Annotated in this window: 41 protein-coding genes and 2 pseudogenes (2 of these 43 only partly in view); 23 read left to right on the top strand and 20 right to left on the bottom strand. The window is 69.7% G+C overall.

The features are described from left to right. The 7 genes from OG490_RS30245 to OG490_RS30215 form a co-directional block, all read left to right on the top strand. A protein-coding gene (locus tag OG490_RS30245) for a glycerate kinase (RefSeq protein WP_330299437.1) crosses the window boundary here: on the top strand, window positions 1–75 show its end. Its footprint begins 1,074 nt before the window's first position; only the last 75 of its 1,149 coding nucleotides appear in the window; its start codon lies off the left edge, out of view; the stop codon is at window positions 73–75. Window positions 76–295: 220 nt separating this feature from the next. Next, window positions 296–469, top strand: coding sequence for a hypothetical protein (locus tag OG490_RS30240; RefSeq protein WP_330299436.1), 174 nt, complete (start codon window positions 296–298; stop codon window positions 467–469). A gap of 264 nt (window positions 470–733) precedes the next feature. Next, entirely contained in the window at window positions 734–1,222 is a 489-nt protein-coding gene (locus OG490_RS30235; protein WP_330299435.1) for a hypothetical protein, read from the top strand. Next, window positions 1,219–1,641, top strand: coding sequence for a hypothetical protein (locus OG490_RS30230; protein WP_330299434.1), 423 nt, complete (start codon window positions 1,219–1,221; stop codon window positions 1,639–1,641). Before OG490_RS30235 ends, OG490_RS30230 begins: the two co-directional genes overlap by 4 nt. Window positions 1,642–2,216: 575 nt before the next feature. Next, complete coding sequence (locus tag OG490_RS30225; protein ID WP_330299433.1) at window positions 2,217–2,924, top strand: tRNA-dependent cyclodipeptide synthase; 708 nt, start codon at window positions 2,217–2,219, stop codon at window positions 2,922–2,924. Then, the gene (locus OG490_RS30220) at window positions 2,921–4,138 is read left to right on the top strand and encodes a cytochrome P450 (protein WP_330299432.1); all 1,218 of its coding nucleotides are present in this window, start codon (window positions 2,921–2,923) and stop codon (window positions 4,136–4,138) included. Before OG490_RS30225 ends, OG490_RS30220 begins: the two co-directional genes overlap by 4 nt. 190 nt (window positions 4,139–4,328) lie before the next feature. Further along, window positions 4,329–4,865: a GNAT family N-acetyltransferase gene (locus OG490_RS30215; protein WP_330299431.1), complete on the top strand. Its 537-nt coding sequence runs from the start codon at window positions 4,329–4,331 to the stop codon at window positions 4,863–4,865. Here the strand turns inward: OG490_RS30215 and OG490_RS30210 are convergent. Beyond that, window positions 4,826–5,485: a cysteine hydrolase family protein gene (locus OG490_RS30210; RefSeq protein ID WP_330299430.1), complete on the bottom strand. Its 660-nt coding sequence runs from the start codon at window positions 5,483–5,485 to the stop codon at window positions 4,826–4,828. The genes OG490_RS30215 and OG490_RS30210 overlap by 40 nt on opposite strands. A 205-nt stretch (window positions 5,486–5,690) precedes the next feature. Between OG490_RS30210 and OG490_RS30205 the strand changes: the two genes are divergently transcribed. Both OG490_RS30205 and OG490_RS30200 read left to right on the top strand, forming a co-directional pair. Continuing rightward, window positions 5,691–6,686 carry a GlxA family transcriptional regulator gene (locus OG490_RS30205; RefSeq protein ID WP_330299429.1) on the top strand — a complete coding sequence of 332 codons (996 nt, stop codon included), beginning with the start codon at window positions 5,691–5,693 and terminating at the stop codon, window positions 6,684–6,686. Next, window positions 6,683–9,598 carry a SpoIIE family protein phosphatase gene (locus OG490_RS30200; RefSeq protein WP_443065895.1) on the top strand — a complete coding sequence of 972 codons (2,916 nt, stop codon included), beginning with the start codon at window positions 6,683–6,685 and terminating at the stop codon, window positions 9,596–9,598. Before OG490_RS30205 ends, OG490_RS30200 begins: the two co-directional genes overlap by 4 nt. A gap of 16 nt (window positions 9,599–9,614) precedes the next feature. On the opposite strand, the gene OG490_RS30195 is transcribed toward OG490_RS30200, so the two are convergent. The 3 genes from OG490_RS30195 to recQ form a co-directional block, all read right to left on the bottom strand. Next, window positions 9,615–10,208: a GNAT family N-acetyltransferase gene (locus OG490_RS30195; RefSeq protein ID WP_330299427.1), complete on the bottom strand. Its 594-nt coding sequence runs from the start codon at window positions 10,206–10,208 to the stop codon at window positions 9,615–9,617. A gap of 64 nt (window positions 10,209–10,272) precedes the next feature. After that, window positions 10,273–12,324, bottom strand: coding sequence for a SpoIIE family protein phosphatase (locus tag OG490_RS30190; RefSeq protein WP_330299426.1), 2,052 nt, complete (start codon window positions 12,322–12,324; stop codon window positions 10,273–10,275). Window positions 12,325–12,470: 146 nt separating this feature from the next. After that, entirely contained in the window at window positions 12,471–14,597 is a 2,127-nt protein-coding gene (recQ, locus tag OG490_RS30185) for a DNA helicase RecQ (protein ID WP_330299425.1), read from the bottom strand. Window positions 14,598–14,785: 188 nt separating this feature from the next. Here recQ and OG490_RS30180 point away from each other — a divergent pair, with 188 nt between their 5' ends. Continuing rightward, a complete protein-coding gene (locus tag OG490_RS30180; RefSeq protein WP_330299424.1) occupies window positions 14,786–15,556 on the top strand; it encodes a maleate cis-trans isomerase family protein in 771 nt (256 codons plus the stop codon). Between the two features lie 31 nt (window positions 15,557–15,587). Here OG490_RS30180 and OG490_RS30175 read toward each other — a convergent pair whose 3' ends face one another. The 6 genes from OG490_RS30175 to OG490_RS30150 all read right to left on the bottom strand — a co-directional run bounded on the left by OG490_RS30175 (window position 15,588) and on the right by OG490_RS30150 (window position 21,904). After that, window positions 15,588–16,544, bottom strand: a complete 957-nt coding sequence (locus OG490_RS30175) for a hypothetical protein (protein WP_330299423.1) — start codon at window positions 16,542–16,544, stop codon at window positions 15,588–15,590. Window positions 16,545–16,620: 76 nt separating this feature from the next. Further along, the gene (locus OG490_RS30170) at window positions 16,621–18,114 is read right to left on the bottom strand and encodes an APC family permease (RefSeq protein WP_330299422.1); all 1,494 of its coding nucleotides are present in this window, start codon (window positions 18,112–18,114) and stop codon (window positions 16,621–16,623) included. Between the two features lie 165 nt (window positions 18,115–18,279). Continuing rightward, window positions 18,280–18,801, bottom strand: coding sequence for an O-acetyl-ADP-ribose deacetylase (locus OG490_RS30165; RefSeq protein ID WP_330299421.1), 522 nt, complete (start codon window positions 18,799–18,801; stop codon window positions 18,280–18,282). A 179-nt stretch (window positions 18,802–18,980) separates the two neighbouring features. Beyond that, window positions 18,981–20,396: a phytoene desaturase family protein gene (locus OG490_RS30160; RefSeq protein WP_330299420.1), complete on the bottom strand. Its 1,416-nt coding sequence runs from the start codon at window positions 20,394–20,396 to the stop codon at window positions 18,981–18,983. A gap of 134 nt (window positions 20,397–20,530) precedes the next feature. Beyond that, window positions 20,531–21,355 carry an inositol monophosphatase family protein gene (locus OG490_RS30155; protein ID WP_330299419.1) on the bottom strand — a complete coding sequence of 275 codons (825 nt, stop codon included), beginning with the start codon at window positions 21,353–21,355 and terminating at the stop codon, window positions 20,531–20,533. 276 nt (window positions 21,356–21,631) lie between these two features. Further along, entirely contained in the window at window positions 21,632–21,904 is a 273-nt protein-coding gene (locus OG490_RS30150; RefSeq protein ID WP_330299418.1) for a hypothetical protein, read from the bottom strand. 292 nt (window positions 21,905–22,196) lie between these two features. Between OG490_RS30150 and OG490_RS30145 the strand changes: the two genes are divergently transcribed. The 9 genes from OG490_RS30145 (at window position 22,197) to OG490_RS30105 (ending at window position 32,224) form a co-directional block, all read left to right on the top strand. After that, window positions 22,197–22,808, top strand: a complete 612-nt coding sequence (locus tag OG490_RS30145; RefSeq protein ID WP_330299417.1) for a hypothetical protein — start codon at window positions 22,197–22,199, stop codon at window positions 22,806–22,808. A gap of 108 nt (window positions 22,809–22,916) precedes the next feature. Beyond that, window positions 22,917–23,585 (top strand): toxin-antitoxin system, toxin component, encoded by a 669-nt coding sequence (locus tag OG490_RS30140; protein ID WP_330299416.1) that lies wholly within the window; start codon window positions 22,917–22,919, stop codon window positions 23,583–23,585. Between the two features lie 2 nt (window positions 23,586–23,587). Continuing rightward, window positions 23,588–24,808 carry an MAB_1171c family putative transporter gene (locus OG490_RS30135; protein ID WP_330299415.1) on the top strand — a complete coding sequence of 407 codons (1,221 nt, stop codon included), beginning with the start codon at window positions 23,588–23,590 and terminating at the stop codon, window positions 24,806–24,808. Window positions 24,809–24,848: 40 nt separating this feature from the next. Beyond that, a complete protein-coding gene (locus OG490_RS30130) occupies window positions 24,849–26,030 on the top strand; it encodes an MAB_1171c family putative transporter (protein WP_330299414.1) in 1,182 nt (393 codons plus the stop codon). Between the two features lie 68 nt (window positions 26,031–26,098). Next, window positions 26,099–27,310 (top strand): FAD-dependent oxidoreductase, encoded by a 1,212-nt coding sequence (locus OG490_RS30125; protein WP_330299413.1) that lies wholly within the window; start codon window positions 26,099–26,101, stop codon window positions 27,308–27,310. A gap of 110 nt (window positions 27,311–27,420) precedes the next feature. Next, a complete protein-coding gene (locus OG490_RS30120) occupies window positions 27,421–28,683 on the top strand; it encodes an NADH:flavin oxidoreductase/NADH oxidase family protein (protein WP_330299412.1) in 1,263 nt (420 codons plus the stop codon). 212 nt (window positions 28,684–28,895) lie between these two features. Next, window positions 28,896–29,471, top strand: coding sequence for a toxin-antitoxin system, toxin component (locus OG490_RS30115; RefSeq protein ID WP_330299411.1), 576 nt, complete (start codon window positions 28,896–28,898; stop codon window positions 29,469–29,471). Continuing rightward, complete coding sequence (locus OG490_RS30110; RefSeq protein WP_330299410.1) at window positions 29,471–30,643, top strand: MAB_1171c family putative transporter; 1,173 nt, start codon at window positions 29,471–29,473, stop codon at window positions 30,641–30,643. Before OG490_RS30115 ends, OG490_RS30110 begins: the two co-directional genes overlap by 1 nt. Before the next feature lie 135 nt (window positions 30,644–30,778). After that, window positions 30,779–32,224, top strand: coding sequence for an FAD-dependent monooxygenase (locus tag OG490_RS30105; protein ID WP_330299409.1), 1,446 nt, complete (start codon window positions 30,779–30,781; stop codon window positions 32,222–32,224). A 76-nt stretch (window positions 32,225–32,300) separates the two neighbouring features. On the opposite strand, the gene OG490_RS30100 is transcribed toward OG490_RS30105, so the two are convergent. Both OG490_RS30100 and OG490_RS30095 read right to left on the bottom strand, forming a co-directional pair. Then, a complete protein-coding gene (locus tag OG490_RS30100) occupies window positions 32,301–33,299 on the bottom strand; it encodes a TIGR03842 family LLM class F420-dependent oxidoreductase (RefSeq protein ID WP_330299408.1) in 999 nt (332 codons plus the stop codon). Between the two features lie 26 nt (window positions 33,300–33,325). After that, window positions 33,326–34,261: pseudogene (locus OG490_RS30095) on the bottom strand (amidohydrolase family protein); the annotation flags it as partial. Between the two features lie 932 nt (window positions 34,262–35,193). Between OG490_RS30095 and OG490_RS30090 the strand changes: the two are divergent. Beyond that, window positions 35,194–35,964, top strand: coding sequence for a transposase (locus tag OG490_RS30090; protein ID WP_330299407.1), 771 nt, complete (start codon window positions 35,194–35,196; stop codon window positions 35,962–35,964). Window positions 35,965–35,973: 9 nt separating this feature from the next. Here the strand turns inward: OG490_RS30090 and OG490_RS30085 are convergent, their stop codons facing one another. Together OG490_RS30085 and OG490_RS30080 are read right to left on the bottom strand one after the other, a co-directional pair. Then, complete coding sequence (locus OG490_RS30085; RefSeq protein WP_330299406.1) at window positions 35,974–36,264, bottom strand: hypothetical protein; 291 nt, start codon at window positions 36,262–36,264, stop codon at window positions 35,974–35,976. A 480-nt stretch (window positions 36,265–36,744) separates the two neighbouring features. Then, window positions 36,745–36,870 (bottom strand): hypothetical protein, encoded by a 126-nt coding sequence (locus OG490_RS30080; RefSeq protein ID WP_330299405.1) that lies wholly within the window; start codon window positions 36,868–36,870, stop codon window positions 36,745–36,747. 710 nt (window positions 36,871–37,580) lie between these two features. Between OG490_RS30080 and OG490_RS30075 the strand changes: the two genes are divergently transcribed. The 3 genes from OG490_RS30075 to OG490_RS30065 all read left to right on the top strand — a co-directional run bounded on the left by OG490_RS30075 (window position 37,581) and on the right by OG490_RS30065 (window position 50,796). Continuing rightward, on the top strand, window positions 37,581–42,347 hold the full coding sequence (locus tag OG490_RS30075; RefSeq protein ID WP_330299404.1) for an RICIN domain-containing protein: 4,767 nt from the start codon (window positions 37,581–37,583) through the stop codon (window positions 42,345–42,347). Between the two features lie 222 nt (window positions 42,348–42,569). Next, window positions 42,570–49,781 carry a polymorphic toxin-type HINT domain-containing protein gene (locus tag OG490_RS30070; RefSeq protein ID WP_330299403.1) on the top strand — a complete coding sequence of 2,404 codons (7,212 nt, stop codon included), beginning with the start codon at window positions 42,570–42,572 and terminating at the stop codon, window positions 49,779–49,781. Then, window positions 49,765–50,796, top strand: coding sequence for a DUF3710 domain-containing protein (locus OG490_RS30065; RefSeq protein WP_330299402.1), 1,032 nt, complete (start codon window positions 49,765–49,767; stop codon window positions 50,794–50,796). The genes OG490_RS30070 and OG490_RS30065 overlap by 17 nt, the downstream gene beginning before the upstream one ends. A 291-nt stretch (window positions 50,797–51,087) precedes the next feature. Here OG490_RS30065 and OG490_RS30060 read toward each other — a convergent pair whose 3' ends face one another. The 6 genes and pseudogenes from OG490_RS30060 to OG490_RS30040 all read right to left on the bottom strand — a co-directional run. Continuing rightward, the gene (locus OG490_RS30060; RefSeq protein WP_330299401.1) at window positions 51,088–51,468 is read right to left on the bottom strand and encodes a hypothetical protein; all 381 of its coding nucleotides are present in this window, start codon (window positions 51,466–51,468) and stop codon (window positions 51,088–51,090) included. Between the two features lie 6 nt (window positions 51,469–51,474). Continuing rightward, window positions 51,475–51,609 (bottom strand): annotated as a pseudogene (locus tag OG490_RS39245) (transposase family protein); the annotation flags it as partial. 413 nt (window positions 51,610–52,022) lie between these two features. Then, window positions 52,023–53,201 carry a helix-turn-helix domain-containing protein gene (locus tag OG490_RS30055; RefSeq protein WP_330299400.1) on the bottom strand — a complete coding sequence of 393 codons (1,179 nt, stop codon included), beginning with the start codon at window positions 53,199–53,201 and terminating at the stop codon, window positions 52,023–52,025. A gap of 69 nt (window positions 53,202–53,270) precedes the next feature. Next, window positions 53,271–53,774 carry a hypothetical protein gene (locus OG490_RS30050; protein ID WP_330299399.1) on the bottom strand — a complete coding sequence of 168 codons (504 nt, stop codon included), beginning with the start codon at window positions 53,772–53,774 and terminating at the stop codon, window positions 53,271–53,273. 395 nt (window positions 53,775–54,169) lie between these two features. Continuing rightward, complete coding sequence (locus OG490_RS30045) at window positions 54,170–55,009, bottom strand: hypothetical protein (RefSeq protein WP_330299398.1); 840 nt, start codon at window positions 55,007–55,009, stop codon at window positions 54,170–54,172. Then, on the bottom strand, window positions 55,006–57,671 hold the 3' portion of the coding sequence (locus OG490_RS30040; RefSeq protein ID WP_330299397.1) for an AAA domain-containing protein. 2,038 nt of this gene lie beyond the right edge of the window; only the last 2,666 of its 4,704 coding nucleotides appear in the window; the start codon falls outside the window, past its right edge; it ends in the stop codon at window positions 55,006–55,008. The genes OG490_RS30045 and OG490_RS30040 overlap by 4 nt, the downstream gene beginning before the upstream one ends.

Below are 57,671 nucleotides of genomic sequence, written 5' to 3'. Positions count from 1 at the left end.
CCGGCGGTCAGCATCCCGAACGCGGGTCCGCTGCTGGAGCGGGTGGCGGAGAACATCGCGGCCGACGTCCTCTGAGACGGCGGCGGCGCACGGCCGGCGGCCCGGACCCCTCAGGGGGTCCGGGCCGCCGGCGTTTGCGCGGACACCCCCTCCCCCGTGCCCGAGTGCCCGAGCGCCCGAAAGGGCAGGGCCCGGTTCCGCAGGCCGAGGACGGCGCCGCGAGCCGCCCCGCCCCGGCCAAGAGGCCCGCACCGACGCCAACCAGCAGGCGGCCGACCACCGCGCCGCCACCGGGATGACCGGGGACGCCGTGCGGGCCGGGGACGCCGTGCGGGCCGGGCACACCGCGGCCGCCCGGCACGCGCCGGAGCCGGGCGTCATCCCGGCCGACCGGGACACCCAGCCGACGCAGCCGCCGCAGAGCCGCCACGACCCCGATCCGGTGGTCACCGGGCCCAGGAGCGGCTGATCGACGCGGCTGGCGCGCAGTCCCGTACCGGGAGGGGACGGCGGGCCGGCCGCAGAGCTCGGAGCTGCGCTTCCCGGTGTACGACGGGGACGGGAACCGGACCGGCCACGGCTCCACGCGGTTCGTCTACGACCCCACCAACCCGCCGCCCCTCCAGGTCCGCACGAGCACCCCGGACGGCGGCACCAGCACGCAGCGGTACCGGGACTTCTCCGACTTCCAGCAGCGTGCCCGGGTCGGCGCGGGCCGGCGTACACCGCGCACTTGGCGGGGCTGCGCCCCGGCGAGAGCGTGGACATCCCCGTCAACCCGGCGTACACGGCGCCGCCCGGCACCCCCGCCGAGCTCTCCGCGCTGCGGGAGCGGATCGCGGCGACCCGCCGGACCCGGGCCGAACTGGCGGGCACGGAGGGCCGGATGGTGGGCCAGGCGGCCGCACGGAGCAGCCGGGACGCCCAACTCGGCCGGGCGGGCGAGGTGTCGCAGCAGCTGATCGAGGGCGGGCGGGCGCAGGACACCGCGACCCGGGCGACCGGGTCGACGAACCGGGAGCGGCAGGCGACGGCGGCCGGAGCCCTGGACGGTCCCGGGCGGTCGGCCCAACAGGCCGGCGCGGTCGCCACGCCGGCGGGCAGCGGGCCGGCCCGGATGCGGGCTTGGGCGGGTGGGCACCGGGCCGCGCGGGAATCCGCCCTCGCGGCGGCCCGCGAACGGCTGACGGCGCAGGGATATGCGGTACGGGAGGGCGGATGACACTGACGAGCACGGCGGCCCGGACGGAGGTCGCGCGTTCGCGCGACAGCGCGGGCGACGGGAGCGGGAGCGACGGGAGCGGGAGCGACGGGAGCGGGAGCGACGGGAGTTCCCCCGAACGGGCCAAGGCGCCGGAGCAGTTGGCGACGGCTGCCACCGGCGAGGGTGACCTCGGCACGGCGGCGGCCGCGCGCGGCGTCACGGGCGACCGGATCGCCCTGCCGGCGGGGGCGCCGGGCGAGGACGCGTACGGGCGGCTGGCGACGGCCTGGGCCACCCGGTCGGCGACCCCCCTGGGCCCGCAGGCGGGCCGCCAGTTGGTCCGGCCGTTGCTGGAAGGACTGCGCGAACGGCTGGGAGCGGAGCGGTTCTCGGAGGCTCGAGGTGCTTACGAGGCCAGAGCGAGGGCCGGATCGTGAGATGGAAGGGGCAATTCCTGGGCATCATTCGACCAGTGGCTTGAAATCGCCGTCATCCAGGGGGTGCTGAGGGGGGATCGAGCCCTCGCTACCAGAGTCCGGGGTTCCGGATGATCATTCACCGACCATTGGGTATGCGGCTCAGTGTGCACGAGGTACCGACCAGCCAGTATCGGAACCACATCTTCCAAAAATCCTTGTGGTGCAAGGGTGTTGACCTTTGGACAGTCTCGTGCCCAAGGGGTTGCGGGGCGTAGAATGGCCTACGGGCGGGCCGCTGGGGCGCGCCGCCCGCCTTCCCGCGGCGGACGGCGGAGGGGGGCAGAATCAGACACCGCGGGGGCCCGGTTCGCGTCGATTGACCACGGCGTGATTGGCTGGTTATCACCCTGCGCCTACGAATCAATTCGTAGGGTAACCGGGCAATATCACCTCATGGTCGCGGGCTGATTCGCAGAGTAACCAGCCAGTAGCTCTGGAGCACTGACGTGTGCTCGGCTAACTTCTGGATCGGCGCCGCCACACCCAGGGCACAAGGCCCTGCTGGGACTAGCGGCGCGGGGGAAACAATCACGTTGACGACTGCCATCAAAGGCATCTTCGCCGTCCGTCCCTATACCCCTCACTGCCAGGTAATCCACGACGAGGGTGACCACGCCGTCATCGGGATCTCGTCGGGGAACTCCTACTTCACGCACGACCGCGTGACGGACCTCGCCCGGTGGGGACTCGAACACTTCCGGCAGGTCGACCTGATCTGGACCGACATGCACGTAGCCGAGATGTTCGTGGCTCTCGGCTACCCCGAAATCGAAGCGCAGCGCAAGGCGGTGAAGAACCTCCGCGGAGTGCGCGCCAAGGTCACCGGCGCCGTCGCCGCCCTCGACCCCGAAGGCGAACGGCTGCGCGGACGCCCCATGTCCTCGCTCCTGGAGCTCCCCGCCTACCAGCGGATCCGCTCCCAGCTGGACGTCTTCATGGCCGACGACCCGGAGTTCCGCGAGGTCTGTGACCAGCTCGCGGCCCGGTTCCTCGCCGACAAGCTGAACGGCCAGCCGCCCACGGCACTCCAGCGCGAAGTGTGCATCAAGTACGTGTGCGCCGAGGTGCCGCTGTTCCTGGACACCCCCGCCATCCTCGGGGTCAACTCCTCGCTCAACTGCTATCACCAGGCCCTGCCGTTGGCAGAGCTGCTGTACGCACGCGGCTGGGGCCTGCGCGCCTCACGCAACCAGGGCCACGCGGTCATCACCCCCGCCGAAGAACAGGACAGCCCCGCATGACCACCACCATCGACCCGACCAGCCCGGCCGCGGCCGAGGAGCTCACGAGCTTCCCGTTCGACGCGAACGGCACGAGGCTGCCCGACGTGATCTCGCACCTGCTCACCAACGAGCCGGTCAAGAAGGTCCGCACCATAGCCGGAGCGGAAGCCTGGCTGGTGTCCTCGTACGCCCTGTGCCGTCAGGTGCTCGACGACGCGCGCTTCTCCCTCAAGGACACCTCCGCCGAAGGTGCTCCCCGCCAGTACGCGTTGACCATCCCCCCCGAGGTGGTCAACAACATGGGGAACATCACCGGAGCCGGCCTGCGCAAGGCCGTCATGAAGGCCCTCAACCCGAAGGCCCCCGGCCTGGAGGAATGGCTCGTCCGCCACGCGAACGAGCTCGTCGACCAGATCGTGGCGACCGGAATCCCTGCCGACCTGCGCAGCGACTTCACGGTCCCCTACTCCACCGGGCTGCACTGCCAGATCCTCGGCATCCCGCAGTCCGACGGTCCCGGCCTCTACAAGTCGCTGCACGTCGCGTTCATGAACAGCGCGAAGAGCATCCCGGCCGCCGGCATCAACTGGGACCGCGACATGGACCACATGGTGGGCCGTCTCAACGACCCGGAGACCACCGGCCTCATGGGCGAACTCGCCGCCCTGCGCGAGGACTCCGACTACGACCACCTGACGGACGAGATGCTGGCCACCGTCGGCGTCACGATGTTCGGTGCGGGCGTCATCAGCGTCATGGGCTTCCTCACCATGGCCCTCGTGTCCCTGATCCAGCACCCGGAGCTGAAGGCGGAGCTGATCGCGGACCCGTCCCTCATCCCGGCGGCCGTGGACGAGCTGCTGCGCATCAACCTGTCGATCGCCGACGGGCTACCGCGCATCGCCACCGAGACCATGCAGCTCGGTGACGTCACCGTGCAGAAGGGCGAGCTGGTCCTCGTCCTGGTCGAGGCCGCCAACCACGACCCGGCCGAGTTCGAGGACCCGCACACGGTGCGCCTCGACCGTCCGAACCCGAACGCGCACCTGTCGTTCGGCGGCGGCGGCCACTACTGCCCCGCCACCGCGCTGGGCAAGCGGCACGCCCAGATCGCCATCGAGGTCCTCCTCGACCGGCTGCCCAACCTGGACCTGGCCGTGCCGATCGAGCAGCTCGTCTGGCGCACCGGCTTCATGAAGCGCATCCCGGAGCGGATGCCCGTCCTCTGGTGACCCCGTCCTCCTAGGCCGTCTCTTCACCGGGTCCTCCGGGACCCGGTGAAGGGGCGGCCTGGTGCTGTTCCGGGGAGGGTTCACCGCCCGCCGCTCCCGAGACCCGTGCGACCGAAACCCGTTGCCGCTGGTGGGACTTGTAGGACGTGCGTACGACACGCGCGGTTGACGAAGCCCCTAGGGTGCCCCCATGTCCGATCCCCAGGCGGAGGACACCGCCGCCCCCCTGCCGACCGAACGGCTGCTCCTGCGCCCCCTGGATCCCCCTCTCGCCCGGCGGATCGCCGCGGGCACGGCGGGTCCGGGCGACCGCTGGGGGCCCGGCTACCCCGGCCCCGCGGACCGCAGCGGAGCCGCACGGTTCCTGGAGGTACTGGCCGGCCACGGGAATCCGTGGCCCTACGGGGCGTACGAGATCGAGCGCCGCGCAGACGGACTGGCGATCGGCGGCGCCGGCTTCCACGGCCCGGCCGACGCACACGGCCGGGTCTCGATCGGCTACGGCCTGATTCCGGCGGTCCGCGGCCTGGGCTTCGCGGCGGAGGCGCTGCGCGCGCTGCTGGAGCACGCCCGGAGCCACGGCGCGGCGGGCGCGGACGGGGACACCGACCTGGCCAACGTGGCCTCGCAGCGGGTGATGGCGGCCGCCGGGATGACCCTGGTCCGTGAGGACGACCGGCTGCGGTACTACGCGGCGACCTGGGCGCGGGCCGCCGAGAGCAGCTGACCGGTGGTGACGATCCGGGCGAACCCGCCGCCCTGGAGGTTGACGGCGGTGGCGGCAGCGAGCTGGTCGGCCGTCAGCCGCAGTACGGTCGGCCCGGCTTCGGCGGACGGGTCCGCCCCGGCGCCTTCGCCCGCTCCGCCCTCCAGCTGCGTCTCGAGGTCGAAGGTGTGGGTGGCGTCCAGCGGTACGAGGACCTCGTAGCCCAGGTTGCCCGCCATCCGGGCGGTGGTCTCCACGCACATGTTGGTCTGGATGCCCACCACGACGAGCTGCCGGATGCCTTCGCCTTCGAGCCAGTCGCCCAGGTCCGGGGTGCCGTAGAAGGAGGAGTTGACGGACTTGGTGATGTGCAGGGCGGCCCGCCCGGCCCGCTCGGCGACGAACTCCTTGAAGGCGTAGCCGGGTTGGTCCGGCGCGAGGACGGAACCGGCGGAGCGCGAGGCGTGCTGGACCAGCACCACCGGGCGGCCGGACCCCTCCCACTCGTCCATCAGGGCGGCGATGTTGGCCTCGGCGGCCGGGTTGTTGCGCGGGCCCCAGAAGGCTGCGTCGTCGAAGCCCTTCTGGACGTCGATGACGAGCAGGGCACTGTTCGCGGCGATCTCGATCTCGTTCTTCATGGCTCAATCCTCGAACGCCGGCGGGTCCCGCGACAGCAGCGGCCGGGACCGGAACCGATGGGATCCTGCCAACCTGGCAGTCGGCACGGCAGCCGCCCCACAGCCGGCCGGCGGCCACCCGCCGAAGCCGCGAAAATTCCCTCCCGCCCAGGTCAGAGGCCCTTTTGGCCCCTAGAGGCCCGGAAAGTCGTGGCAGACTCACGCCATGCACCGCGTTGCGATCGTCGTCCAGCCCGGTATCCGCGCCTTCGACCTCGCCGTCATCACCGAGGTCTGGGGTCCCGACCGGGGCCTGCTCGGAGTCCCGCCCTTCGAGCTGCGCCGGTGCGCCCTGTCCCCCGGTGCGATCCCGCTCCCGGGCGGGCTGTCCCTGACCCCGGACCGGGGGCTCGAGTGGCTCGCCGGCGCCGATCTGGTCGTGGTCCCGGCCCTGGCCCGGCCCTGCGATCCGACGCCCGAGCCGGTGCTCGCCGCGCTGCGCGACGCCCATGCCCGCGGGATCGCGGTGGCCGCCCTGTGCGCGGGCGCGTTCATCCTGGCCGAGGCCGGGCTGCTCGCGGGGCGCCGGGCCGTGACCCACTGGTCCCTGGCCCCGGCGCTGGCGGGCCGCCACCCCTCCGTGCACGTCGAGGAGGCCCCGCTCTACGTGGAGGACGGCGGGGTGTGGACCTCCGCCGGGGTGGCCTCCGGCATCGACCTCTGCCTCCACCTGGTGCGCGAGGCCCACGGCGCCGAGGCCGCCGCCGCCATCGCCCGCTCGATGGTGACGGGCCCCTTCCGCACGGGGGACCACGCCCAGTACCTGGACCGCCCGACCCCGGTCGCCGACCGGACGGCCGAGGCACTGGCCGCCGTACGGGCACGGGCGCTGGGGCGGCTGCGGGAGCCGCTGGACGTGGGCACCCTGGCCCGGTGGGCCGGAATGTCCCCGCGCTCCTTCGCCCGGCACTTCGCGGCCGCCACCGGCACCACCCCGCACAAATGGCTCCTCGGCCACCGTCTGGACGAGGCCCGCAAACTGCTGGAGCGCACCGACCACCCGGTCACCGAGGTGGCCCGGCTGGCCGGTTTCACCAGCGAGGTCACCTTCCGCCAGCACTTCACGGCACGCGTCGGGACGAGCCCCCGGGCCTATCGCGCGGCGGCTACCGCGGCGGAGCCTCCCCCAAACCCCACCGACAGTGTTAGAAATGGCTCATGACCGGACGTTTTGGCCCACCGAGGGGCCCTGAAGGGGCGCCCGAGAGCGGGCCGGCGGACGGACTGCCGTCCGGGCCCGCCCCCGGGCCCCCGTCCGGCACGCACGAGCCCCCGCCCCGGCCCCCCTCCGGTCCGGGCCCGGTACGGGCCGCGCGCAGGCTCGTACGCCGGTTGACGCGCCCCTTCTCCCGGCTTTTCGCGCGCCTGTCCCTCGGCGCGCGCAGCGTCGCCGGCCAGGTCTTCGCCCTCCAGGCCGTCATCGTGCTGGTCCTGATCACCGCCGCCACGCTGGCCCTGTTCTTCCAGGCCCGCTACGACAGCCAGCGCGACGCCCGCAACCGGTCCCTGGCGGCCGCCGAGGCCTTCGCGCACGGCCCCGGCCTCCCGGCGGCCCTGAAGTCCCCGGACCCCACCGCGGAGCTCCAGCCGCTGGCCGAGGCGGCCCGCCAGGCCTCGGGCGTGGACTTCATCGCCGTCATGTCCAAGGACGGGATCCGCTACACCGACTCCCGCCCCGAGCTGATCGGCCAGCGCGCCATCGGCGACCTCTCCCGAGCCGTGTCCGGGCAGGCCTTCACCGAGACCTTCAAGGGGAAGCCGAGCGACGCCGTCCGCGCGGTGGTCCCCGTACGGGACTCCTCGGGGGCCGTCGTCGGGCTGGTCGCGACGGGCATCGAGGTCGCCAACGTCGGCGGGGTCGTCCGCGGCCAGCTGCCCCTGCTCCTGGGAGCCGCGACCGGCGCGCTGCTGCTCGGTACCGGCGGCGCCGCCCTGGTCAGCGGGCGGCTGCGGCGCCAGACCCGGGGGCTCGGCGAGGCCGAGATGACCCGGATGAACGAACACCACGAGGCGGTTCTGCACGCCGTCCGCGAGGGCGTCCTGATCATCGACGCGGACGGCCTGCTCGTCCTCGCCAACGACGAGGCCCGCCGCCTCCTCGCCCTGCCGCCCGACGCCGAGCAGCGGCACGTCGGCGATCTGGGCCTCGACCCGCGCACGGCCGCGCTGCTGGCCTCCGGGCGGGTCGCCACCGACGAGGTCCACCTGTCGGGCGACCGGCTCCTGGCCGTCAACGTACGGCCGACCAAGCCCTACGGGGGCCGCCCGTCGGGCACCGTCATGACCCTGCGCGACTCCACCGAGCTCGCCGCGCTCTCCGGCCGGGCCGCGGTGGCCCGCGACCGCCTCCAGCTGCTCTACGACGCGGGCGTGCGGATCGGGACCACCCTCGACGTGGTGCGCACCGCCGAGGAGCTGTCCGAGGTCGCGGTCCCGCGGTTCGCCGACTTCGTCACCGTGGAGCTGCTGGAGCCCGTACTGCGGGGCGAGGAGCCCAGCACGGGCGGGCACACCGAGATGCGGCGGGCCGCGATGAGCGGGGTCCGCAGCGACCAGCCGCTGCAGCCCGTCGGGGACACCATCCGGTTCGTGGTGCCGACCGCGCCGATGGCGGCGGCCCTGGCCGGGGGGCGGGCGGTCCTGGCGGCCGATCTGAACTCCGCCTTCGGCTGGCTGGCCCAGGACCGGGAAGGGACCCGGGTGGCCCTGGACTACGGCCTGCACTCGCTGATCTCCGTACCGCTCCAGGCCCGCGGGGTGGTCCTGGGGATGGCCAATTTCTGGCGGTCCGAAACCCCCGAGGCCTTCGACGAGGAGGACCTGTCCTTCGCCGAGGAGCTGGCGGCGCGGGCGGCCGTCTCCATCGACAACGCCCGGCGCTTCACGCGCGAGCACGCGGTGGCCGTGACCCTCCAGCGCAGCCTGCTGCCGAGGGCGCTGCCGGACCTGAGCGCCGTGGACGTGGCCTTCCGGTACCTGCCCGCGAAGGCCGGGGTGGGCGGGGACTGGTTCGATGTGATCCCGCTCGCCGGGGCCCGGGTGGCGCTGGTCGTCGGCGACGTGGTGGGGCACGGGGTGCACGCCGCCGCCACGATGGGCCGGCTGCGGACCGCCGTGCACAACTTCTCCACCCTCGACCTGCCGCCCGACGAGCTGCTGGGGCACCTGGACGAGCTGATCGACCGGATCGACCAGGACGAGTCCGCCGCGGACGGCGAATCCGGGGAGGGCGAATCCTCGGGCGTCACGGGGGCCACCTGTCTCTACGCGGTCTACGACCCGGTGTCCGGCCGCTGCACCATGGCCAGCGCCGGCCACCCCGGCCCGGCCCTGGTGGGCCCCGACGGCCGGGTCGAGTTCCCGGAGCTGCCGATCGGGCTGCCGCTGGGCGTCGGCGGGATGCCCTTCGAAGCCGCGGAGCTGTACCTGCCCGAGCCGAGCCGGCTGGTGCTCTTCACCGACGGGCTGCTGGAGGACCGCGACCGGGACTTCGACACCGGCCTGGCGCTGCTGAGCGAGACCCTGACCCGGCCCGACCGCAGCCCCGACCAGGCCTGCGCCGACGTACTGGCCGCGATGCTGTTCCCGGCGCCCAGCGACGACATCGCGCTGCTCATCGCTGACACCCGGAGGCTGGCGGCCGACCGGATCGCGGAGTGGGAGGTGCTGCCCGACCCGGCGGACGTCTCGCGGGTCCGCCGGGCCGGGGCGGCGCAGCTGGCCGCGTGGGACCTGGAGGACATCTCCTTCACCGCCGAGCTCATCCTCAGCGAGCTGATCACCAACGCCATCCGCTACGGGACCGCCCCGATCCGGGTCCGGCTGCTGCGCGACCGCACCCTGATCTGCGAGGTCTCCGACGGCAGCAGCACCTCACCGCACCTGCGGTACGCGGCCACGACCGACGAGGGCGGCCGCGGCCTGTTCCTGGTCGCGCAGTACGCGGAGCGCTGGGGCACCCGCTACACGGAGCGCGGCAAGGTCATCTGGGCCGAACTCCCGCTGACGGGAACCCCGGAGCCGATGCCCCCGGCCGTCCTGGACCTGGACGCCCTGGAGGACCTGGCCTGGTAGCGGCGGTGTCCGCCGCTCAGAGCCGGGCGCTCAGCCGGGCCTTCGCCTCGGGCCATTCGTCGGCCAGGAGGGAGAAGTAGACGCTGTCGCGCCAGGTGCCGTCCGGGCGGCGGCGGTGGCGGCGCAGGACGCCCTCGCGGCGGGCGCCGAGACGGGCGATGGCGGCCTGGGAACGGGTGTTGAGGTGGTCCGTCTTGAGCTGCACGCGACCCATGCCGAGGTCTTCGAAGGCATGGGTGAGCAGCAGCAGCTTCGTCTCGGTGTTGACGGCGCTGCGCCAGTACGCGCGCCCGTACCAGGTCCAGCCGATCTCCAGGCGCTCGTTCTGCGGACTGATGTCGAGGTACGTGGTCCAGCCGACGGCCCGGCCGGTCTCGAGGTGGATGACGGCGAAGGGGAGGTACGTGCCCCGCTCCGCGTCCGCCAGTACGGAGTCGAGCGTGGCGCCCAGCTCCTCCTCGGACTGCGGTGCGGGACCGCCCTGCCACTGCCACACCTGCTCGTCGCGGCCGCCGGCCACGTACAGGTCGGGGAGATGGCTCCTGGTCAGGGGCTCCAGGCGGACGTGGCGGCCGGTGAGCACGATGGGTGACGGCGACTTGGCAGACATGGAAGAAAAGATAACAATTCATTGCGCTAGACACAAAGCATTTTTGCGCTAGTGCAATACGGGTTCAGCTGGTGCGGGCCAGCAGGACCGCCACGTCGTCCTGCGGGGCCCCCGGCAGCAGCCTGGCCAGGATGACGTCGCACAGGGCCTCCAGCGGCTCCTGAACTCCCTTCAGGGCCTCCGCCAGGCCCGCCATCCCCTCGTCCAGGTCCCGGTCCCGCGACTCGATCAGGCCGTCCGTGTAGAGCGCCAGCAGGGTTCCCGGGGGCAGCTGCACCTCCTCCGTGCGGAACTCCCGCCCGCCCGTGCCCAGCGGGGTCCCCGGCGGGCCGTCCAGGAAGCTCACGACCCCGGCCGGGGTGACCACGGCCGGCGGCGGGTGGCCGGCGCGGGCGATGACGCACGTGCCCGTCGCCGGGTCGTGGACGGCGTAGGCGCAGGTGGCCATCTCGTCCTCGCCCAGGTCGGCCACCACCGCGTCCAGGGAGCGGAGCATCTGCTCCGGGGGCACGTCGTGGCGCGCGAGGGTGCGTACCGCCGTGCGCAGCTGGCCCATGACGGCGGCGGCGTGGATGCCGTGGCCCATCACGTCGCCGATCACCAGACCGGTCCGGCCGCCCGGCAGCTCGATCACGTCGAACCAGTCGCCGCCGACGTCGTGGTCGCTGGCCGGCAGGTAGCGGCCGGTCAGCTCCAGGCCGGTGACCTCGGGCAGCGCGTTGTTGGTGAGGCTGCGCTGCAGGGTCAGGGCCGCCGCCCGCTGGGTGGTGTACATCCGGGCGTTGTCGATGTTGAGGGCGGCCCGGGCGACCACCTCGTCGATCAGCACGCAGTCCTCGCGGTCGAAGGGCTCGCGCCCGCGCTCCCGGGTCACCACCACCACCCCGAGCACCCGGCCCCGGGCCACCAGCGGGACCATCCGGGCGCAGCCGAGGGTGGCCAGGTACGCGCGCAGCGCGGCCGCGCGCGGATCCGTGATCAGGGCCGGGATGTCGGCCGTGAACAGGTTCATCGGCACGCCCTCGCTGATGACCTGCTCGTAGGCGGTGCCCGCCGGGATCTGGAAGGTCTGCCCGGGGACCAGCCGGGCCGTGGGCGCCGCGGGATCCGGGAACAGGGCGGCGAGGCGCCGGAGCACGCCACGGGTGGACGCGCCGGCCTCGTCGGGGTCCAGGACCGCTTCCAGCAGCTGTACGTCCGCCGAGTCCGCGAGCTGGGGCACCAGCACCTCCGCGATCTCCTGGGCGGTCTGCCCCAGGTCCAGCGTGGTGCCGATGCGGGTGCCGGCCTCCGCGAGCAGGGCGAACCGGCTCCGGGCCCGCTCGGCCTCGGCCTGGGCGCGCTGCCCGTCGGTGATGTCGATGAGGGAGGCGATCAGGCCGAGCCGCCGCCCGGAGCCGTCCAGCAGCGGGGCGTACGAGCAGGACCAGGTCCGGTCGTGGTCGGGGTCGGCGGGGGTGCGGCCCGTGCGGCGGACGTCCACGACGGCGGAGCCGCACTCCAGCACCTTGCGCATGAGCCCCTCGAGCGCGGTGGCATTGACCCCGGGCACCACCTCGGTGAGGCGTTTGCCCACGTGGTCGGCGGCCGGCACCCCGTTCATCCGGGCGAGCGCGTCGTTGACCCGCAGGAAGCGCAGGTCGTTGCCGAGGGTGCCGAGGCCGATGGGTGACTGCGTGAAGAGGGTCTGGAGCGCGGCGAGGGAATCGCGCATCCGCAGGACCTCGGTGGTCTCGACGGCGATCAGCATGGCCCCGGTGCGCCCCTGCGGATCGGGGGAGGGCAGGATCCACATCTCCATCGGGACGCGGTGCCCGTCGCGGTGGCGCACGGGCAGGGTGCCGCCCACGGTCTCCCCGGCCTGGACCCGGCGGGTGAGCTGATCGGCGAGCTCGCGGTTGTTGTCGGGGACGAGCACGTCGGAGCCGAGCCGGCCGAGGATGTCCTCGGGGCGGTAGCCGAGCAGGTCCTGGGCGGCCAGCGACCACTCGACGACCCGCCCGTCGGCGTCCTCCCGCCACAGGGCGATCGGCAGCAGTTCGCTCAGCACGCCCGCGTACCCGACCGCAGCCGCCGGCTGGTCCGGTACCTCGCTCGTCTCCTGGTACGTGTCCAATGCGCCGACCTCACCCCAGGGGGCCCGATTCCTACCGATTCACCCTATCCGAGGCTCCGGCCCCCGGCGCTGTGTCGGTTCGGGGCCGGGGGCGCGGCGGCGCGGGAACCGGTCCCGGACCGGTGTCCGCGCACCCGGCGGCCGGGTCACTCCCAGTCGTCCCACGGCGGGTCCATCTCCTCGTCCCCCGGCCCGAAGAGCGATTCGCTCTCCTCCGGGGCCCCGGCCGGGGCCCTGCCCGCCGGGGCGGCCACCGCAACGGCAGCCGGCGCCGCTGCGGCCGCCCGTGTCGGCGCGGCCGCCCGTACGGGTGCCGCCACCCGTGCCGGTGCGACCTCCGGCGCCGGCGCCGGTACGGGTACGGGTACCGGCGCGGCCGCGGCCGCCCCGTCGGTGTCGGCTCCTGCTCCGTCGCCGTCTCCGGCTCCGCCCAGGGTCCGCAGGATGCCCTCGGCGTACTTGGCCAGCTTCGCCTCGCCGACACCGCTGACCGTGCCCAGCTCCGCGACCGTGCCCGGCCGCTGCGTCGCGATCTCGCGCAGCGTCGCGTCGTGGAAGACGACGTACGCCGGCACGCCCTGCTCCCGCGCCGTCTCCGCGCGCCAGGCGCGGAGGGCTTCGAAGACCGGCAGCGCGGCCGCCGGCAGGTCGACCGGTACCCGGGCGCCCTTCCCGGAGCGGGATCCGGACTCCTTGCGGGAGGACCCGGCGGCCGGTGCCGTCTCCTTGCGCATCGACAGGGTGCGGCGGCCCCCGAGCACCTCGCCGCTGGCCTCCGTCAGCACCAGCGTCCCGTAGTCCCCCTCCACCGCCAGCAGCCCGAGCGCCAGCAGCTGGCGCACCACCCCGCGCCACTCCGCCGTGCCCAGGTCCGCGCCGATGCCGAACACCGAGAGCCCGTCGTGGTCGAACTGGATGACCTTGGCCGTCTTCTTGCCCTGGAGGATGTCGATGATCTGGCCGGCACCGAACTTCTGCCGCCGCTCCTTGGCCAGCCGCCACACCGTCGACAGCAGCTTCTGCGCCGCGACCGTCCCGTCCCAGGATTCGGCCGGGGCCAGGCAGGTGTCGCAGTTCCCGCAGGGCTCGCCCGACTGCCCGAAGTACGCCAGCAGCCGCACCCGGCGGCAGCCGACCGTCTCGCACAGCGCGAGCATCGCCTCCAGGTGCGCCGTCAGGGCACGGCGGTGCGCCTCGTCCCCCTCGGAGCCCTCGATCATCTTGCGCTGCTGGACCACGTCCTGGAGGCCGTAGGCCAGCCAGGCCGTGGCCGGTTCCCCGTCGCGGCCGGCGCGGCCGGTCTCCTGGTAGTAGCCCTCGACCGACTTCGGCAGGTCCAGGTGGGCCACGAACCGCACGTCGGGCTTGTCGATGCCCATGCCGAAGGCGATCGTGGCCACGACCACGACCCCGTCCTCCCGCAGGAACCGGGACTGGTTGGCCGCGCGCGTGCGGGCGTCCATCCCCGCGTGGTAGGCCACGGCGTCGATGCCCTGCTCCACCAGGGCCGCCGCCGTCTTCTCCACCGATGCCCGCGAGAGGCAGTAGACGACCCCGGCGTCACCGGCGTGCTCGGTCCGGATCAGCTCCAGCAGCTGCTTGACCGGGTTGTTCTTCCCGACGATGCGGTACTGGATGTTCGGCCGGTCGAACCCGGCCACGAAGTGGCGGGCCTCCCCCAGGCCCAGCCGGGAGGCGATCTCGGCGTGCGTGGCCTCGGTGGCGGTCGCGGTCAGCGCGATGCGCGGCACCTTCGGCCAGCGCTCGTGCAGCATGGACAGCGCGAGGTAGTCGGGCCGGAAGTCGTGGCCCCACTGGGCGACGCAGTGCGCCTCGTCGATGGCGAAGACCGAGACCGTGGCGCGGTCGAGGAGCCGCTGCGTGCCCTCGGTGCGCAGCCGCTCGGGAGCCAGGTAGAGGAGGTCGAGCTCGCCGCCGAGAAAGGCCCGCTCGACCTCGCGGCGCTCGTCGACCCCTTGGGTGGAGTTGAGGAACCCGGCGCGCACCCCGAGCGCGTTGAGCGCGTCCACCTGGTCCTGCATCAGGGCGATCAGCGGCGAGATCACCACGCCCGGGCCTTCTCTGACCAGCGCCGGAATCTGGTAGCAGAGCGACTTTCCGCCGCCGGTGGGCATCAGCACGAGCGCGTCGCCGCCGCCGACGACGTGCTCGATGATCTGCTGCTGCTCGCCGCGGAAGGAGTCGTACCCGAAGACACGGTGGAGCACCTGCAGGGCATCGGGGATCTCGGCTGCTGCTTCCGGAGTGGTCATCCCAGAAGCCTAGCGACCTCCTCGGACACATCGGTCCGGATGCCCCGCCCCTGTGGACAACCCGGTGGGGTCCGAGCAGCCCCGCCGACCTCCCACAGCGGCCCGCCCGCGGCGGCGCGGCCCCTCGGTACGGAGGCCGGGCGGTGACAAAGTAGGTCGTCTCCCCCAGCCTCCGAGAGGAACGCGCGATGTGGCAGCCCGACGGGTGGGACGTACGCGTCCGCCTCGGTGTCCTCACCCCGCACGCCGACGTCGGCCCCGAGTCCGAGCTGCGGGCCATGGCCCCGGCCGACGTCGGCATTCACGCCGCCCGGGTGCCGTTCGGCGCGATGGGGACCGGCGGAGCGATGGACCCCACCATCCCGCTCGCCCCCGTACGGGCCTTCGCGGAGCCCCCGCATCTGGACGAGGCCGCAGCCCTGCTGGCCGCCGCGCCCGTGGCGGTGATCGCCTTCGCGTTCACCAGCTCCGCCTATGTCATCGGCCCGCGCGGCGAGGCCCACATGCTGGCCCGCCTGGAGAAGCTCACCCACGGGCTGCCCGTGGTCGCCACCTGCGCCGCCGCGGTCGAGGCGCTGCGGGCCCTGGGGGCCGGCCGGATCGCCCTCGTGGACCCGCCGTGGTTCGACGAGACGCTGAGCGACCTGGGCCGGGGGTACTACGAGGACTCCGGGTTCGAGGTCCCGTACGCCGCCCCCTGCGGCCTCCCCAGCGGGCAGACCCTCATCGCGCCCCGCGCCCTGCACGACTGGGTGGCGGCGCAGGTCCCCGACACGGCGGAGGCGGTCGTCATCGGCGGCAACGGCTTCCGCGCCGTCGGAGCGATCGCGGCCCTGGAGGCCACCTTGGACCGCCCGGTCCTGACCGCGAACCAGGTGCTCCTCTGGGCGGCCCTGCGCACGGCCGGCTTCCCGACCGCCGCCATCACCGCCTACGGCCGCCTCTTCTCGACTCCCTGAGGCCGACCACGGCGCCGGCCGCCCTCAACGGTCAGCGCGACGCGCCGAGAGTCTGTGCCCGGTCCCGCCAGCGGATGAAGAGGGCCTCCGGGTCGCCGCTGTACGACCACGGGATCCGCGTGGCCCTGTTGTCCAGGAGGGCGAAGACCTCCACGGACTCCTCCTCCATGCCCCCGTGGACCAGGCCGTGGGCCAGGTAGTTGAGGTCCGCGACGTCCTGGGCGTACGGCCTGGTGCGCTGTGCGATCCAGTTCTCCAACGCCGTACGCAGATCCCAGCGCGCCCGCTCGCCGCTCCAGTGGGTGGCCAGCCCGACCGCCGACTGTCCCTGGGCCTCGCGCTCGTGCCGGTACTGCTCCACGCGCGCCACCTGCGGCAGCACCGCGAGGGGCGAACCGGGGGGAGCGTATACGGCGCCGTCCCAGGCGAAGTTGTAGGACTCCCCGTGCGAACCGTGCCAGCGGGCGGACAGGTAGCGCAGCACCTGGTGGTGGCCCTCGCGGTGGTGGGGGTCGCGGGCCCGCAGTTCCTGCCACCAGTGGCCGATGTTCGGGTCGCCGCCCTCGTACAGCCTGCCGAGGGTGACGAGGCAGACGTAGGGATGCGGATCCTGGGGTGCCAGGTCGCAGGCCCGCAGGCAGGCCCGGGCCACCTGGTCCAGGGCGTCCCTCCCGGGCATCGCCCCGCTGCTCGCAGCGGCGAACATCCGCATCACCTCGGTCTCCGCGCGCAGCAGGGCGGCGTCCGGGTTGCCCGGGTCGGCGGCGTACCAGACGTCCACGGTCCGGCTGCTCGCCGCGGCGTCCGCGAGGAGCCGGATGCGGTGCGCACGCCGGTCCCAGTCCTCTCGGGGGTGCTCCGCGAGGAGGTCGCGGACCCCTTCCCAGCGGCCCATCACCAGGTCCTGGCGGCATTCCTCGAGACCGCGGTCACCGTACGCCTGGTCGTAGACCGGTGCTCCTGAACGCCGGCGCAGCCAGGCCGCCATGCACACTCCTCGATTCGGTTCTCTTCGTTGGGGGCGCGAGGGTCGTCGAACCCCGGGTGCCCGGGGACCGCGGACTTCAGAAGTCGGTGAGGATTCCGTCCCGCCGTTCGGACGCGGCGAGCCCCCCGGCGGCAGAGGTCGCACCGGTCAACTCGTCCGCGGCATCCGCCTGTTCGGGATCCAGGGGCCTGGGCCGGAAGTAGGAGGCGCCCCGGAGTCGGGAGAGGGTCATCGGGATCAGGCCCAGTGCGAGCGCCCCGAGGCCGATGACGAGGGCGCTGCCGGTCAGTTCCGGAACCGACATGACGAAGATCCAGATCATGAACAGGGCTCCGCCGAGCGGCCACAGGCCGATGAAGAGGAACGTGCCCACGGACCTGAACAGCACCTTGCGGTAGGCGACGACGACCGACAGGCCGGCGAGTGCGTAGTAGAAGGCGATGTGCAGGCCGATGCCGCTGACGGCGTCCCGTACGAACTGCGCCCCGGAGCCGGCCGTGGCGGAGACGGCGACCAAGAGGAGCGCCACGGCCGCCACGGTGGCCGTGGCGACGGAGGGCGTCCGCCAGTCGCGGTGGATGCGGCCGAACACGGCGGGCACGGTGCGGTCGCGGCCCATGGCGAAGAGCGTGCGGGTGGCCTGGAGGAGGCTCGTTTCCAGGGTGGCGACCGTGGACAGCATGACGGCGAGGACGAGCAGCCGGCCGCCCCAGCCCGGCCAGACGGCGTCGCCGAGCACGGAGAGGAAGCCGTCGGGGTTCTTGCGAACCGCATCCGCACCGATGAGGACGTTGGTGGCGATGGTGAAGACGACGAAGACCGCGAAGGAGACCGCGACGCCGATCAGGCCGCCGAGTCCGAAGGAACGGGGACTGGAGCGGGTCTCCTCGTTGAGGTTGCTGGAGACGTCCCAGCCCCAGTAGGTGACGCCCGCGATCAGCGCCCCGGCGACGAAACCGTGCGACTCGTCGAAGTGGCCGAAGCCGAACCAGGAGAGCGAGAAGTCCGCCGCGTTCCCGTCCTTGGCCAGGGCGGCGACGGCGAAGGCCAGGAGCAGCGCGAGTTGGCCGGCGGTGAGGATCCGGCGGGTGTACGGGCTGATCCGGGCGCCCTGCGCCACCACGACGGCCATGAGCAGGAACCATCCGGCGCCGACGGCCGTGGCCAGGCCCGTGTTCGCGGCCAGGTCCGGGCTGACGAGGGCGAGCGTGGCGCTGCCGGCCGGGAGGGTGGCGGAGACGAGGAAGGCGGTCGCGGCGACGACCAGGGCCCAGCCGCTGAGGAATCCGAGGAAGGGGTGGAGTGCGCGCGCCACCCAGGAGTAGCTCGCCCCGGCGTTGACGTCGAGGCGTCCGAGGTGGCGGAAGGCCAGCGCGATGCCGATCATCGGGATCGCGCAGTAGAGGAGCACCGCGGGGCTGGCGACACCGACGGTGGCGACGAGTACGGGGATGGTCGCGGCGACGGTGTACGCCGGTCCGCAGCCCGCGATCGCCATGACCACGGAGTCGAACGTCCCCAGGGAGCCGGCCTGCAGGCCACCCCCGTCGCTACCGGCCCTCTTGCCCACTTGCTCCCCTTCATCAACACCACCTACAGGTGCCTGATCATGCGCACGCCAGAGGGGAGGCACAAGGGTTACTCTTCGGTTTCTTTTGGTGAACCTTTCATTCCAGGTGCAGTTCATCCGTCCCGAAGAGCCCTTGCTTCGGATTTCGTTGTGCGGGGCGGAGCCCTAGGGGGTGTCCGCGCCCACCGCCGCCGCGAAGGCCTCGTAGGCGCGCTCGTCGAAGAGCACGAAGCGCACCTCCTCGACCTCCGTCCGGGCCGCCCGTACGGTGGCCACCGCGATGCGGGCCCCGTCGTCCATGGGCCACCCGTAGATCCCGGTGGAGATCGCCGGGAAGGCGACGCTACGGGCTCCCAGCTCGTCGGCGACCCGCAGCGACTCCCGGTAGCAGGAGGCCAGCAGCGCCGAGCGGTCCTCCTCCTTCGACCAGACGGGCCCGACCGTGTGGATCACGTGCCCGGCCGGCAGCCGGCCCGCGGTGGTGGCGACCGCCTTGCCCGTGGCCAGACCCTTCCCGTAGTGGGACCGACGCAGGTCCTCACAGGCGGCGAGGATCTCCGGTCCGCCGCGCCGGTGGATGGCCCCGTCGACCCCGCCGCCGCCGAGCAGCGAGGAGTTGGCCGCGTTGACCACGGCGTCGGCCTCCTGGGCGGTGATGTCTCCCCGGACAAGTGTGATGCGCGGCATCGGGATTCCTTCCTTCGCGAGTGCTGCACGGTAATCGGGGAACTGCCTGGCCGCCGCGGCATTGTTCCGACCGGTCGGCGTCCTCCTCCAGCCGGGCCGCGAGGCGGGCAGGGCCGCGTGCCCCGGAGACGGCCTCGGCCTGAGCTCCCGCCGGGGTGCCCGCCTAAGCCGACTCCCGCCTACACGGAGCGCAGGTGCCGCCAGACCGCCTTGGCGGCGTTGTGGCCGGACATGCCGTGCACGCCGGGCCCGGGCGGGGTCGCCGAGGAGCAGAGGAAGACCGCCGGGTGGGCCGTCGAGTACGGGGACAGGGTGAGCCTCGGCCGCAGCAGGAGCTGGAGCCCGGAGGCGGCTCCGCAGGCGATGTCCCCGCCGACGTAGTTGGGGTTGCGGGCGGCGAGCTGCGGAGGGCCCGCCGTGGCGCGGGCGAGCACCAGGTCGCGGAACCCTGGGGCGAAGCGCTCCAGTTGGCGTTCGACGGCGTCGGTGAGGTCGCCGTCCCAGCCCGCCGGTACGTGACCGTAGGCCCAGAAGGTGTGCTTGCCCTCGGGGGCCCGGCCGGGGTCGACCAGACTGGGCTGCGCGGTGATCAGGAAGGGGGTCCGGGGGGCACGCCCGCCCGAAGCCAGCTGCAGGGCGGCGTCGATGTCGCGGGTGCGCGGGCCGATCTGGACGGTTCCGGCCCGGCGCGGCTCCTCGGCGGTCCAGGGGACGGGCCCGTCCAGGGCGTAGTCGATCTTGAACACGGAGGCCCCGTACCGGTAGCCGTCGTAGACGCGGCCCAGGCGCGCGATACGGGCCAGCGCGGTCGGCGAGGTGTCGAAGACGTACGCCCGGGCCGGCGGGAGGTCGTCGAGCCGTTTGACCTCGAATCCGGTGTGGACGGTGCCTCCGAGGTCGCGCAGGTAGCCGGTGAGGGCGTCGGAGATCGACTGCGAGCCGCCGCGCGGCATCGGCCAGCCGTTCGCGTGCGCGGCCAGCGCGAAGACCAGACCGACGGCGCTGGTGCCGATCCCGCCCAGCGGGGCGATGACGTGTGCGACGAGTCCGGCGAACAGGGCCCGGGCCCGGTCTTCGCGGAAGCGGCCGAGCAGCCAGGTGGACGGCGGCAGCCCGCAGAGCCCGAAGCGCGCGAGAGTGAGCGGATCGCGGGGCAGCGCGGTGGACGGCAGGGACATGAAGTCCCGGGCCAGGGAGTCCCATTTCCCGAGGAAGGGTTCCACCAGCCGCCGGTACGTCCCGGCGTCGCGCGGCCCGAAGGAGGCGGCCGTCTCCGCGACGGAGCGGGAGAGCACGGCCGCCGTGCCGTCGTCGAAGGGGTGCGCCATGGGCAGCGGGGCGTGCAGCCACTCCAGCCCGTACCGCTTCAGCGGCATCGTGGCGAAGACCGGCGAGCCGGCTCCGAGCGGGTGCACCGCCGAGCACGGGTCGTGCCGGAAGCCGGGGAGGGTGAGCTCCTCGGTCCGCGCTCCCCCGCCCACGGTGTCGGCGGCCTCGAAGACCTCCACCGAGAAACCGCGCCGGGCCAGCTCGACGGCGGCCGTCAGCCCATTGGGCCCGGCCCCCACCACAACCGCATCGAGAATCGACGGCACTTGCGACTCCTTAGTCCGGACGGCGCCACCGCCCCCAGGGTAGGGCGCCTGTCCAGATGCGAACTCCGCGGGCTCCTGCGGCCGGACGCCGCGAGGCGGACGGGAACGTGACGACAGACCCTGGGGCCATCGGCTCACTCTCCCCGCAGCAGCTCGCGGATCCGTACCGCCGTGGCCTCGTCGCGGCCGACCGCGAACGGCAGCGCGTTGTCCCGGTCCACCCGGAAGGGGACCCGGTCCACCGTGCTCTGCGCGCCGCCCGCCTCCGCGACCAGCAGCAGCCCGGCCGCGTGGTCCCAGGCGGAGGGCCAGTTGAAGGCCAGGCCGTCCATCTCGCCGCGGGCCACCCGCAGGTACTCCAGCCCCGCGGAACCGCACGGCCGGGAGGTCACCCCGGGCACCTCGAGACGGGCCAGGATCCGCCGGTCCTCCTCGGTGGTGTAGAAGGGGTGGGCGGTGGCCACGCGCAGTTCGGCGCCGGGCTCCGGCGAACCGCTGCTGATCCGCACGCCGTTGACGTAGGCGCCCTGTCCGCGGACGGCGGTGGACATCTCCTCCAGCGCCGGGGCGAAGGTCCAGGAGGCGAGTATCTCGCCCCGGTGCGCGAGCGCCACCAGCGTGCAGAACGCCGGGTCGCCGTGCACGAACTGCCGGGTGCCGTCGACCGGGTCCACGATCCACACCGGCGCGTCGCCGCGCAGCGCCCCGTACACGGCGGGGTCCGCGTGGACCGCTTCCTCGCCGACCACGGCCGAGCCGGGCAGGATCCGCGTCAGCTCGGCCGTGAGGTACTCCTCGGCCTTGCGGTCGGCGTCGGTCACCAGGTCGTGCGGGCCGCTCTTCTGGTCGACCTCGTGGTCGGCGAGCTGGCGGAATCTCGGCATGATCTCGATCGCCGCCGCCTTGCGGACGGCCTCGTCGACGGCGGACAGGTCACGGGCGAGGAATTCTTCGATCATGCCTCCAGCAAAGCACGCCCGGCTGACAATCCCCACCGGCGCATCCGGCGGGTGGCGGACCCCCCGGTGGACCGCGGGTGAACGGGCCGACCGCCCCGGGTCGCCGGGACACCCTGCGCAGCCGCCCGGGGACGGAACGGAACCGATGCCACCTCCTGGCGGGCTCCACCCGCCCGTGCCGGACCGGCCGAACCGCCCCGCCCCGGGCCCTGCCCCACCTGCCCGCCCGCCCCGTCCGCGTCCCCCACCCGGGAGCCCTCCCGTGCGCCGACCGGCCTAGTTGGTGGCGAGGTCGCCGACCACCTGGCGCTGCGGGGCCAGGTGCTCGGACTGGCCGTCGATCAGGCTCTGCGGAGCCCCGTGCTGGAAGTTCCCGTCCATCAGGTACTGCGGGCCGTTCTGTATGTACTGCGCACCGTTCTGTATGTACTGCGCGCCCTGGCTCTGCGGGGCGACGGTGCTGTGGTTGTCGGCGAAGGCCGGTCCCGCACCCAGTGCGGCCAGCGCGAAGGCTGCGGTGGCGGCTGTGGCGGTGGCTCTGACGTTCATGACGGTCCCCCCGGGTCCGGCCGGCCCGCGGTCGAACCGGCTCGGGATCCAGGCTGTCAGGCGCGGGTGGAGTCCTGCAACCGGTCGGGACGCCTCCGGTGACGAAGATCGCCGGCACCGGGCCGGAGCACCCCACGGACCACGGCCGCCACGGTCACTGGTCATGCACCTGCTAGCCTTCCCGCGAAACGATCATTTCATTGCGGATCCGAACGTTCCGTGATCTAGTGACGGCGGGGGCCGCGGGCTCGTCTCGACCACAGGATCCCCTCCAGGCCTACCGGGAGGGTCCGTGAGCGACGGGTACGAACACCTCGCCAGGACCGTGAGAGAGGTCGAGGAGCTCCGGTCGGAAGCGGGACTCGACCGGGCGTCGGTTTTCAACCTGCGGGACCTCTCCTTCCACAGCTCCATTCCAGAGGCCGACATCCGGCGACTGCTCGACGGCGAACTCGTCGAAGCGCCGAGGAGCGCCGCGGCCGAACTGGCCCGCCGCATCGTGTTCCTCAGGGAAACCCGGCTGACCGTGGACAAGCACACCGGCGGCCGACGTCAGTACACCACCGCCGAGATCGCGGCCGGCAGCGGGATGACCCCGCAGTGGCACGGCAAGTTGCTGAACCACAGCACGCCCAACATCTGGCACGGAGCCGGCCTCGCCAAGTTCTTCGACGTCCCCATGGAGTACTTCACCCAGACGCCGGCGGAGGCCGTGAAACGGGTTCTGGACAGCAAGGTCGTCCCGAACCTCACGGCGCTCCTCAGGAATCCTTCCGGGGCCGTGCGAAACCGTCACGCCATGCAAGTCCAGCTCCGTCTCGGCGACAAGGAGCTGTCCCCGAGCCTGGAGACGGCTTTGATGGCCTTCATGGACGCGATCACACAAGAAGACTCCGGACCCTAGGGTCGGGTCCGGACGCCGTGGACGACCTGGTTTTCGGCCACGGGCAGCAGTAGGGCGAGCCGCGGCTCAACCGCCCATCGGAGGGGAACGCAGAGTGGGGGCATTGGGATGAACGAGGTGAAGATGGCGGGGTTCCACAAGGGGGTACGCGCGACCCTCGGCAGGCTGCCGTCCCATCAGAGCCTGCTCGCCGGGCCGAGAACCCACCTGGCGCGGCGATCCACCGCGCGGAAGATCGCGAAGTTCTGCGATGCGGTTCTCGCCGGTCTCGACAGGCCGATCCCCTCGGATCCGGACAGCCTGTTCGCGGTGCTGAGGGCCGACGTCGAGCGGCGCTTCAACGAGGACCGCGCCGCGCTCCCGTTCCGTCCGGTCCTCCTGTACTTCCGCGAGTTCCCCGAGGAGACGGCCAGTGGCCTCACGGCGAGGTTCGACGACCGGATCGTCATCGTCGTCGAGAGTCAGACGACGACGCTCCACCAGTTCGTGATCTTTGCACACGAGATGTGGCATGCCTTGATGGGAGAGTGCCTGACCCACGGGGCCCACGACGGCGTTGCCGCGGCGGCCGCCAGGTCGCTCGGTGGAGAACTGGTGGGCGACGATCTCCTCGCCCTCGCCGCGAGGAGCCACGTCGACACCCAAGAGGAAAGCGATGCGGAGGAGTTCGGGCTGCAGATGGGAGCCCGGCTGCGCGAATGTCTACAAGGGGGCGGTGCCGTGACGACAACCGGTTTGGCAGGCCGGATCCAGTCCAGCATGGGTAGAGGCTACTGAGCATGACCGGACCGGACTATTACATCCCCGCCGGCGTCCTGGCGATCGCTCTGGCGGTGAAGGCCCCCTCGTTCTGGCGCAGCTGGCGCTCGCCGATGTCGAACTCGATTTTCGTCATCCTCGCGGCCTCGGCGGCGGGTTTCGTGTTCGGTGCTCCGCCGACGATCGAACGGGTCAACAAATTCACCGGCGTCCCGAACGTGTCGGCGCTCATCGTCTACTGCATCCTGTCGTGCCTGTCGTGCGGCTCGATCGTGCTCCTCATCCACTGGCGCGGGGGGCCCGAAGAGATCCTCCAGAAGCACACCAGGATATGGATCGCGGCGACCGCCGTACTGATCGCGACGTTCTGTGTTCTCTTCTCCCTCAGCAGCGTGCCCATCGAGCAGCAGCGCGACTTCGACACCTTCTACGCGAACACCCCGTACGTGCGGGAGATGATCGTGCTCTATCTGACCGCGCACATCGCCACGAGTCTCGTGGTGGCGACGAAATGCTGGCGGTGGGCCCGTGAGCTCCGAGATCTCCAGGCAGCGTGGACCCACTGGGGCCTGCGCATACTCGTAGCCGCGTTCGGTATCGGCTTGTCGTTCGCCCTGCTCAAATTCCTGGCCGTCGGCGCCCGATGGGCCGGTACGGACCGATGGGACTCACTGAGCACCGACGTCGCCCCTCCCCTCGCGGGACTGGGCGCCGGCATGACGACGATCGGCTTCCTGGTGCCGGTCGTCGGGCCACGGCTGGGGTCGATGTGGGGGTCCTGGCGGGCCTATCGGGCGATGGAACCCCTCTGGCGTGCGCTCGAGCCCTTCGCGGGACCCGGGAAGCCCACCTGGATCCGCCTCACCTCGTCACCGGAGATGCGGGCGATGGCCAGGTCCACCGACATTTCCGATCGCCTGCTCAACTTGGCGCCCCACCTGGACGGCAGCCACCGCGAGGCGGCCGAGCGGTACGCCTCCTCGCAGGGCTGCGAGCCGGACGTCGCCCTCATCTTCGCCGAAGCGGCCACGATCCACGCCGCCTTGGCCGCTGCGGAGGCTGCCGCGGAGGTCGCCGGGAGGCCGTCGTCCGGGCCGGCGGCCATCGCTGCCGAAACGGGTGCCACGATCGACACCCGCGTGTCGGGAACAAATGGTCTGGCCCGCCTGAGCATCCAGTTCTCCAAGATCCGCCGCTCCGACCTGCGCGTGGGCGACGCCGCCCGCTCAGAGAGCAATTGATCATGCGCACCCTCCCCCATGGGGCTCGCGGGAGCCGTCGGTGAACGCGGGAACGGCGTACCTGTCCGTAGCCGCCGGCTTATTCGTCGCCACCGCCGTCAAACTCTGGGCGCTGCGGAAGAACCCGCGAGACCCGCTTCTGAGGGCCGTCGTCGTGGCTCTTTTCATCGCCGGCCTCCTGTTCGTCACGGCGGCTCCCCCGAATCTCGCGGTCATCAACGAGCTGTTCGGCATGCCGAACATCGCGGCACCCATCGTGTACTCGATCCTGACCGCGTTCGACGGCGTCAGCATCGTGTTGCTGATCCACTGGCGGGGAAACGAGGATGCGCGCGTCACCCTGCGGCAGACCCGGCTGTGCCTGACGACCTACGCCACGGTGATGGTCGCCATGTACGCCCTGTTCGCGCTGGGCGACGCACCGGTCGAGCGGCTCCGGGACCTGGACACCTATTACTCCAGTACGCCCTGGATCCGCGAAATGATCCTCCTCTACCTGGCGGCGCACAGTGTCGCGGCCGTCACCATGGTGGTCCTCTGCCTGCGGTGGTCGAGGCAGGTCCCGGGCACCTTGAAGGCAGGCCTGCTGCTGATCACCGTCGGCGCGGTGTGCATGTTCGGCTACGACCTCTTGAAGTTCACGGCGATCGTCGCCCGCTGGCTCGGCCACGACTGGGACTCGCTGAGCACCGACGTCGCCTTCTCCCTGGCCGGTTTCAGTGCCCTGCTCTTCTTCGCCGGTTTCATGCTCCCGCCCATCGGACAAGGCGTGGGCTCCCGGTGGCGGGCTCTTCGCCGCTTTCGCGGGCTGCAGCCGCTCTGGTTGGAGATCCGCCCGGAGATACCTCCTACGAGTCCTCCGCCGATGCCGTGGTGGCAGCCCGTGGAGCGTCGGCTCATGCAGCGTGAGAGGGACATCTTCGACGCGGTACTGCGGCTGATGCCCTGGTTCGACCGGTCGACGGGCACGGAGGTCTACGCACTGGCCTTGGCCGAGCACTCCGAGATCCGCCGTGCCCGAGGTGAAGCCGATGCCTCTGTGATAGTCCGCGCGGTCATCCGGAAGGGGGACGCCGTGCCGGCCCTCGCTCCCGAGCATCGTTGGACGGTCAGCTCCATCGAGGACTCCGAAGACCTCGTGGACATGTCCGCCGCCATCCTGCGCTCGGCGCGGGTCGAACGGACGCGGCAGTCCACCGCACCGGCAGAGCACGGTGCATGACCGCGGCGAAGCCGCCTGAGAGCCCCTGGTCCTTCCGCCTCGCAAAGCCCCTTCACAGAGAGATGACCATGGCCACCACACACCCGAAGCACGTCGAAGCCCTCATCATCGGCGCGGGGTACGCCGGTCTGCTGGCCGCATCCGTGGTGGCCCTGGCCGGCTACGACGTACTCGTGCTCACGGGCGGCCAACCCGCCGCCTCCCCACGGGAGACGCGCTTCGGACCCGCTCGGCACGGCGAGGTCCTCCACGTCGGCGGGATGTGGGACATCAACGATCTGGCCTACGGCTCGGGTGCGATGCTGCAGCGCCGCGGTGCTCGGACGTTCCCCTTCCCGGCCGGGGACCACCTGTCCCGGACACGCCCGCGAGCCTGGGGCACCCGTGAACTGCTGACGTGCAGCCACGGCCTCTTGACCAGCGTGCTGCGCGAGCTCGTCGTCGCCAACCCCGCACGCGAGCGGGACACCGTCGTCCTGGACGGCGCGCAGGCCGTCGGGCTCATCGGCGACGAGTCCGCCGTGGTCGGCGCGCGCGTGCGGTTCGGTGACGGGACCGAGCAGGACGTCACCGCGCAGCTCGTCGTCGACGCGAGCGGCGCCGACGCGTGCACCGGGACCTGGCTGAGGGATCTCGGCGTTGCCGCCGTAGCCGTCACCTCACGTGGCACGGCCGGGTTCTCCGCCAGCCGTCTCTACCGGGCACCGGAGGGACAGGCGGACACTCCCGTCACCGCTGTCGCGGACGGCGCCCGCAGTGCGGTGCTCGTCCCGGTCGAGGACGGATTGTGGGCCGTCACCCAGACCGCCCCGGATCGTGAACGGATCGCCGACGCGGATGCCTTCGCCGATGCCGCACTTGCCCTGGCGGACCCCACCGTCGGCCGGCTCGTCGCCGGGGCCGAGCCCGCGGGCGACGTGGTCACCACACCCACTTCGGCCCTGCGCTGGCACAGGTACGAGCGTATCCGCGGGCCCCGCGGCTTCGTCGTCATGGGGGACGCCCTGGCGACCTTCAGCCCGCTGGACGCGCGGGGGCCGCTGGCGGCCGAGGCCGCCGCCAGAGCCCTGCGCGTGGCACTCCTGCATGGCATCAGCCACCCGACGGCGTCCCGCAGGGCCCAACAGGCGATGGCCGAAGAGGTCGCGCCCCTGTGGTCCGATCCCCGGACGGGCATGATGGGTCGGGGCCGGCCCGGGCCCGTCACCCCGGGCCTCTCCACACGCCTCTCGCGCGTACGGGCGGCAGCAGGCCACGTCCTGAAGCTGCGAGCCCGCTGAGCCGCACACCGCACAACGCGCCGGCCCCCGGGCTGGGCACGAACCGAGAACGGCACCGTACACACGGGCCACAACGACGTCGCGTGACGACATCCAGAGGGGAACCTTCCATGCATCTGTCCACACCTCTCGTACTGCAGAGCGGCGTCCGCATCTCCAACCGGATGGCCAAGGCCGCCATGGAGGAGAGCCTCGCCCGCCAGCCCGGCCAGCTGCCCGGGCCGGAGATGGAGGAGCTCTACCGGAGCTGGGCCCGCGGCGGAAGCGGATTGATCATCACCGGCAATGTGATGATCGACCGGCGGGCCCTCACTTCTCCGGGAACGGTCGTTCTCGACGCCGACACCGACCTGGCCCCCTTCCGCCGCTGGGCCGCGGCGGCCGGCTCGGAGGGCGGCCAGGTGTGGATGCAGATCAACCACCCGGGCCGGCAGGTCCGGTCGGACCTGCCCGGAGTCGCCTGGGCGCCGTCCGACATCGGCGTCAGCCTCGGGAAGCACACGAGCGTTTTCGCCCGCCCGACGGCGATGACCGAGGAGGATGTCCAGGCCACGATCGGCCGGTTCGCCACCACGGCACGTCTCGCGCAGGAGAGCGGGTTCCACGGCGTCCAGATCCACGCGGCCCACGGCTACCTCCTCAGCCAGTTCCTCTCCCCCCTGGTCAACCGCCGCACCGACCAGTGGGGCGGCAGCCTGGAGAACAGGGCGAGGATGCTCGTGGAGGTGGTGCGGGCCGTTCGCGCGGTCGTGTCCCCGGGCTTCGCCGTAAGCATCAAGATCAACACCGCGGACTTCCAGCGCGGCGGCTTCGATGTCGACGAGGTGGAACAGGTACTCGCGTCTCTCGAAGGCCTCGGCGTGGACCTGGTGGAACTCTCCGGCGGGAGCATGGAGAGCGCGGCGACCATGGGCCGCACCGCCGATGACAGGAAGCTCGACCGGGAGGCCTACTTCCTGGCGATAGCCGAGCGGCTCGTCGCGTCCGCGCCCATGCCGCTCATGCTGACGGGAGGAATCGGCCGTCGCGCCTCCGCCGAGCGGGTCCTGACGAGCGGATTCGCCATGGTCGGGCTGGCCACCGCCCTCGCGCTCCACCCCGACCTGCCCACGCGCTGGCAGGAAGGGGACGACATAGAGGTCGCGGCACCGCGCCTCAACTGGCGGGACAAGGACATCGCCAGCGCAGGCGTACTGGCCCTCGTACGGGCGCACATGAGCCGCATCTCCCGCGGGCTCCCGCCCCGCGCCCGGACCTCCGCATCCCTCGCCCTCATCCGCGACACGCTGCGGAACCGGGGGATGACCCGGACTTACGGGCGGTGGCTGTCCCAGAACCCGGCGCCGGAGGCAACCATGCCGCTCAGCGGCTGAGGGGCCCGGGGAGCGCCACGGCTTCGGTTCATCGCCTTCCGGGGTTTCTCCGAAACCCCGGCCGCGATACGGCCCTTACTGAGCCTAATCTGGGACCTGCGGCCGAGTACGACGTGAGGGCGAGCCCGAAGTGAGGGCGAGCCCGCGCCGGACCCACAGAGCAACACGGATCAACGCCGAACGGCATGGGGTGCGCAGGTGAGGAGTCAGGGATGAGAATCGTGAGGAACCGGCGGCTGGAGCAGGAGATGGTACGGCTCTGCGATGAGCTGTACGCCGGCCTGGGTGAGCCCGCACCCCGCGACATCACCGAACTCATCGACCGCATAGCCGTGCATCTCACCGCCTACCGTGGCGATCCCGGACGGCCCGTGCGCATCGTGCGCCGGGACTTCCCGCAGGGCCTCGGCATCGTCTCGGGGCTCTGGCTCGACCGGGAGACCGAAGACATCATCGTCGTCGCGAAGAGCACCAGTCCCTTCCACGCCCTGGTCATCCTGGGGCACGAGATCTGGCACATGATCAAGGGCCACTGCGGTACTTACGCCCTGGGTGGGCAGGTGGCCACGCGTCTGATCGGCGATGACGTCCTGACCTCCGCGGACCTCGACGAAGCCGTGCGTCTCGTCGCCGCGCGGACGCACGCCGCGGGGGGTGACGAGGCCGAGGCCGAGCAGTACGGCCGCATGCTGGGCCGGCGGTTTCGCCACTTGGTCGAAGTCGATTCCACGCAGCGGGTCCTCCACGGTCCGGCCGCCCGTATCCAGGCTTCTCTCGGCAACGGCTGATGAACGGCTCGGACTACTACATACCGGCGGCGGCCCTCGGCATCGCCTTCCTCTCCAAGCTCCCCGGGCTGATCCGGCAGTGGAGCAACCCCATGGTGCGGTCCGTCGCGGGACTGCTCCTCATGGCCAGCGCGGGATTCGCCTTCGCCGCGCCCCCCACGATCATCGTGGTCAACCGGTCGGTGGGGCTGCCGAACGTCTCCGGGCCGCTGGTCTACGCCATCCTCAGCGTGTTCAACACGTGCTGCATCGTGCTCCTCGCCTACTGGCGCGAGGGATTCGGCGTCGAGGTCCAACGCCGCGTGCGGCGGTGGTTCGCCGTGTGCGGCGCGGTCGTCGCCTCGCTCGCCCTGTGCTTCGTCCTGGGTGATGCCCCGGAGGAGCGGCTCCGGGACCTGGACACCCATTACGCGTCCACGCCCTGGATCCGCGAAATGATCGTCATCTACCTCACCTGGCACATCGTCGTCGGCACGGTCGTGCCGGTGATGTGCTGGCGGTGGTCGCGCGTGGTCGACGGGTGGCTCCGGGCAGGCCTGTTGACCCTGGTGGCCGGCTTCGTCTTCAGTACCGGTTTCGGCCTGGCCAAGGCCGCGGCGGTCGTCGCCCGCTGGACGGGCGGCGACTGGGACTTCCTCAGCACGGACGTCGCCCCGCCCCTGGCCAGTGTCGGAGCCGTCCTGACCACCTCCGGCTTCCTGTTGCCCCAGGGCCGTCGCCTGGCCGAGGCCTGGGAGACATGGCAGACCTACCGGTGGATGGGACCGCTGTGGCGCAGGCTCCGCGTCCTCATGGGCCTGCCGGCGTCGGCCAGTTGGTGGACGTCGCTCGGTTCCCGGCTCTTCGACCGCGAAACGGACATCTACGATGATCTGCTGGCCTTGGCCCCGTACTGCGACCTTGGGATCATGACGGCACATCACGACAGGGCGCTCGACGACGGAGTCAGCCCCCCTGAGGCGTGGGCCGCGGCCGCGGCCATAATGATCGCGTTCGCCATCGAGGCCAAGGAATCCGCTGCGGAGAGCGGCGAGGACTTCCCGGAACAGGGCACGGCCGCACTCAGCGCCGTACTCGCCACCGGCACCAGGGGCATCGCCCGCATCTCCCGCCAGTACGGAGCACTTCCCCGCCCCACCGCGGGTGCCCCGCTGGGAAGACATTCATCATGAACGGCCCCCGTCTCTTTGTGCCGCACGCTCCCCCGCCTTCGATGCTGTCGGCCTTGTGATCCTTTCCCCGCCTCTGTCGATACTCCTCATCGTCCGAGCCACCCGCGAAGCGGCAGTCCTAGAGAGCAACACACGATGACCCAGCAGCCCTACGGCACTACCGGCACGACCCGCGCCGTCATCCTCGGCGGCAGCCTTGCCGGTACACTCGCCGCCGCCGCCCTCGCGCCCCACTTCGTGGAAATCCTCATCCTCGAACGCGACAAGGAACTGCCCGATACCGCAGTGCCCCGGCCGAGACTTCCCCAGGCCGCCCACGCCCACATGCTGTGGTCGGGGGGCGCGGACGCGATCGAAGCCCTGCTTCCCGGCACGACCGAGCGGTGGCTCGAGGCCGGAGCCCACCGCGTACCGATCCCCAACGGCATGGTCTCCTACTCGGCCGCAGGCTGGTTCCGGCGGTGGACCGAGACCCACTACCTCATCGGCGCCAGCCGTGACCTCGTCGACTGGGGCATACGCACCGCGGCCCTGGCCATCCCCAACGTCGGCGTGCGTACCGGCACGACCGTCACCTCGCTGGTGGGCAGCGCGTCGAAGGTCTGCGGTGTACACGTGCGCGACGAGGGCGGCGAGGAGAGTGTGATCGACGCCGACCTCGTGGTCGACGCCACCGGTCGTGGCTCCAAGGTCCTGGAGTGGCTCGAGCAGATCGGCGCTCCCACAGTGAGCGAGACCGTCGTGGACGCCGGGGTACGGTACGCCAGCCGCCGCTACCGCGCCCCTCTGGGCGCCGAATCCGACTGGCCCGTCATCCACATCCAGGCCGACCCCCGGGAAGGCAGGCCCGGACAGGTCGTCTCGATCATCCCCATCGAAGACGGCCAGTGGCACGTCAGTCTCTCCGGCACCCGCGGCGCCGAGCCGAGCGCCGACGAGAACCTCTTCGAGGAGTTCGCCGGAGGGGTCCGCCACCCGCTGGCCGCCGAATTCCTCGCCCGTGCGGAGCCGATCAGCGACGTCGTCGTCTACGGCCGGACCGCCAACCGGCAGCGGCGCTTCGACAAGGCCGCGATGCCCGCCGGCTTCGTCGTCCTCGGTGATGCCGCCACCAGCCTCAACCCCGTCTACGGCCACGGAATGTCCGCCGCCGCCCTCGGCGCGCTCGCCCTGCGCGACACCGCGGCGAAGACGCCCGTGACCGCACCCAAGTTCGCGGCCCGGGCCCAGAAGGCGATGGCCCGTCCCGCCGCCGCGGCCTGGCTGCTCGCCGTCGGCCAGGACCGCTTCTATCCGGGTGCCGTCGGCAAGACGCCCAACCTGGCCGACAGGCTCGCAGCACGCTACGTCCACCGCCTCAGCCACACCGCCATCGGCAACTTCCTCGTGGTCAAGGCGCTCACGGACGTGATGACGATGCAGAAGCCCGCCTCTGTCCTCGGCACCCCCGACGTCCTGATCGCCGCGGCCCGCGGCCCGCGCAAGCCCCTGCTCGACGGTCCCGCACTCACCACGAGGGAGCAGAGCATCCTGGACCGCGCGCCTCTCCGCCGAGCAGAAAAGATCAAGACCTCCGACTGACGGACCCGCCCCGGCCGCGGCAACCCGCTGCGGGGCCAACCTCCTGGTCGACCCCACGCCACGCCGCTCCCCGGAGTCAGCGGAACATCGGGATGATCTCGGAGCCGTACACGTCGATGGTCGCTTCCCGGGCGTCGTGCATGTTGTAGAGGGCGAACTGGTCGACGCCGAGGGCCTGCAGGGCGCGGAGCTTCTCGATGTGCGCCTCGGGCGGGCCCAGCAGGCAGAAGCGGTCGACGATCTCGTCCGGGACGAAGTCGGCGGACGGGTTCCCGGTGCGGCCGTGGTGGCTGTAGTCGTAGCCCTGCCGGGACTTGACGTACTCGGTCAGCTCGTCCGGGACCATCGAGGAGTGCTCGCCGTAGCGGGAGACCAGGTCGGCGACATGGTTGCCGACCATGCCGCCGAACCAGCGGCACTGGTCGCGGGCGTGGGCCAGGTCCTCACTCACGTACGCGGGGGCGGCCACGCAGATCGTGATCGCGGACGGATCCCGGCCGGCCTCCACCGCGGCCTGGCGGACCGCCTTGACCATCCACTCCGTGAGGTAGGGGTCCGCGAGCTGGAGGATGAACCCGTCCGCCTTCTGCCCGGCGAGCGCGAGGGCCTTCGGCCCGTACGCCGCCATCCAGACGGGAAGCTTCCCGTCCTTGATCCAGGGGATCCGGACGGGGTTGCCGTCGACCGAGGCCTCCCGGCCCTCCGCCAGGTCGCGGATGACCTCGATGGCGTCCCCCAGTCGGGCCAGGGTGTTGGGGGCCCGCCCGGCGACCCGCATCGCCGAGTCGCCGCGGCCGATCCCGCAGACGGTGCGGTTGCCGTACATGTCGTTGAGGGTGGCGAAGGTGGAGGCGGTGACCTCCCAGGTGCGGGTGCCGGGGTTGGTGACCATCGGGCCGACGTGCAGTCTCTGCGTGTTGGCCAGGATCTGGCTGTAGATGACGAACGGTTCCTGCCACAGGACCGCCGAGTCGAAGGTCCAGCCGTAGCGGAACCCGTTGCGCTCGGCGCGCTTCATGAGGCTGATGACTTGGGAGGCTGGCGGGTCGGTCTGCAGGACGAGGCCGAAGTCCATCGGGCGGCTCCTTGCGGGTTGCGCGCTTACAGGTACTGGCACGTGGACCGGTGGATGAAGGCCCCGTGGCCGGCGCGGCCGGTGTATTCGCGCCGGTCGATGACGAGTTCGCCCCGGGACAGGACCGTGTCGACGCGTCCGGTGATCCGCTTGCCCTCGTACGCCGAGTAGTCCACGTTCATGTGGTGCGTCTCGGCGGAGATGACCTGCTCGGCGTGCGGATCGTAGAGGACGATGTCGGCGTCGGAACCCGGCGCGATCGTGCCCTTCTGCGGATAGAGGCCGAACATCCGGGCCGGGCTCGCACAAGCGATCTCGATCCAGCGGCGGCGGCTGATGTGCCCGTCCAGGACGGCCTGGTGGAGGAGGTCCATACGGTTCTCCACGCCCGGCAGCCCGTTCGGGATCTTCGAGAAGTCGCCCCGGCCCAGCTCCTTCTGGCCCCGGAAGCAGAAGGGACAGTGGTCGGTGGAGACCACCTGGAGGTCATTGGTCCGCAGCCCCCGCCACAGCGCCGCCTGGTGCTCGCGCGGGCGCAGCGGAGTGGAGCAGACGTACTTCGCACCCTGGAAGTCGGGCTCTTCGAGGTTGTCGGTGGACAGGAACAGGTACTGCGGACAGGTCTCGCCGAAGACCGGCAGCCCCTTGTCCCGGGCCGCCGCCAGCTCCGCGACGGCCTCCTCCGCCGAGACGTGGACCACGTAGAGGGGGGATCCGGCCACCCGGGCGAGCTGGATGGCGCGGTGGGTGGCCTCGGCCTCCAGGAGCACCTTGCGGACCTCGCCGTGGTGGCGGGGATCGGTCTCCCCGCGCGCCAGAGCCTGTTCCACGAGGACGTCGATCGCGATGCCGTTCTCGGCGTGCATCATGATCAGCCCGCCGTTGCCGGACGCCCGCTGCATCGCACGCAGGATCTGCCCGTCGTCGCTGTAGAAGACCCCGGGGTAGGCCATGAACAGCTTGAGTACTCTAAGAACCCTCAAAAGCGATCGCGTTGAGCGTTGCGAGAGTCTCAATGCGCCGCGGAGGACAAGACGGCAGGATCGAGCCCACGCCTTCTTGTCCTCCGTGCACCCATCGAAGCGTGCGCCGATCCCCAACTGGGCCCCAATGGAGGCCACCGGGGCCTTGGGGGCCGCCCGCCTGTAGTGAACGGGCCGCCAGGGAGTGCGCGGCTCAGGAAGCAGCGTGGTCCCCCCGCTTCAGTTCGGCTCGGCGCCGCAAGTCGCGAACGACCTCAAGCCAACGCCGCGAGTCGTCCCAGCTCCAGCTCTCGTGGCTGCCGGGCTCCCCTTGCGCGAGCTCGTCCAGCTGCTTGATCAGAGCCTCTGGTTCGACAGGAGCGCGGTAGGTATGCCCGTCGTCAAGCTGGCCGGCGATGTCGTGGAGTTGGTGGGCAGCGTGGTAGTAGGAGAGTTGGGTATCGGTCAGTCGGCGCGCCGAGTAGCCGCCGCACTTACTGCACCAGTCCCAGTCGTCGCGGGCGAGGAGCTCGGAGACGCTCAGGAGGTCGTCGTCATGCGCCAGACCTCGGTCCCGTGTGTGCCGGCAGAAGGGTGAATGTCCCTTGCCTTCGAAGGCGGGGTCCGCGTTCGCTGCGTAGCCTTCGTGGGGCTTGAAGGAAACCTCAAAAGCCCAGGTCAGAGACCTAGCGAAGAAGCGACTGAAAACGCTCCGCCGTTCTTTCTGGAACGAAGAGAAGATCGCCGCAGGTCAGAGCTCCGGAGATCTCTCACCGCGCCTCATGCCGAATGTGGCGATCAGGGCTGCAGTGGGACTCTCGCCGTCCATCGGATGGACGCGTAGGACCTCTCACTTCCCACGGCTCGATTACTCCGTTCGCCGACCCTAAGGGCTGTCCCGGAACGGTGTTCATGGGTGGGACGATCACCCCGTGGCTGTTGTCATCACGGCGTCTGAGCTGTCCTGGATAGGTCCGTTCAGCGGTCTCACCCCTCGACAGTTCAGCAAGTTGGTCACTGCTCTGCGCCGTCAAGGTGCACATTCAGCGCGGCCGGGACGTCCTTGGACGCTTTGTTTCGAGGACCGCGTGCTGCTGGTCGATGCGTACTGGCGGACCAACCTGACGATGCGGCAGCTCGCGCTCTTGTTCGGCGTTTCGAAGTCCACGGTCGACCGCGTAGTCGATGACATGGGGCCGCGCCTGGAATTGATCCAGCAGCGACGCTTCCGCAAAAACACTGTTCTCATCGTGGATGGAACGCTCGTGCCCACTCGCGATCACACCCTCGCCCAGCGATCCAAGAACTACCGCTACTCCACCAACCACCAGGTGGTCATCGACGCGGACACCCGCCGGGTCGTGATTGTCGGCCGGCCGCTGCCCGGGAACCGCAACGACTGTAAGGCCTGGGAGGAGTCGGGCGCCAAGGCCGCCGTCGGGGGCGCAGTCACGATTGCCGATGGCGGATATCCAGGGACCGGCCTCATGATCCCCCACCGCCGCAAGCCCGGACAGTCCGAACTCACGCCCTGGAAGGAAGAGCACAACAGATCTCATAAGCAGGTCCGTGCCCGCGTCGAGCACGTCTTCGCCCGTATGAAGACGTGGAAGATCCCCCGTGACTGCCGACTCAGAGGCGACGGCGTCCAACACGCCATGCTTGGCATCGCCCAACTGCAGAATCTCGCCCTGACCCAGTGACCGCGAGGGTCAACCCAGCTCAGCCACGTCAGAGCCAGCAGGCTTCGAGGGCCTCTGGTGACCGCATTCCAGCCGGGTTCCGTTGGCGTCCGTCACTGTGTACTCCAGGACGATCTTGGTCGGGTCGCCGTCCTCATAGGGCCACACCGTGATGCCTCCCTCCCCGACGAGGGTGGAGAACCAGACATCGATCCCCTCGGCTTCAGGTGCGACCGTGAAGACCTCCCCGGGTTTCAGGTAGAAGTCCTCACCATACGGCTCGATGAAGAGACAGAGATCGCCATCGCCTGCGTTCTCCACAGGCAGCCTGCTGCGTCCCACTCGTCCCCCCAAGACCGCCACTCCGATGCGCCGCTCCACAGTATCGGCCCGCACCAACCCCGCCGGGCTCAAGCAGGACTGCCCCTCCAAGTCCGTTGCGGGACAGCCCTTAGTCGACCACGCTGAGACCTGCCCGCTCGATCACTTCCTCATTCGGTCCGAGTCGCTGGATGGGCGATATCTGCCGACGCTGAAGCCAACGGTCCCTACGAGCACGCTCCGGTCCGCTGAGTGCGCTCCAGTCGTCGTGCCTCGCTCTTGGAGCATCAAGCCCTTCTGCCTCGCGTACGGCCTGCTGCACAAAGAAGAACTCATTGGGGGCATGCCGTAAGGCGATCAGAGCCCACGCAGTCGGGTAGGCGAGGGGCGGCCCATGCTGCTTCATGAGCCGATGAGTACGCCGCTGCCGGAAGGGGGCGAGGAGCCAGCGTCTGGTGCGCGTGTTCATGCGGTATGACCTTAGAAATCGGTCAGGTGGGTGGGCACCTTGCGGTCCTCGACTTCGGAGGGGCGGTCGCTGATGGACACCATGTCGAGGGTGACGTTCCGCCTGGTGCGCCTGACGGCGACTTTCGGCCGGCGCATGGGACGACCCGTCCACAACTGCTGAATGAGAGCGCGGTCGATGGCTTGACGGCGGCGTGAGGGAGATCGCCTCCTGCGAGATCCGCATGGGCAGGTCGCCGGGGAGCTGGCGGAGAAGTCAGCCTGCGATCTGTTCAAGCGACCAACGCAGGGTGAGCTTCGCTTCCACCAGCACAGGCAGGGCGGGCCGATGGGCGAGCTTCAGCTGCTTCGGACGGCGGCCGCGTTCGTGGGCGGCGGTATCGGCGCGTGAGGCCCGGTAGCGGTCGCGGCCGCCGTTGCGGTCGATATCCCGTGATACCGCGGGATATCTCCTTGACGTCATCGCTGCCAGAGATCGTCCTGCAGAGCTGGCGAGAGCCTCACCCACGCCTGCCTGTTTCCACTCGCCATTTCACAGAGCGCATGAGTTCATCAGTAGTTGGGAATCTTCCGTTCCGGCTCAGATCTTCATCAATTTCATTGATGAAGCGGTTCTCGCTGGCTACCTTCAGGGGCACTTTGCGATGCCTCCTCACGGCTCCTGTCCAGAGCGGTCAGGGTCCGTAACACGATTGAATGGAAGCTTCATGCGATCCATGGCACGTGCAGCGCTGGCAGCGAGAACCTCAACCTTGAGGCGATTAATTCCCCCGTCGTGGATACCGAGTCTCGGGGCCTCGCGGCGCGAACACCTTTCCAGGGCCTGGGTGCGTCCCACCATCGGTGTCGTGTCGTTGTCCCTGGGCCTTGGTCTTCTGGCGGTCCCCGCCTCGGCAGCCGCCGCCGACCGGACCTTCGGCCCCGCCGATGCCGGCTGGCCCGCCTCACCCCCCAAAACTCGGACCCCGGACGAAGAAGCGCTCGACGCGGCGCGGGCGCAAGCCAAGCGCACGGGGAAACCGGTCTCGGTCGGCTTTCTGACCACGGCGACTTCGGAGACCCTCGCCAACCCGGATGGCACCCTGAGCACCAATGCTTCGATCGCTCCGCAGCGGATCCGGAAGGCTGATGGCGGATGGCAGGGCATCGACCCCACGCTCCGCGTCAACTCCGACGGCACGATCGCCCCGGCCGCCGTGCCGTCGAAGCTGGCGTTCTCTGGTGGCGGTGAGGGTCCGATGGCGACCATGGCCACTGGTGACGGCAAGATGCTCGCCATCAAGGCGCCGTTCGCGCTCCCCAAGCCCGTACTCAACGGCGACAGCGCCCTCTACGCGAATGTGCTGCCCGATGTCGACCTGGAGCTGAGCGCCACCACGCTCGGCGGCTGGCGTCAGGTCCTGGTGGTGCACACCGCGCAGGCCGCTGCGAACCCCGCGGTCAAGAAGCTGCATCTCGACGTGGTGGCCGACGGGCTCACGGTGAACGCCGACGCGGCAGGCAACCTCCGGGCCGCCGACACGGACGGGAAGGCGCGCTTCACCGCCCCCGCCCCGGTGATGTGGGACTCCGCCGCGCCGGCCGCCGTGCAGAAGGCTCCGAGCGGGCTTTCGGCCCGGTCCATGGCCGCCGACGCCGGGACCGCCGATGCCACCCCGGACGCCTCCACCTCCGACGGTCCCGGCGAGGGCGCCACCGTGGCCAAGGTCGCGGCCACCGCCACCAGCGGCGGCATCGACCTGGTCCCTGACACTCAGGCCCTCGGCAAGGGCGCCGGTCCTTGGTTCATCGACCCGGGCTGGAACCCGACCGCGGACGGTGGCATGGAGGCCTGGGCGCAGGTCCAGGAGGCCTACCCGACCACCAACGAATACAACGGCACGCAGTACGGACAGGACACCCCGGCCGCGGGCTACTGCGGCTACATCAGCGGCAATCCCCCGTGCACCATCGAGGGGCGCAGCCGCGCCTACTTCCAGGTGGGCATCCCGCGTTCCCTGCACGACCAGTCCGCGGTGGTGCTCGAAGCACGGCTGAAGGCGACGATCGTCAGTTCCGCCAGCCCGTCCACCAGCACCCCGATGAGCCTGTACGACACGGGCACCATCAGCGACCCGACCAGCTGGAGCCACCAGCCGTGCGGCACTGGTTCCGTCATGGCCGGCTGCCGGAACATCGGCACGGTGTGGTGGTCGGGTACCGGCGAGATCGACTACGGCGTCCGCGACACCATCAAGACTGCCGTCGCCAACGGCTGGTCCAACTTCACCTTCGGCTTCGCCCCCGACGACGAAGGCAACAAGTACTACCGCCAGCGCTTCAGCGCCAAGAGCGGCCAGGCCCCGCACCTTGTCATCACGTACGACATCAAGCCCACCGTGAGCAACCCCCGCACGGGGCCGACGCCCGGGTTCGCGAGCACCAACAGCTACGCGCCCTGCAGCCCGTGGGACAGCGCGGGCTGGCTCGGAGCCAACACCAGCACCGCGCTCACGGTGAACGCCAACTCGCCCACGCCCACCCCTCAGACCCTCAACACCAATTTCAAGCTCTGGGACAACGACAACGGCAACAGCACCTCGAACTTCGCCACCGGCTGGGTCGCCAGCGGAGACGTCACGGTCACTTCCGGCGCCCTGACCGACGGCCACCGCTACGGCTGGCAGGCCCAGACCACGGACGACACGCTCCCCAGCGACCCCAGCACCCCCTGCTACTTCCAGGTCGACCGCACACCGCCCACCGCCGCCGTGGTGTCCACCGACTTCCCGGCTTCGGGCACGCTCAACGCCAAGCCGGTCAAGTACGTCGGCGAGGCGGGAACGTTCACCCTCACCGGGACCGATCCCGCTCCCGTGGGTGGCGGCCGCTCCTCGGGGCTGGCCTGTGCCCGCTGGACCACCGACCCGGTCAGAGCCGCCTCGACGGGCTGGAAGTGCACCGACACCACCGCGGGCATCGTCAAGCTGACCAACGGCACGGCTGACATCCAGGTCACGCCCGCGCAGTGGGGCACGAACTTCGTCTACCTGCAGACGCAGGACGACGCGGGCAACCTGTCCCAACCCGCCGTGTACAGCTACTACGCGCCGTCCAACCCGAACAACCCCACCAAGCCCGTCTTCGGTGACGTCAGCGGCGACCGTGTCCCGGACGTCCTGCTGTCGGACTCCGCAGGCGACCTGCGCCGGATCAGCGGCGGCACCGACCCCAACACCTCCCCCACCGCGCCGTTCGTGGGGGACGACACCGACCCGCGGGCTGGCTTCAAGGCGTCTCCGACCGGGAACGGCTGGACGAACACCCAGACCACCCACCGGGGCAGCCTCGGCTACAAGAACGTCGACGATCTGATCGCCCACCAACCAGGCGACGCCAACCTTTATCTCTACCCCAACGACCCGAACAGCGGGCGTTTCGACGGCCAGGCCCAGACCGGCATCGCAAAGCCCACCAGCTGTGCCATGCCGGACGGATCGACCAGTGTGTCCTGCTCCGGGTCCGGCTTCGGGACTGACTGGTCGAAGGTCACTCAGATCGCTGCCTTTGGTGCGTTGGACGGTGACTCTGCCATCCAGGCGGGCACCGGTCAGTACGCCCTGCACCGATCTACGCTGCTGTTCGTGGAGAATGGTCGGCTGTGGCTGGGCCGGGCGGGATTCCCCGACGAGCTCGAACCTCAGGCCGTCCTGCTTTCCGGCAACGACCAGCAGTGGGATGGCTACGAGCTGATCACCCCGGGGCGTGCGAAGGGCACCGACCTGCCGACGCTGTGGGCCCGCTCGAAGACCGACGGCACCGTCCGTGTCCTCCCCGTCAAGGGCACGACTGCGGCTCCCGACCTGACGGCGCTCGCAAACCCTGCCCAGGGCGCTGTCCTGGCCACCATTGATCCCGCGCGCTTCCCGCGCGTCGGCTCCGACGGCGACCTCACCGGCGATGGCATCCCGGACCTGTGGGCCGTTGACACCAACCAGCAGCTCGTCTCCTGGAAGGGCACCGGCACCGCCCCCACCACACAGGTGCCCCACCCCGACGTCACGGGCCTCGCCACCGTCGCAACGCCCCAGGGCAATCTGAACAGGCCCACGGCAGCATGGGAGCTGACCGGCCCAGCCTCGAACGGCACCGTGGTGAGCAGCACGGGCTCCTACCCGGCAACCCCGGCGAACCTCACCTGGCCGACGGGGGTAATCGACGGCCGCCGCACCGGCTACGCCGCGTTCAACGGCCCGCAGTCGACACTCACCACCGCCGCGTCAGTGATCGACACCCGCAACAGCTTCACCATCAGCACCTGGGCGAAGGCCTCGGGCGCGGGCGGCGTGATCGTCAGCCAGGACAACACCAGCACCCAGCGCAGCGACTTCCTCCTCTACCCCGACCCCGACGGCAGCACCTGGCGCTTCGCCCTCACCAACCCGACCAAGCCCACGACCGGCTGGCAGTACGACAACACGGACGCCATCAACGCCCAAGCCCGCATCAACCCCAACGTCTGGACCCGACTCACCGCCGTCTACAACGCGACCACCGGGCGGATGAGCCTGTACGCGAACGGCGTACTGGTCGGCTCCGGGCAGCACAGCAAGGCCAACAGCCCGGCCCCGAGCGGCCCCCTCGTCTTCGGCCGCTTCCAGGCCAAGGGCGCACCGAGCCCCATGGGCCAGGGCCTTTACGGAGGCGTCAGCAACCTCGCCGTCTATCCGTACGCAGCTTCCATCACCGCCCCCGATGCGGTCGGCCCCGTGACCGTCACCAGCGCTGCCACCACGTGCATCGACACCGACAACGGGCAGACCGCCGACAGCACCAAGATCCAGATCTACACCTGCAACCAGACCGCCGCGCAGCAGATCACCTCGCGTGACGACGGCACCCTGCGCATCCAGGGCAAGTGCGTAGAGGCGACCAACAGCGGCACGGCCAACGGGACCCTCATTCAGCTCATGACCTGTAAGGGCACCCCGAACCAGCAGTGGCAGGTCCGCGCCGACGGCGGATACCTCAACATCAACGCCCAGCGCTGCCTGGACCGCAACAACAACACCCTCGCCAATAAGACCCAGCTCCAGCTGTGGGACTGCGCGGACATCGACGCCCAGCGCTGGACCACCACCAGCCTCGGCACAGCCGCCCTGCCCGCTCCCGCCCCGCTGCCCGACAACGGCAAGGCACCCACGCTGCCCACCGGAGGTCTGATCCACAACGTGGGCAGCCGCTCCTGCCTGGAGATCAACAACTCCAGCACGGACAACGGCGCGGTGGCCCAGCAGTGGGCCTGCCTCGGCCAGGCCGGAGCCCAATGGCAATTCCGGCCCACGACCACCGAAGGCGCCTACGAGATCGTCAACGCCAACAGCGGCAAGTGCCTGGAGATCAACAACTCCAGCCCCGACAACGGCGCCCGCGCCCAGCAGTGGACCTGCGGGGGCATCGCGACCCAGCGGTGGACCATTCAGTCGATCGGCACCACGGGCAACTGGAACATCACCAACGTCAACAGCGGCAAGACCCTGGAGATCGAGAACTCCAGCAAGGTCGACGGCGCTCCCGCACAGCAGTGGGCGCACGACCCCAACCCCAATCACCCGGCCCAGAGCTGGTACCTCTAGCCGCTATTTGCCACCCGCTACCGCTGCCCGGCGGCCGTCCCCTCTGCCACGAGGGGGTCGGCCGCCGGGCTGAGCGGGCGATGGACTTCCCCCTTATTCAGGGGGCGCCAGTTCCTGACGCTGTCAGATCCGGTTTTCTCATTCCTTTCCTGTGGGGGGATTTTGTTGTCTCGTCAGGGTGGTCTGTCTTTGCGCGTGCGCGCGAAGAGACCACGTGTAGCGATGATCGCCGTGCTCGCGGTGCTCATCTCCGGCCTGGGTCTGCCCGTGGCCGAAGCGGCGGCGAAGCCGCCGAAGGTGTGGGTGCCGCCACAGACGGCGCTCCCGCAGACCAAGCCCGTCAAGGGCTCGAACGCCAAACCGGTCAACGCCAAGGCCCCGGCCGGCAAGCCATGGACCCCGGACGCGAAGGCAAAGGCTCCAACCGGCACCGCGACCGTTCCCCTCGGCTCGGCCGGCGGAGCGGGAACCGACCCCGGAGCCAAGCCTGTCAAGGCAGGAGACCTTCCGGTCTGGCTTTCCGCCCGCTCCGGTTCGAGGCCTTCCGCGAAGCTCTCGGAGCTCGCCACCGCGCCTGCCGCCGGGGCCGGCCAGGGCTCACTGCGGGTGGAGCTCAAGGACGAGGCCAAGACGCGTGCGGCCGGCGTCGACGGTGCGCTCGTCACCCTGACGGACGCCGCGGGCACGGCTGCCTCCGGCAAGGTCCAGGTCGGCTTCGACGTCTCGGCGTGGGCGAAGACGACCGGTGCGAACTGGGGTGACCGTGCGCGTGTGGTGCGGCTGCCCGACTGCGCGCTGACGACTCCTGGCGCCGAGGGCTGCACGACTCGTACCCCCGTCGCCTCCCACCGGGACGCGACCGGCCGCCTGGTGGCGGAGGTCGACGTCCCCAAGGCGACGGCGCCCGTGAACACGAAGGCCCCACAGTCGGCTTCGTCCTCCTCCGCGTCTCCGATGTTTTCCGGCGTGCTGGCGCCGCAGGCGGTGGCGCTCGCGGTCGAGCCGGGTCCGTCCGGGGCGTCCGGTGACTTCACCGCGACTCCGCTGGCGCCGTCCGCTTCGTGGCAGGCGGGCGCGAACGCCGCGAACTTCACCTACGGCTACACGGTGGAGGTTCCCTCTTCCATAGCCGGACCGGGTCCCAGCGTGGGCCTGGGCTACGACTCGTCCTCGATCGACGGCCGTACGGCGTCGACGAACGCGCAGGCGTCCGGCTTCGGCGAGGGCTGGGACTGGAGCCCCGGGTCGATCTCCCGCTCGTACAAGGGCTGCAAGGACGCTGGGATCGCGGAGTCGGGTGACGAGTGCTGGGCGGGCGACATCCTCTCGTTGTCGCTCGCGGGTCACGCGGGCCAGATCGTCCGTGACGACACGACGTGCGTCTACCACCTCCAAGGTGAGGACGGCACGAAGATCGAACGTCTGACCGGGCAGCGCAGCGCTGCCTGGAAGGGCGAGGGCTTCAAGGTCACCACGACCGACGGCACCCAGTACTACTTCGGCTCCAACCGCCTGCCCGGCGGCGACGGTACGGACCCGGAGGCCAAGTCGGTCTCGACCGTTCCGGTGTACTTCAACAGCGGTCAGGACAAGTGCCTCGGCACCGACACCCCGGCGAACGGCACGTGGCAGCAGCTGGGTTGGCAGTGGAACCTCGACTACGTCGTGGACCCGCACCAGAACCTGGTCACCTACCGCTACGAGCAGGAAGACAACTACTACGGGCGCGGCGGCGGCCAGAACAACGGCACCGGCACGAACACGAGGTACCAGCGCGGCTCCTACCCGACCTGGATCGGCTACGGCCAGCGACTGCCCGACCAGATCGCCGCGAAGGGCACGGCCAAGCCGGCCGCCCAGATCACGATCAACAACGCGGAACGCTGCGTTGCGGCAGGTGCGATCACGTGTGATCCGGCTCAGCGGGTCAAGGCGAACGCCAAGTCCTGGCCGGACACCCCGATCGACCAGGAGTGCCAGGCCACCGGCCAGTGCCTGAACCTGTCACCGACGTACTTCACCACCAAGAAGTACACCCAGATCTCCACCGAGGTCTGGACGGGCACGGCATGGCTCCCCGTGGACTCCTACGACCTCAAGCAGTCGTTCCAGGATCCGGGTGACGGTACGTCCCCGACGCTGTGGCTCGACTCGATCCAGCGCACAGGCAACGACGGCAAGACCCCGATCACGCTGCCTGGCGTGTCGTTCCAGCCGTTACAGATCCCCAATCGTGTGGACGGCGTTGTCAAGCGCCCGGACGGTACGGAGGCCTCGGCCCCGAGCTACCGGCGCCCGCGGATCCAGACGATCACCACCGAGACCGGCGGCCAGATCACCGTCGTCTACAAGGCCGCGGAATGCTCGCGCCTCAAGAACACGATGCCGTCCTCCGAGGACGCCAACACAATGGCCTGCATGCCGGTCAAGTGGTACCTGCCCGGCCAGTCCTACCCGGACCCGGTCAACGACTGGTTCAACAAGATCGTCATCCAGTCCGTCACCCAGAAGGACCTGGTGGCCGGCCAGGTCAACACGGTCACCGACTACGAGTACGGCGGCGGTATCGCCTGGCACCGCAACGACTCCGAATTCACCGACCCCAAGACCCGCACCTGGGACCAGTTCCGCGGCTACGCCACCGTCACCACCCGCACGGGCAACGGCAACGCTTCCGAGGCCCCGCGGACCCAGAGCGTCACCACCTACCTGCGCGGCATGGACGGCGACGCGCTCGCCAACGGCAGCACGCGCAGCGTGAACGTCGTCGACGCGCAGGGCGGCAGCATCAAGGACGAGGACGTCCTGTCCGGCTTCGTCCGCCAGAGCCAGACCTACGACCGCGACGGCGGCACCGTCGTCTCGGACGAGGTCACCACGCCGTGGCTCGGCCCGGTCACCGCGACCCGCAACCAGTCCGCGGGCATGCCCGCCATCACCGCGCGCGCGGTGAACACGGCCAAGGTCACGACCCGCGCGAAGCTCGCCAACGGCAACTGGCGCACCGGCGAGCGCACCTCCACCTACGACGGCACGCTGACGACCCGGCCGCTCCAGGTGGACGACAACAGCGACACCTCGCGCACGGACCAGCGTCTGTGCACCACCTTCGAATACCCGACCGGCCCGGGCGGCGCGGTCGCCGAACTGGCCTCCCGCACGCTGGTCGTATCCGGAGTCTGCGGGCAGGCTCCAACCACGGCGAACACCGTCGGCGACACGCGCTCCTACTTCGACAACCTGCCGTACGGGCAAGTCGGAGCGACGGCCAACGGCACCGGCACGGAGGTCCTGGAGAAGTACGACACGGCGGGCAAGCCCGTCTACCGTCTCAACTCCACCTCCTCCTACGACGCGTACGGCCGCGTCACCAACAACACCAACCTGACGCGCAAGGACGCCACCCACCCCGGCGGCGCCGTCACTACGACCACGTACACCCCTGACACGGGCGTACTGCCCAGTTCGGTCACCCACACCAACCCGTTGGGTTGGAAGTCCGTCACCACCCTTGACATCCGCCGTTCGCAGCCGCTGAAGACCACCGACGAGAACAACCACGTCGCCGAGCGCAGGTATGACGCTCTGGGGCGGGTCGTCTCGGTCTGGCAGCCCGGTCAGGACTCCACCAAGGACCTGCCGGTCCGCAAGTTCTCGTACTCGATGAACGGCACGAACGCGCCGTCGTCCGTTCTGAGCCAGGCGCTCATGAACAACAACTCCTACACATCCTCGTTCTCGGTCTACGACGGCCTCGGCCGGATCCGTCAGACCCAGGCCAGCACGCCTTCGCTCGTGGGCGGCCGGATGATCACGGACGCGCTGTTCGACTCTCACGGCTGGCAGGTCAAGACCAGCGCCGCCTACTACACCGATGAAGGCTCACCCTCCGCGGCACTGTTCCTACCCAACGGCGGGGTCAACCCCGACAGCAAGATCCCGTCCCAGACGGTCAGCGTTTTCGACGGCCTCGGCCGCACCACAGCATCCATCTTCCAGTCGTTCGGTGTCGAGCAGTCCCGCTCGACGACCGAGTACCCGGGTGCCGACGAGACCCGCGCCACCCCGCCGACCGGTGGCTTCGCCACGGCCACGATCACCAACGGCCTGACATCGGTCCTGCGTCAGTACAAGTCGAACACGCCCACCGGCGCCTATGACGAGACGACGTACGTCTCCAACACCCAAGGCCAGGAGCTGTCGCGGAAGGACTCCGAAGGCAACGAGTGGACCTTCACCTACGACCTCCTCGGCCGAGTGGTGAAGACCAGCGACCCTGACTCTGGCACCAGCACCACGGTCTACGACGACAGCAAGAACCTCGTCACCGCCACGGACGCCCGCGGTAAGAGCGCCACCACCGTCACCGACCTCCTCGGCCGCACCATCGCGACTTACGAGGGCGCGGCGATCGACCCGGCCAAACAGGTCGGCGCCTTCACCTACGACACCAAAGCACTGGGCAAGCCCGACACCACAACCCGCTACGTGGGCGGCAAGACGGGCAGCGCCTATGTCACGGAGATCACGGGCTATGACGGCGGCTACCGCCCCCTCGGCACCAAGGTCACCATCCCCGCCGCCGAGAAGGAACTCGCCGGCACCTACCAGACGACCAACACCTATGACACCTACGGCCAGCTGAAGACGGCCGCCCTGCCGGGTATTCCCAAGGCCGGACTCGATGTCGAGACGCTCGCGTTCGGCACCGACGTCAAGGGCAACCTGAAGACGCTCGGCGGCAGGATCGGTTCTGCCTACGTTCCATACCTCGTGGACATGCGCTACGACCCTTACGGGCAGCCGATCCGAGCAACGGTCGGTAGCACCGGCGCGCAGATCGTCTCCACGATCGACTACGACGCCGGCACCGGCCGCCCGGTCCGTACCCTCCTGGACAACCAGACCGACGCGACCTCGCACGTAGATGTCCTGGACTACACCTACAACCCTGTCGGTCAGCTCACCTCGATCAGCAACACGCAGGACGGCACGGCCCGTGACCTGCAGTGCTTCACCCACGACTACCTGGGGCGGTTGACCCAGGCCTGGACCGACACCGGCACCCAGACCACCGCCCCGCAGCCCAGCGTGCGCGGCATCGGCGGCTGCACCAACAGCACCGGCCCCGCCGTCGACGGAACCGGAAAGCCCAGCGTGGGTGGCCCCGCCCCCTACTGGCAGCAGTACACCTACGACAACCTCGGCAACCGCAAGAAGCTGGTCAAGAAGGACGTCACCGGCAACACCGCCAACGACACGACGGTCACCCAGACCTTCGGCACCGGCCCCAACATGCCCTCCACCGACCCCAAGACGGGCGGCGGAACGGGCGGCCCGCACGCGCTGATGACCTCCACGGAAACCAGCACCGCGGGCACCAAGGTCACCTCCTACACCTACGACGCGGCAGGCAACACCGCCGCTGTCACCAGCACCCCGGGCACCAAGGCCCTGACCTGGAACAGCCAGGGCAAGCTCGACAAGATCGTCGGCACCGGTGAGAGCGCCGGCACCAGCTACCTCTACGACACCAGTGGCAACCAGCTCATCCGCCGCGACCCCACCAGCACCACCCTCAACCTCGGCACCGACCAGATCACCCTGGACACCGCCAGCGGCAAGGTCTCCAACGTCCGCACCTACGCCGCCCCCGGCGGCCTCTCCATCACCCGCACCACCACGGCAGGTGCGTCCACGCTCACCTACCAGAGCTCGGACCACCACGGCACCGGCGGCGTCCAGTTCAACGCCACCAACCTCGCCAGCGTCCGCCGCGCGTCCGACCCCTTCGGCAATGAACGCGGCACCCAGCCCGCCCCCGGCGCCTGGGCCAACGACAAGGGATTCGTCGGCGGAACCAAGGAGAAAGCCACCGGCTTCACCCTCCTCGGCGCCCGCGAATACGACCCCACCACCGGCCGCTTCATCAGCCCCGACCCCATCATCGACCCGGGCGACCCACAGCAGTGGAACGCGTACGCCTACTCCAACAACGACCCGATCAACAAGACGGACCCGAGTGGCCTCGCATGGAAATGCGAGCGGGGTGAAACAGGTTGCGCGCAAACCTCCACCGGCGAAGACCCCACTCCCAAGACCAAGACCCCGACGTCCACTGATTCCGGTACCGACACAACGGCACTGACCGAGTCCAACAAGAAGGTCGATGAGGCCAAGAAGAAGCGCGACCATCTCATCGACGAGGTCGTCGACATGGTCGGCGACCTGATCGGATACAACGACGCCCGCGACTGCTTCACCAAGGGCGACGTCATGGCCTGCATCAACACGGCCCTCAACTTCGTCCCCTGGGGCAAGCTCTTCAAGGCCGTCAAGATCGGCATCAAGGCCTTCAAGATCTACAAAGAAATCAACAAGGCCTACGACGCCGTCCACGAAGCAGAACGCGGAGCAGCCAGAGCCGCACAGGCCTACAGCACCGCGAAGAAGGCGTTGAAGGAAGCCCGCGCCGCGGAAGAGAAGGCAGCCAAATCGGCAGCAGAGCAGGTCGAAAAAGAAACGGCCAGCGACGCCGCCGGAACGGAAAGCCACGCGGCCAGCGAGAGTGCTGACGCCGAAGCCGGCGCAGCCAAGGCGGAATCCGACGCGCCTGTCGCATGCAAGGCGCAGACGAACAGCTTCCCCACGGGCACTCGCGTCCAGATGGCCGACGGCACCACCAAGGCCATCCAGGACATCCGAGTCGGCGACACCGTAATGGCCACAGACCCCCAGACGGGCGAAACCCGCCCGAAGAAGGTCACCGCCACCATCACCACCCCCGACGACAAGGAATTCACCGACCTCACCCTCACCGACGACGCAGCCCCCCGCGGTCCGCCGGTAAAGATCACCTCAACCAGTCACCATCCCTACTGGAGCGAAACCCGCCACCAGTGGATCGACGCCGGCGAACTCGCCACCGGCGAACAACTCCGGCAGCCCAACGGCACCACCCTCACGGTCAAGGGAACGCTCAACTACCCCTATGCCGTCACCACGCACAACCTCACCGTAGACGACTTCCACACGTACTACGTGATGGCGGCGAATGCGCCCGTGCTGGTGCACAACTGCCCTGCAGCCGGGGACGATAGCCGTGAGATCATCGTCAGCAATCGGGGACAAACCGACCCCGGGGTGGTCCCAGACATCCCCGACCCGGTCAACGGGGGATACAACCGGCCTCGCGGGGCGCGGGCGCACTCGGAAGCCGGTGCTTCCAGTCAGGCGAGTGAAGCTATGGTCGCAGAGGCGGAGACCCGAGCGTCCACCGTGGCCCGTGTGCCCGCCAACGCAGCGAAGATTGCCAATGCTGCGGACGCCAGCGGTGGCTCGGGTGGCATCGTAGAGGCCGCTGCCGCGGCCAGCGTGGTCGGGTGGCGTGCATGGCAACTGATGAGGGGGTGGTGGTATGGGCGTCGCGGATAGTGAAGCACGCGCCATCTTGGAGGAGTTCACCCGCGACGGGCATCTATCGCCGAGTTCATCGGAGCGTGCCGGATGGGGGAACTGGGAGCACGTGACTCCCGGATGGATCCTCCTCCTCAGCCTCAAGGCACTGGTTCTCCTCCGCTGGGAGGAAGGGCGCTCAGTTCTGGAACAGGCTCTTGGTTCGCCTTCCGAGCTTTCCTGTGACGAGGCAGAGAGTCTGGCAGAGGTATTGCGCGGGAACCTCTCGGCGGCCCGTGCAGCTCACGAGAGCGGAGCTCTGAGCCTTGAGCGAGTACTCGCCCTCTTGGTTCACGTCATCGCTGAAGAGGCGATGACGCACGAAGAGATCAACGTTCTCCTCGAGTCGGCGCACGCGATGAACGAGGAGGCACTACAAGCCGGGAACCTGCTGCGGCCGGCGCTTCGAGGAATCGAAGTGGGACCTTGGGATGTCAGCGAGGAAGGCTGGCAGGGCCTTGAGCTGATCGACCTTGGAGGGTTGCGGATCCCGCGCCAGGCCGCGCGCAAGCGCGAACTGAACCCCGCACCATCCGGCGTGGGGTATGTGGCAGTGACGCTCTTCCGTGACACGACCGCCGCCTTGCAGCTCCAGGCGTACCGCACATCCGTGGAACAGGAGTGGGAAACGGTCCTCTCCCGGCTCGAGGCGGACGTCAAAGCGCGCGGTGGTGAGGCCGAGCGATGGTCGGGGCGAGTCGGGGTAGAGCTCAGAGCGAAGGTGCCCGTTGTCAGTGACGCTCGTGGGCGTGACTCAATGGTCGTGCGATTCATCGGATGCGACGGGCCGGGTTGGTTGCTGAGGGGAGTGGTGAGCGGAGACATCGCACTTCCGGAAAGCCGCGACGATTGGGCCTATTCAACCTTCGAGAGCACGGTGGTGGTGCCCTCGTTCACCGTACGCCCTCCAAGCGTCTCGACCTCACCAGGCATTTTCGCTCCAGTCGTATCACCGGAGCAGGATCGGACCATTGCACTACGCATGCCCGATTGAACGCCACTGAGCGTGTAGGGAAAACGCTCCTTCTCGTGCGGGAACCGGACTGAGACGGATCACCGCATGGAGCGGGGAGAGAGCCCCGCTCGACCTCGGTCGAGCGGGGCTCTCTGGCTCCTACCAGGGGCAGGATCCCCGGCCTCGTCATGGAGACCTGTCTACTCACCCTGGGCTACCTGCCCCCCTGCGGAATCCGGCGCGGATCCGCTGCTGGGCCGGTGAGACCGAGGCAACACCTCGGTCCCGCGTCAGAGCCAGTTGGAAGCCCATCCCAGTCTTTCCCGGACCTCAGGGTGATCCCGCAGCCAGGATGCGAAGGTGGCCGCCCGCGGCCCGGTCGGCCAGGACGTCGATGGGGCGGTGGGTTGTCATGTCGATGAAGATCGTCGCGTAGGTCCGTCCCCGTCGAACGGCGAACTCGTCGACACCGAGATGCGGCACCAGTCCCGATGAGGGGAGCGGAAGTGCCCGGATGAGCCGGAGCAGAGTGTCCTTGCAGGTGTCGACGGCCATCCGCTGGAACAGGCGGGAGCCTGGCCGACCGCCCAGGAACAGGGCCACGTCCTTGAGGTGGGCCGTGAGAGCCTCCGTGCGGTGTGCGTGACGACGGGTCAGGGCCGGTATCTGCTCGACGAACGTCCGACGGGCACAGTCCTCGTTCCCGCACACGAATCGGCGCGCTCGCAGTTCGATTCGTACGCGTCGGCCGGCGACCGGTCGATCCGCCAGCGTCCGCTGGTAGTAGCAGTGCACTTTCGAAGATATTTGCCCGCATCCGGAACAGGCTGCCGACCCTGCCCGTGATCGCACGGCGACCCGGGCCTCGGTATCCGTCAGCACCAGCTGGTCGACCTGCACCCCAACGCCAGGCAGTAGTAGGTCCGCAATCTGAGCCCCACCATCACGCCTGGTAGCTGCCCAACACCCCCAAAATCTCGACAGAGCCCACAACTTGAGCCAGACCCGAACAAGGTGTTAAAGCCATCCCCTCCGGATACCACCCGGATCCGATGTCAGTTCGTGCCTTCTCCAGGCGCTGGAGGAAATCCAAAGCGGACGAGGGCCTGGAAGTAGGCCTTCACGCCACGAGGGAGCTCTCCTTGACTCAATCGAGAACCCTCAACCTTCAAGTTGAGCAGCCCGTGGCACCCTCAACGAGCACAGCTACCTAGCCGCACATGGCGTCAGGAAGCATTCGAGGGTGCCTACCGGATCGCGCTCCTTCACCCACGAAGCGGAGCGCCGTGTAGGCCGGAACGTCGAGAGGACACACGAGCCGAGGCCGCCGTTGAACCAGCAGACCCGGAAGTCGGCGAGCCGACGGTGGACAGATGCCTCTTGGGAGTGGAAGCGGTCTGCTGTCCACCGCCAGTAACGGTTGTAAGGGTGAGGCCGAACAGAAGTCTGTTCATCTCCTCGCCGGTCAAACCCACTTCCGCCGCGACTGCAGAAGGCCGGACGCCCTTCGTTCGCAGTGCTGCAAAGACCTTGGTCAGCACCTGTGACGTCTCCCGCTGCCCCATGCCCTCGGGTTCAGCAGAACGGAATCCCAACCGAGTCAGTTCCGCGCATGTTGACCTGTACTGCCAATCCGTAAGCAGGCCAAGATCGTGCATGCGGTACGTCAGGGCCATGGCAGAAACCTTCCAGATCCGCTTGCCGCGAATAATCTGGTCAACATGGGCGCCCGACGGCATGTGGCCCAGAACGCTCGCCCTGGGCATGAGGAACGCGGATGCGAAGGCGTTTGCCTGCCGTTCGGCATCGGGCCCCGAGCAGGCATGCTCGCTGCCGTGCATCACTAGGTGCCCGAGTTCGTGCGCAGCGTCAAAGCGGCCGCGTTCGGCCGACTTGAGGGTGTTGAGGAACACGAAGGGCACGCCGTCACGCCACACCGCGAACGCGTCGACCTCAGCGTGGTCGGGGTCCAGGGAAAACACTCGCACCCCATGGGCCTCCAGAAGGTGCACCATATTCGGAGCCGGCGCCTCGCCCAGCTCCCAGCGGGTGCGGACCATTCCGGCGGCCGTTTCCGGGTCCGGCTTGCCCAGGGATGGCACGTCCACAACTGGAAGGCGGAAGCTTTCGGCGATCCAGTCGTAGAGCGTCGCACCGAGCGTTCCTGCCGCACGGGCGGCATCCAGCACCCGTGGCGAAGCCTTACTGCGCGCCCGCCACGAAATCCCGTCGGCAGGGAGTTCCTCTAGCGGCGGCCCCTGGAAGAAGGCGGCGGGGAAGTCCAGGGCAGAGGCGAGCTTGTTCAAGGTGCCAGCCCGGGGAGCGGTTCGTCCCGTCTCGTAGTTCGACAGACTTTGCATCGAGACCCCTGCTCGGTCCGACAGCTCGGCCAGGGTCAACCCCCTGCGCTTGCGTGCTAGGGCGATACGGGACGGGGTCACCATGTGGGGGCTGCCTCAGCTATCGGTGGTACTTGGTGGGGGCGGTGGACTCCGCCGCCCCCACCAACGGACTCAGCGGAAATCGACAGGGATGTCGATCTCCCCAGGCCCATCATCGTTCAAGGGTTCGATTCCGTCCATCGTGAGTGCGGGAAGCGGAATCCGACTTCCCCATTCGACCACAAATCCATCCACGAACCTCTTAGGCCGCGACAGCTCGCAGTCGATACGCACCGCGTCTCCGACCTGCGTGCGGTACGACAACAGAAACCACGTCTTCAGCGCACAGGCTTCCTCTTCGCTGAGCGACACACCCCCGGGCCCCGCGCCAGCCACGAACAGAGCGGTCTGGACGTGCGCCGCTCCCTCGCCCTCGTTGGCGCGAGTGACCTGCCCGGTGGCTGCGCCCCGGCGACGCCCGTTCTTCGGGAACAGGCTCGCCTGACCGGTGGCCGCATCACCGACCATGACGCCCACCGCTATCGACCGGTCGGCGTTGCAAACTAGCTCCAGCCGGCCGTGCACGAGTCGCGCCCACCCCTCGTGCTCGATATGCAGCTCCCGGACGGTGCGCACGTGCGCCTCATAGGCTCGCCGCCCCCCGGTCCCCGTTGGGTCGTTGGGGACTGCGGTTCGCCGTGCCGCTTCGCCCGCACGTAGCACTTCATGCAGGTACTCCAACCTGGTCCCCATTCCACCAAGTTGAGCCCGTACATCATCGGACTCCGCAGGGGACGTTGACAGGGAGAATGGCAAGAAGACCTCCGGTAGGCGGCAGTTGAGTTACGGAGACCCTACCGCAAGCGGGGGGCCATTTTTATAAGATACTCGCGATCTCGGACGGAGTCGGCAGCATCAATCCGACTGTGACGGCCTCCACTTGACGCACTCGCTCAACCGTGCGCGACGCCAACGGCTTCCGACGGACGGCCCACCTGTACTAGGCCAGCTCCCAGCCCGAGAGGCGAAACCTAGTGGGGGTGTGTGGCCGCGAGGTCGTTGAGAGCCCCGTTGACGACCCACCATGAGACGTTGAGGGTGTCGCGGTCAGGTTTGTGCTCCTCGCGATACTCGCGGTGAGGGTGGACGAAGTTGCGGTAGTCACGCAAGGTGTGGCTGTAGCTCGTGGTGTCCGCGTCGATCCATCGCGCCTGTGTGCAGATGTCGATCAGCTCCCCCAGGCCGATGCGCTTGAGGTCCCGTCGGGTCAGCAGCGAAGCGTCGCGTTCCTGAATGACTGTAAGGAGAACGCCTTCGAGCAGGGACCCGAGCATGATGACCGCGGCGATGTGGGCTCCGTTGGCGAAGCACGTGCGGGCTTCGTCGAGGCGGTGCTGCAGGAGCTGCGCCATACGCTCATCGGCGATGACATCGGCCATGGTGGCCTTCAGCTCGACGGGGGCCTGCTCCCCGGGGTGTCCGAGTGCGGGGTCGCAGGCAACCAGACGGGGACGTCCACCGGGGTTCTCCAGACGCAGGCCCTCGTGGACGAGGAAGATGTTGACCGCCTGGAGGACCTTGGCCAGTTGGTGGGGTTCCTCGTAGTACTCACGGGCATCGGCGAGGCGCAGCAGGACCTGGTCGATGGCCACGCTGTCGGCGCGGCGTTCGGTGAGACGGTCAAGGGTCCATTCGCTGCGGGACTCACCGTCGAAGTCGAGGACGTTGAGCCAGCCGGCATTCTCGAAGAAGCGTGTCAGGTCGCGCGTACCGCGGTAGTAGAGGTGGTCGTCGCCGCAGATGATGCGCGCCAGCTCCTTGATGGTGTTGGTGTCCAGGGTGCGGGTGCCGTTCTCCGGTGCATAGGTCATGCGCTCTGCTCCAGTTCCTCTGGGTCGTCGTCCCCGCCGTAGCCGGAGAAGTCGCTTAGGTCTGTGGGGCTGCTGATCTGGACGTCCCGCGATGAGGTGCTGTCGGAAACGGCAGGCGGCTCGCCGTAGTCGGCGTCATAGGCTTCGTCGCCGTCGGGTGCCTCGTCCTCCTCGTCGTGATCCGGACCGGATAGGTCGAGGGGGCTCCAGGCGGGCGATTCTTCGGGCGCTGTTGTTGGGAGCGTGTATTCGGCAGGATGGATGTCCAGGCGTTTCAGTTCGGACCACAGCCCAGTGAGCGCCTCGTCCGGGTCGAAGCGGAACTCGCTCTCGGGGATGCGGTAGAACTCCCAGCCCACCCTGCGTAGTTCTCGGTCGCGCTGGTGGTCGCGTTCGATCTGTTCGCGGGTGGTGTCGTGGAAGTAGGCGCCGTCGCACTCCACGGCAAGACGTCCGCGGGCGCCGACGACAACGAGGTCGATCTTCTTGGTGCCGGCTGGATACTGCGGCAGGACGTGGTAACCGCGGTCCTTGAGCCGGAGATAGACCTCTTGCTCGAACATCGACTGGAACGGTGCCTGCACGGCATCGGGGGATACGAAGCCGATGTCATGCACGGCGGAGAGGGCAGCAGGCGGGTTGTGCATGTAGGTGATCAGGTTCAGGCGCATGTCGTTGGGCTTGAGGCGGTCCACCGGCACTGAATGGAACAGCCACATCTGGTCCTGGGCGCGGCTGGCAGCCACGTTGTACGCCTGCTGTTCGCCACGGGCGCCGCCTGCGATCTTCGGTGGGTCGGTGACCACCATGGACAGCAGGATGACGTGGCGCTCGTCGCCCTGGAACGAGGCGGCGTTGCCTACCTGGATGCGATGGTGTTGGCGGACAGCGGGGGCGATGCGCTGCTCGATCAAGGCCTGGATGTATTTGGTCTGGCCGTGGCCTTGCAGGACGATCACACCGATCGTCTTGTCACGGTAGGCCGCATCCTCGGTCATGCGCTCGAGGGTGTCGACGATGGCTTCGGCTTCCCTCGGGTTGTGGATGCGAACCTCGCGGCCGGCCGTTGCCGCGTCCTCGACGTAGGTGACACGCAGGGGGTCCAGCCGTTCGCCCCCGTACTGGCGGAGTGGCAGGAGGGAGTGGTCGTAGAAGTTGGCCGACGACCAGTTGATGATCTCCGGGACGCAGCGGAAGTGTTCATCCAAGCGGATGACTTCGGGGAAGAACGAGCTGAGTAGGCCGTAGAGGTTGGTGTGCGGCATGTACAGCTCGCGGACTCCGGAGGGCATGTCGTGGAGATAGGCGGCGAGTTTGTCGCGGATGGCCTGGTGGCGTCCGAAGCCCGTGGATGGTGGTGAGCACTGCTTGTCGTCACCGACGACGATGACGCGCGGCGCGAGCCACAGCAGGAAGAGGGCGTCCATGCTGGCCTGGCTTGCTTCGTCGACGATGACGACGTCGAAGCTGTTGTGTCTGGTCTGCACCATTTCGGCGACGTCCGCGATGGGCATGACCCAGGCGGGTACGGCGCCCTGGGCTACCCGCATGCGTTCCTTGGCGGCGGCGCGCAGTCGGTCGGCGCTGCGGCCCGTACCGCGGCCGAGGCTGGACATGTGGGTTTGGTACATCTGCAGGGCCGACCGCTGTTCGGGGGTCATGTTCTTCAGGCAGTGCAGCCGGCCCCAGGTCGCGGCGAGTTCACCGGTCATCTCCTCCAGCAGGTTCTCCTGCTGGCCGAGTTCCGTGTCCAGCCTCTGTTCCAAGCCGGGCGTGCGGCGAATAGCGACGAACTGCACGGCTCTGGCCCATGCCCAGGCACGCTCGATCTGGGCCAGTTGTTCGTCCCACTGCGGGTCATGGGCTTCTTCCAGCAGGCGGGCGGCGAGCACGGGGTGGGCGGTGCGAATCTGGTCGAGCAGGTGTCGGCAGCGGCTCCGGCGTGCATCGCGTTGATGTGCGGCGTACAGGGCGTCGACGGCTGTGATGTAGCCGGCTGAGTCCTGTTCGCGCAGCGCGGCCGACAGGGCACGTGCCTCTGGGGCTGGCTGTTGTCCGTCCTCGGTAGCACTCAGGTACTGGTCCCAGGAGGCGAGCTGGGCAAGCGCTTCGTCAGCAGCACGCCTGTGGGCAAGGGCGCCTGCCGCGTGCGTGAGGACCTGCCAGGCGGATCGCGTGGTCAGAGCGAGCCTGACCCTCTGGCCGACGAGGATCCGGTCGATGCTTTCCCTCGCCTGCGCAAAGCAGGAAATGTGCTCCAACTGCTTCTGGCGATGGTCCAGTTCCGCAAGGAGAACTTCGAGGTCTCCTTCGGGTAGAGATGCTTTCACCTGCTTCCAACGCACCGCAACGACGTCCAGGGCGATGTGGGCCCGCAGGTACGCCAGGACGTGTTTCAAGTCATCAACGGTGCGCGGACTCTGGCCGTCGATGGTGCACAGAGTCAGGAGGGCATGGGCGTTCTTCTGTTCACGTGAGGCGAGCGACATGAACCGCTCTCGCACCTGTGGCTGGCCCTTGGCCTGCAGATGCTTGAGGAGATCCTGCCCGGAACTAGCCATGCTTCCGGCTGTCTGTACATCGAGGCCGTCGGGCAGGTGCACGCGCCGCACTCCGACCGAGTCGAGTGCATTGCGCGCCTGGGTGATGTATTCAGCGGTGT

It is taken from the genome of Streptomyces sp. NBC_00503 (assembly GCF_036346895.1).
Taxonomy (GTDB): domain Bacteria; phylum Actinomycetota; class Actinomycetes; order Streptomycetales; family Streptomycetaceae; genus Streptomyces.
The sequence above is the reverse complement of the archived record's forward strand: the minus strand, read 5'-3'. Positions and strand labels throughout refer to the sequence as shown.

Excerpts from the sequence above, each read along its gene's own strand:
- OG490_RS30155 (WP_330299419.1), bottom strand. The coding sequence starts at position 21,355 with ATGATCGAAGAATTCCTCGCCCGTGACCTGTCCGCCGTCGACGAGGCC.
- OG490_RS30100 (WP_330299408.1), bottom strand. The coding sequence starts at position 33,299 with ATGGACTTCGGCCTCGTCCTGCAGACCGACCCGCCAGCCTCCCAAGTC.
- OG490_RS30065 (WP_330299402.1), top strand. The coding sequence starts at position 49,765 with ATGGGCGTCGCGGATAGTGAAGCACGCGCCATCTTGGAGGAGTTCACC.
- OG490_RS30240 (WP_330299436.1), top strand. The coding sequence starts at position 296 with ATGACCGGGGACGCCGTGCGGGCCGGGGACGCCGTGCGGGCCGGGCAC.
- OG490_RS30140 (WP_330299416.1), top strand. The coding sequence starts at position 22,917 with ATGAACGAGGTGAAGATGGCGGGGTTCCACAAGGGGGTACGCGCGACC.
- OG490_RS30210 (WP_330299430.1), bottom strand. The coding sequence starts at position 5,485 with ATGAAGAACGAGATCGAGATCGCCGCGAACAGTGCCCTGCTCGTCATC.
- OG490_RS30125 (WP_330299413.1), top strand. The coding sequence starts at position 26,099 with ATGGCCACCACACACCCGAAGCACGTCGAAGCCCTCATCATCGGCGCG.
- OG490_RS30110 (WP_330299410.1), top strand. The coding sequence starts at position 29,471 with ATGAACGGCTCGGACTACTACATACCGGCGGCGGCCCTCGGCATCGCC.
- OG490_RS30215 (WP_330299431.1), top strand. The coding sequence starts at position 4,329 with ATGTCCGATCCCCAGGCGGAGGACACCGCCGCCCCCCTGCCGACCGAA.
- OG490_RS30070 (WP_330299403.1), top strand. The coding sequence starts at position 42,570 with ATGATCGCCGTGCTCGCGGTGCTCATCTCCGGCCTGGGTCTGCCCGTG.
- OG490_RS30200 (WP_443065895.1), top strand. The coding sequence starts at position 6,683 with ATGACCGGACGTTTTGGCCCACCGAGGGGCCCTGAAGGGGCGCCCGAG.
- OG490_RS30205 (WP_330299429.1), top strand. The coding sequence starts at position 5,691 with ATGCACCGCGTTGCGATCGTCGTCCAGCCCGGTATCCGCGCCTTCGAC.
- recQ (WP_330299425.1), bottom strand. The coding sequence starts at position 14,597 with ATGACCACTCCGGAAGCAGCAGCCGAGATCCCCGATGCCCTGCAGGTG.
- OG490_RS30180 (WP_330299424.1), top strand. The coding sequence starts at position 14,786 with ATGTGGCAGCCCGACGGGTGGGACGTACGCGTCCGCCTCGGTGTCCTC.
- OG490_RS30115 (WP_330299411.1), top strand. The coding sequence starts at position 28,896 with ATGAGAATCGTGAGGAACCGGCGGCTGGAGCAGGAGATGGTACGGCTC.
- OG490_RS30165 (WP_330299421.1), bottom strand. The coding sequence starts at position 18,801 with ATGCCGCGCATCACACTTGTCCGGGGAGACATCACCGCCCAGGAGGCC.
- OG490_RS30195 (WP_330299427.1), bottom strand. The coding sequence starts at position 10,208 with ATGTCTGCCAAGTCGCCGTCACCCATCGTGCTCACCGGCCGCCACGTC.
- OG490_RS30175 (WP_330299423.1), bottom strand. The coding sequence starts at position 16,544 with ATGGCGGCCTGGCTGCGCCGGCGTTCAGGAGCACCGGTCTACGACCAG.
- OG490_RS30230 (WP_330299434.1), top strand. The coding sequence starts at position 1,219 with ATGACACTGACGAGCACGGCGGCCCGGACGGAGGTCGCGCGTTCGCGC.
- OG490_RS30080 (WP_330299405.1), bottom strand. The coding sequence starts at position 36,870 with ATGCGCCGGCCGAAAGTCGCCGTCAGGCGCACCAGGCGGAACGTCACC.
- OG490_RS30220 (WP_330299432.1), top strand. The coding sequence starts at position 2,921 with ATGACCACCACCATCGACCCGACCAGCCCGGCCGCGGCCGAGGAGCTC.
- OG490_RS30055 (WP_330299400.1), bottom strand. The coding sequence starts at position 53,201 with ATGGTGACCCCGTCCCGTATCGCCCTAGCACGCAAGCGCAGGGGGTTG.
- OG490_RS30105 (WP_330299409.1), top strand. The coding sequence starts at position 30,779 with ATGACCCAGCAGCCCTACGGCACTACCGGCACGACCCGCGCCGTCATC.
- OG490_RS30120 (WP_330299412.1), top strand. The coding sequence starts at position 27,421 with ATGCATCTGTCCACACCTCTCGTACTGCAGAGCGGCGTCCGCATCTCC.
- OG490_RS30150 (WP_330299418.1), bottom strand. The coding sequence starts at position 21,904 with ATGAACGTCAGAGCCACCGCCACAGCCGCCACCGCAGCCTTCGCGCTG.
- OG490_RS30045 (WP_330299398.1), bottom strand. The coding sequence starts at position 55,009 with ATGACCTATGCACCGGAGAACGGCACCCGCACCCTGGACACCAACACC.
- OG490_RS30135 (WP_330299415.1), top strand. The coding sequence starts at position 23,588 with ATGACCGGACCGGACTATTACATCCCCGCCGGCGTCCTGGCGATCGCT.